This is a genomic window from Anaerophilus nitritigenes (assembly GCF_004138215.1).
GTDB classification, from domain to species: domain Bacteria; phylum Bacillota; class Clostridia; order Peptostreptococcales; family Thermotaleaceae; genus Anaerophilus; species Anaerophilus nitritogenes.
This window is the reverse complement of the sequence record NZ_RYYS01000028.1, coordinates 1-49,387: the sequence shown is the minus strand read 5'-3', so window position 1 is coordinate 49,387 and position 49,387 is coordinate 1. Positions and strand designations below refer to the sequence as shown.

Below are 49,387 nucleotides of genomic sequence, written 5' to 3'. Positions count from 1 at the left end.
AGTCGGTAGAGCAGGGGACTGAAAATCCCCGTGTCGGTGGTTCGATTCCGCCTCTGGGCACCATGAAAAAACAGTAAGCATATATGCTTACTGTTTTTTTTGTCTATTAATGTTATAATATGGTATGATCAATATGTAAATAGTACATAGCATATAGGAGGAAATTATGAATATTAAAAAGGTATATGTTTTATTAATTTTAGCAGTAATTTTTTGGGGAACTTCTTTTGCTACAGCAAAATTAGGAATGGGATCTTTATCACCTGCTCAATTTTTATTTTTAAGGACTTTTTTTTCAACAATTGTTTTTTTCTTTATATTAAAGAAAGTAGAACCAGAAAAGAGAAAAATACATAAGGAAGATCTTCCATATATATTTTATTTAGCATTTATGGGTTTTACAGGATATTTTATTGTACAATATAGTGCTTTGTATTTTACAAGTACAGTCAATGCTTCTTTAATTTTAGGAATGTCTCCTATTATGATTGCAGTTTATGCTAGAATTTTTCTCAAGGAAGAATTAAATGTCTATAGAATATTAGGAATGATGTTATGTTTTATAGGGATATTGGCAATCATTACAAAGGGTCACTTATTTGGAATTTTTAAAAGTAAAACTTTATTTGGAGATTTTTTAATAATCTTGGATGCAGGTATGTTGGCTGCATTTTCTATTGGATCAAAGAGAATACTACAAAAATATGATCCGTTTATTGCAATTGCTCATATTAATACTGCATCATGTATACTTTTAATACCTATTATATTGATTCCTAATTTTTTATCTCCTGTTTCGTTTGTTTATATGATTTCAAAATTGAGTATAAAAAATATATTAGCTGCTTTATATTTGGCTCTGACTTGTACAGTTGTGGGATATTATGGATGGTATACAGGAATCAAAGATATTGGAGCTTCTAGAACTGCTGTTTTTAATTATATCAATCCATTAGTGGCATCTATTGTTTCTATTGTTATGTTTCAAGAAGATATTAGTAGATATACTTTTTTAGGAGGACTAGGGATTATTGCAGGAGTATCATTGAATAATATGAAAATATCTGTGGGAAAGAGTACTAGAAGTGCATCATAAAATGGAATATAATAGAATAAGAATATATTAAGTAGGGGTGAACAGATGAAATCAGAAGCTTTTTTAAATTACTATATTTATAATGCAGAGGTATATGAAACAGAAGAAATCCATCCATTTGAGAACATTTCTTCATCTATGATTTATGAGGTTATTAGAATTATTGATGGAATTCCTCTTTTTTTAGAAGAACATTTAGAAAGATTAAGAAAATCAGCACAAATTTTAGGACAAAAGATACATAAATCTGATGAAGATATAGAAAAAGAAATTGTTAAATTGGTTTTAATGAATGATTGTAAAAATATAAATGTAAAGCTTCTTTGTACCAATTTAGAAAAAGAAAAACAAGATTTTTTTACTTATTTTATTAAAAGTTATTATCCAGAAAAAAAAGTGTATGAAAAAGGAATTCATACTATTTTGTATCGTTCTGAGAGAAAAAATCCAAATGCAAAGGTGCTTAATGCTTCATTTAAAGAAAGTGTAAAAGAACTTTTAGAAAAAGAAAATGCTTTTGAAGCTATTTTAGTGAATGAAGATGAATCCATTACAGAGGGAAGTCGTTCCAATATGTTTTTTGTAAAAAACAATAAGGTATATACGGCTTCAGGACAAAAAGTTTTATTAGGAGTTACTAGAAATAAGATTATGGAGGTTTGCAAAAGTTTAGGTATACAAGTCATAGAAAAGTCTATTTATGAAAGTGAAATCCCTACTTTACAAGGAGCTTTTATGTCGGGAACTTCTGTGAATGTGTTACCAATTGAAAGTATCGGAAAAGATCATATCCATTCTGTAGATAATCCTATTATTCAAAAAATAGGGAAAGGATATATAGAAGAAATGAAAAAATATCTTCAAAGTAAAAGTGCCAAATAAAATCTTGGCACTTTATCCATTTACAAAGATTTCAATGAGTGGTATGATGTGAAAAAAGATTTTGTGATATTCAAAAGTCTAAAGGAATAATATATTTATGTAAAAGAAAGTATTGAGGTGAAGAAAATATGATAAGTAAAAAACGAGCTATAACAGGAGCAATCATATTAGTATTAATAACAGGAATTTTTACTTTTACTGTGAGTAATATTGTAGGATTAACAGTAGGAGACAAGGTAGTTATCTCAAAAGGAGATTATAAATACTATAAAGACTTAAACAAAACTTATGGCAAAATGTTAGGGTTAAAAGAAATTGTTACACAAAATTATTATAAACCAGTTAATGAAGCAAACTTTGAGGATTGGCTCATAAGAGGCATGTTTGCAGCATTAGAAGATCCATATTCTCAATATATGGATAGAGCTGAGTTTAAAAGATTCATGGAGCATACGGAAGGGAATTATTATGGAGGAATTGGTGTCATTATGACACAAGGAGAGGATGGACTTATTACTGTAGTAGAACCTTTTCAAGGGTCTCCAGGGGACAGAGCAGGTCTAAAGCCAGGAGATAAGATTATAGGAGTAGATGGTGAAGAGTTTATTGCACAAAAATTAGAGCAAGCTGTTACTAAAATAAAGGGAAAAGAAGGTACACAAGTTACTTTGACAGTTCTTAAAAAAGGAAGTAAAGAAACTCAAGATGTTTTAATCACAAGAGAAAAAGTAAGATCTCAAACTGTATCTACAAAAATATTAAAAGATGATATGGGTTATATTCGTATTAGTATGTTTGATGAACATACTTCAGAAGATTTCTTAAAAAGATTAAAAGAATTAGAAAATAAAAATATAAAAGGATTGGTGATTGATTTAAGAAATAACCCAGGTGGATTATTAGAAGAATGTGTAAAAGTAGCAGATAGATTATTAGGAGAGCAGACTATTGTATATACAATGGATCGAGCTGGAAAGAAAGAATATAAAAAGTCTGATAAAGATCGTGTAAATTATCCTTTTGTATTGTTAGTAAATGGAGGAAGTGCTAGTGCTTCTGAAATTTTATCTGGTGCTGTACAGGATACAAAATCAGGACAATTAATAGGAACGACTACCTTTGGAAAAGGACTTGTACAACAAATTCGAGGATTAAAGGATGGTTCAGGTTTTAGACTTACTACAGCTCAATACTTTACACCAAATGGTACTTATATTCATGGAAAGGGAATTGCTCCAGATATTGAAGTAAAGCTTCCAAAAGAATTGGAAGAAAAATTGTATTTGATTACTTATGAGGAAGATATACAATTACAAAAGGCTGTAGAGGTTTTAGAAAATAAAATTAAAAGATAAGTTTAGAATATGAATAATATGGAAAAAATAAATAGTAAATTGAAAAAGCGTCCAAGAGTTTATGGACGCTTTTGTCATATAAGGAGGAGATGCTTTGAGTAATTTTTTACAACCTTCTTTTTTATTGATTTTTATTCTTTTGGGTATACAATATCAAAAAATTTATAAAAGAAGAAAAAAAATTATAGGTAAATCTCATTCAGTACAGTATATGTTCTTTTATGCAATAGGAGTAGGATTATTAGGAGGAATATTAGGAAGTATATTGATGATTCAATTCGGGACAGTTATCAACTTTATGGACTATATATATATTCTTCCTTTATCTATCATTCTTATGTTTATTCATCCTAGATATATATGTTTTTCTTATTCAGGTGGATTATTAGCTTTATCAAGTTTGATTTTAGGTTTTCCAAGTATGGATGTATCTAAAGTTTTAGAAATTATTGCAATTTTGCATTTGATTGAAAGTGTTTTAATTTACTTTGATGGAGACAAAGAAGCGATTCCTATTTTAATAGAACATGAAAAATATGGAATTATAGGTGGATATATGATGCAAAGGTTTTGGCCTATTCCAATGATGTTTTTTCCTATGTGTTGTGTAGCAGCTTTAGGATATGGAGATTTAGCTTTAGGTGATGTTCCAAAAAAAAAATGCAAAGAATCTGGAAAAAGATTGTTTGTGTATAGTGTAAGTTTACTCATTTTGGCTATTTTATCAATGAATTTTTATGATATAAAATTTATTGCTGCTTTATTTGCGCCTATAGGTCATGAAATTCTTATTGTATATGGGCAAAGAAAAGAGAAAAAAAAGACACCTATTTTTAGAAATCATAGTAGAGGAGTTAGTGTACTTGATTTATATAAAGGAGGAGTAGGAGAGAAAATAGGACTTCAAAGAGGAGATATTATTTTATCTATCAATGGAAGTGTAATAAATGACAAAAATCATATACAGGAAGTTTTAAAATATTCTTGTTGTGATTTATATATGAAAGTAATGAATCTAAATGGAAGAATTAGAAATTTAGAGTATAAACAAGAGAAAATAGAAATAAAAAATTTAGATATTTTAGTAATACCCAAAAATTCATCCTATGTATTTGATATAGATAAAGAAAAAGGAATTTTAAAAAGATTAATAGATCAGTACAAAACAACAAAAAACCCCGTATGTTCTTAAACTACATGCGAGTTTTTTTGTTGTTTTTATTTTTATACATACGCAGATCTGCAATTTTAAATAACTCTTTATGATCTGTAGAGTCTTTAGGAAATTCAGCTACTCCAAAGCTAAAATCTACATAAAATTCATTATGATCATAAGTGAGAGGGTGCTCACTTATTTTTTGAAAAATCAATTCTATTTTTTTCTGAGTTTGTTGTCGTGTAGAATTTAAAAATATGAGTACAAACTCATCTCCTCCAAATCTTCCTAATATATCAGAAGACCTGACATTATTTTTGAGAATATCTGCAAAATGTTGTATAGCTAAGTCTCCTGCTAAGTGGCCATATACATCATTAATTTTTTTTAGATTATTTAAATCGATCATACATAAACAAAATTGTTCGTTATATCGTAGTGCTTGTTGATAGATATTATTAAAAAGTTCGTCAAAATAATGCCTATGATAAAGCTGTGTAAGACCATCATACCTAGATAAAAATAAAGTTTTTTCAAAAAGAAGTACGTTTTTTATAGCCACAGCTAATTGACCTGTTAAATATTCTAATATGACCATATCTTCTTCAGTAAAAATTCCCTCATGAGAAATATTATCTATATTGACTATACCATATACTTGGTTATCAATAATAATAGGTGTACACATGGTAGATTTAATTTTGAATGCATCCGTATCTTTTAATAGCTTGTAATTTTTGGAGGACATATTTTGAAGATTAAAATGATCAGGATTTTTTATAATAATAGATTTTAAATTTTTATGATGTTCTAAAAAAAGTTCTTCAGAAGATAATTTGATTTGTGAAAGTTCTTCTAAATTAAATCCATGTACTGCTTTAAATTCAAATAGATCTTCTTCATTTTTTATTAAAATACTAGCCGTATCTGCTTGATCTATTACTTGTACCATGCTACTTACAAAGAGTCTTAATAATTCATCCATATTTTCAATAGAAACAATAGAATTACTAATTTGAAGCATAATATCTTTCATTTCATTGTATTTTTGCATTTCTTTATTGATTTGTAGATGTTTCTTTACTATTTTCTCATAAATAGTATAGTGATAAAAACAGATACAACCAATGATGATAGATAAGATTATTGGATATCCTAAAGGTAAACATTTACCTAAGAAGTAAAAAAAATAATGCAATAGAAAAGGAATACTCACAAGCAAAATAAAAAAAGAAAAACTTGTTTTTTTTGTTTTATTGATCACATCATTCACCTACAATTTTATTAATAATATATAGAAATTTTTAACTGAGTTGTAATTATTTCATATTTATGAAGGTATTATCATAATTAGAATAAAAAGGGTATTATATACTAGATCGTATTTTATCTTTTTATTATATACTATTCACTAATAATTGAAAATGTTTTATAAAAAGTATTTATATAAATTTTAAAAATGTCTATAGTAAAAAAATACTATTTTTTACAATATATACTTTGAAAATATAAAAAAAAGGAATAGATTGACGAAAATCATAGAGAAAGCTATAATAAAATTACGAACAAATGTTTGTAAAATGAAAAATGTTTATAAATAAAAAAACTAGGTATAGTATAAAGGAAAATGAGTATAGATAGAGAGGTTTTTAGGATGAATAAATTTAAAATTGCATCAGAATATAGACCAACAGGAGATCAACCAAAAGCTATAAAGTCTTTAAGCAATGGAATAAAAAAAGGACTGAAACATCAAACCCTTTTAGGGGTTACAGGATCTGGAAAAACTTTTACGATGGCTAATGTAATAGAGAAAGTACAAAAGCCTACTTTGATAATTGCTCATAATAAGACATTAGCGGCTCAACTTTGCAGTGAATTTAAAGAATTTTTTCCAGAAAATGCAGTAGAATATTTTGTGAGTTATTATGATTATTATCAACCAGAAGCTTATGTAGCTCATACGGATACTTATATAGAAAAAGATGCACAAATTAATGATGAGATAGATAAGCTTCGCCATTCCGCAACAGCAGCTTTATTTGAAAGAAAAGATGTAATTATTGTAGCGAGTGTATCTTGTATATATGGACTTGGAGACCCTATTGATTATGAAAATCAAGTATTATCTATAAGACCAGGAATCACAAAGAGTAGAGATGAAATTTTAAAAAAATTAGTTGAAATTCAATATGTAAGAAATGATGTGAATTTTATAAGAGGAACCTTTAGGGTAAGAGGAGATGTAGTAGAGATTTTTCCTGCTGGAGCTTCAGAAAATGCTATAAGAGTAGAATTATTTGGAGATGAAATAGATAGGATTACAGAAATAAATACTGTGACAGGAGAGATCATAGGACTTAGAAAACATATATCGATTTTTCCAGCTTCTCACTATGTAACTACAAAAGAAAAGCTTGAAAAAGCTATTGTAGATATAGAAGAAGAATTATATGATCGAGTAAAATATTTTAAAGAAAATGAAAAATTAATAGAAGCTCAAAGAATTCAGCAAAGAACTATGTATGATATAGAAATGCTAAGGGAAGTAGGATTTTGTCAGGGAATTGAAAATTATTCAAGACATATTTCTCAAAGACCACCAGGGAGTAAACCATTTACATTGATAGATTATTTTCCAGATGATTTTTTAATTCTTGTAGATGAATCTCATGTAACTATTCCACAGATTAGAGGTATGTATGCAGGAGATCAATCAAGAAAAGGAAATTTAGTGGAATATGGATTTCGGCTTCCTTCTGCTTATGACAATAGACCATTAAATTTTAATGAGTTTGAAGGATTAGTCAATCAAATTATCTATGTAAGTGCAACACCAGGTCCTTATGAAAAGGAGTATCAAGAAAATGTAGTAGAACAAATTATAAGACCTACAGGACTTATTGATCCTAAGATAGATGTAAGACCTATTCATGGACAAATTGATGATTTAATAGAAGAAATTCATCATGTAGTAGATAAAAAACAAAGGATACTCATTACTACCTTAACGAAAAAAATGGCAGAGGATTTGACTTCTTATTTTAAAGAAGTAGGGATTAAAGTAAGATATCTTCATTCAGATATAGATACTATAGAAAGAATGGAAATTATAAGAGATTTAAGATTAGGTGTATTTGATGTATTAGTTGGGATTAACCTTCTAAGAGAAGGACTTGATATTCCAGAGGTGTCTTTAGTTGCTATTTTAGATGCAGATAAACAAGGTTTCTTGCGTTCTGAAACATCTTTAATCCAAACCATAGGAAGAGCTGCTAGAAATATAGATGGAAAAGTTATTATGTATGCAGATAAAATAACAGATTCTATGAAAAAAGCTATAGATGAAACAAATAGAAGAAGAGAGCTTCAACAAAAATATAATGAAGATAATAACATTACACCAAAAGGTATTATAAAAAAAGTAAGAGATATTATTGAAGCTACAAAGGTAGCTGAGGAAGATGTTCAATATGGTGTAAAAAAAGATTTAAATGAAATGAATAAAGAAGAAATAAAAGACTTAATTAAAAAACTTGAATTAGAAATGAAGGAAGCTGCAGAAAATCTACAGTTTGAAAGAGCGGCTCAACTTAGAGACAAAATTATAAAGCTTCAGAAAGAGCTTTAATTGAGGTGATGAAATGGCACAAAATAGTATATTTATAAAAGGTGCGAGAGAACATAATTTAAAAAATATAGATATAGAAATTCCAAGAGATCAATTTGTAGTAATGACTGGCCTTAGTGGTTCTGGAAAATCTTCTTTAGCTTTTGATACGATTTATGCAGAAGGACAAAGAAGATATGTAGAGAGTTTATCAGCTTATGCAAGACAGTTTTTAGGACAAATGGAAAAGCCAGATGTAGATTCTATAGAAGGTTTATCTCCTGCTATTTCTATAGATCAAAAGACTACCAATAAAAATCCTAGATCTACTGTAGGAACTGTAACGGAAATTTATGATTATTTAAGACTTTTATTTTCACGGGTAGGAACTCCTCATTGTCCTATTTGTGGTATAGAGATAGCACAGCAAACGATAGATCAAATTGTAGATCAGATTATTGACTTACCAGAAAGAACAAAGCTTCAAATTTTAGCACCTATTATAAGAGGGAGAAAAGGAGAGCATACAAAGGTTTTAGAAAAAATTCAAAAAGAAGGATATGTTCGAGTACGTGTAGATGGTGAAATTAAAGAATTGCAAGAAGAGATCAAACTTGAAAAAAATAAAAAACATACTATTGAAGTCGTGATTGATCGAATTATTGTCAAAGATGGAATAGAAAATAGACTTGCAGATTCTATAGAAACTACCATTCAATTATCAGATGGTTTGGTAGTAGTCAATATCATAGATGGAGAAGATTTAACCTTTAGTACAAAATTTTCTTGTCCTAAACATGGAATAGGGATTGAAGAATTAGAGCCAAGAATGTTTTCTTTTAATAGCCCTTATGGAGCATGTCCTCATTGTAATGGAATTGGACATCTTCAAAAGATTGATAAAGATTTAGTCATTCCAAATCCTTCTTTGAGTATCAAGGAAGGTGGAATTGCACCTATGGCAAATGCTAGTGAAGGAACTTATTATTTTGAAATGATTGAATCATTGGCAAAAGAATATGGGCTAGATTTAGCGACTCCCATCAAAGATCTTCCTAAAAAATTTTTAGAGGAATTATTATATGGTACGCAAAAAATTCTTACATTTAATTATGAAAGTAAATTTGGGGGGCAAAAAACTTATAAAGCTCCTTTTGAAGGAGTCATCAATAACTTAACGAGAAGATATAAAGAGACAAACTCAGATTATATGAGAGAAAAATTAGAAGAATATATGAGTTTTATTCCTTGTGATGATTGTCATGGAGCAAGACTTAAGCCAGAAGTAGTATCTGTAAAAATAAATGAAAAAAATATTTCTCAAGTAACAGAGTTTTCAATTCGAGAGGCTTTAGAATTTTTTAATAATCTTCATTTTTCAGACAAGAAAAAAATGATTGCCAATCAGATCCTAAAAGAGATCAATGATCGCTTAGGATTTTTAGTAGATGTAGGATTAGATTATCTAACCTTATCAAGGGCCGCGTCTACTTTATCAGGAGGAGAGTCTCAAAGGATTCGTCTAGCCACTCAAATTGGTTCAAGATTAGTAGGGGTACTTTATATATTAGATGAACCAAGCATAGGACTTCATCAAAAGGATAATGATAAGCTTATTAAAACTTTAAGAAATTTATCAGATATAGGAAATACTCTAATAGTAGTAGAACATGACGAAGATACCATGTATGCAGCAGATCATATTATAGATATAGGACCAGGGGCAGGAGAACATGGAGGAAATATTATAGCAGCTGGTACGATAGAGGATATTAAAAAGTGTGATGCTTCTATTACAGGACAATATTTATCAGGAAAGAAGAAAATAGAGATTCCAAAAGAGAGAAGAAGTCCAAATGGAAATTGGATTAAAATTATTGGAGCACAAGAAAATAATTTAAAAAACGTAGATGTAGCTTTTCCATTAGGGGTATTTACTTGCGTAACTGGTGTATCAGGTTCAGGAAAAAGCACTTTAGTTAATGAGATTTTTTATAAAAAGCTTGCTATGGAGCTTCACAGAGCAAAGAGTAGACCAGGAAAACATAAAGAAATCAAAGGTATTGAAAATATAGATAAGGTTATAGACGTTGATCAATCTCCTATTGGAAGAACTCCAAGATCTAATCCAGCTACCTATACAGGGGTATTTGATTTGATTCGTGATTTATTTGCAAAGGTTCCAGAAGCTAAAATGAGAGGTTATCAAAAGGGAAGATTTAGCTTTAATGTAAAGGGTGGAAGATGTGAGGCATGTAAGGGAGATGGAATCATAAAAATTGAAATGCATTTTCTTCCTGATGTGTATGTGCCTTGTGATGTATGTAAAGGAAAAAGGTACAATAGAGAAACATTAGAGGTAAAATACAAAGGAAAAACTATATCAGATGTATTAGATATGACAGTAGAAGAAGCAGTAACCTTTTTTGAAAACGTACCAGGAATTAAAAGAAAATTAGTTACTTTATATGAAGTAGGTCTTGGATATATAAAACTTGGACAACCATCTACCCAACTATCAGGTGGAGAAGCACAAAGGGTAAAGCTTGCAACAGAGCTTAGCAAAAGAAGTACATCAAAAACATTATATATATTAGATGAACCTACTACAGGGCTACATGTATCAGATATTCACAAACTTATAGGTGTTTTAAATAAGTTAGTAGATACAGGAAACACTGTGTTGGTCATTGAACATAATTTAGATGTGATTAAAGCTTGTGACTATATGATTGATTTAGGACCAGATGGAGGAGATCGGGGAGGTCAAATCCTAGGTGTTGGAACACCAGAAGATATTGTAGAAGTTTCTAATTCGCATACAGGTATATATTTAAAGAAGATTTTTGAAAAGGAAAAGATTTGATATATAGATCTAAATTTTATGATTTGTAAAAATAAAGAGCAGAGTTATAGAGTAGGAACTCTTTAAACTTGCTCTTTTATAATACATAGTAAATTATATATTTGATAAAATTGTAGATAAATATATAATTTTTGCCTATAGTCCAAAACTTTTTTATAAATTGAAGTATTTAATCAGTAAGTATAATTCCCCGGGCAATATTTTGTTGATTTAACACGACTCCAACTTGATCTCCAATTTTTAAATCTTCAAAATCTAAATTTATTTTTTTGTCATTTCTTTGAAAGATAATAATTACATTTTCATAAACTTTAATACTAGGTTCTATAGAGATACTATTGTCATCAAAATGTTGTTCTATAGTGAGTATTTTATTTTCTTTATCTATGTTTAAAATTTCACCATATACAAAGCTTTCTCCTTTGTATGGATTGCACTGAGGAAAATCTTGAAATGTAAAATTGTTTTTTAAAGTCAATGTATTATGGTAACTAGTATTAGAGTTTAATTTTGGGGATAAAGGGGTAATAGGAATATAGAAAGTGTCTTTATAATAGATAGTTTGTAAGGAGTGATTTTCATGATTTACTATAATATTTGTGTGTGTTAAATAAGCTTTTATGACCTCACAGTTTTCTTTTGCTGAACTTGTAGAAGTTGTAAAAATAAATAAGATAAAGATGATCAAACTTTTTTTAAATAAAATTTTCATAAATAGACCTCCTTGACAAATGTGATATTGTAAGTGTAGACAATCAATTTGAAAAGTATACATATTTTATGATACATAGGAGAAAATATTTATTTATCCATATTTCACATTAATGTTAAATAAAGGTTATTCGTTTTGTTAGCTAGATGTCACTAAATATATTTTTAAAAAGAAATGAGAGGAAAAAATGTTTGACATAAAAGAACAATTAAAAAAGTTACCACAGAAGCCTGGAGTTTATTTGATGAAGGATGAGAAGGATGAAATTATTTATGTAGGAAAGGCAATTTCATTAAAAAATAGAGTCAGACAATATTTTCAGTCTTCTAAAAATCAGCCTCCTAAGGTTTTAGCTATGATTTCTAATATATGTGAGTTTGAATATATCATTACAGATTCCGAAGTAGAGGCATTGATTTTAGAGAGCAATTTGATAAAAAAACATAGACCTAAATATAATATATTACTTCGAGATGACAAGCAGTATCCTTATATAAAAGTGACGTTGGGAGAGAAGTACCCAAGAATTTTAAAAACAAGAAGAATTATAAAAGATGGAGCTAAGTATTTTGGACCATATATTCATGTAGGAGCTGTCAATCAAACGATTGAGATGCTAAAGAAGATCTATCCTATTAGAAGTTGTAATAAAAATATTGAAAAAAATAAAGATAGACCTTGTTTAAATTTTCATATTCATAAATGTATAGGTCCTTGTACGGGGAATGTAGATGATAAAATATATATGAAAATGATTGATGAAATTGTATTATTTTTAAGTGGAAAGTATGAAGCTTTAGCAAAGAAGATAGAAGAAAAAATGAAAGAAGAAGCTTTAAATATGAATTTTGAAAAAGCAGCAGAGTATAGAGATCAAATTAGTGCAATTCATAGTATTATGGAAAAACAAAAAATTGTTTTATCTTCAGAGGTAGATCAAGATTTGATTGCATTAGCAAAAGGAGTAGAAGATGTATGTGTGATGATTTTCTTTGTAAGAGGGGGAAAACTCATAGGAAGAGAACATTACATAATCGATGCAAAACAAGATAGTAGAGAAGAGATTATGAGTGCTTTTATAAAACAATTTTATGCAGAGGTGGCATTTGTGCCTAAAGAAATTTTAATAGATGAAAAAATAGAAGATGAAGAATTAATAAGTACATGGTTATCTACAAAAAAAGATGGAAAAGTGATCATAAAACATCCTCAAAAAGGAGAGAAAAAAGCTCTATTAGATTTAGTTTATAAAAATGCAGTAGAGGTTTTAGAACAATTTAGAGAAAAGTTAATAAGAGACAAGAAAAAAAGTGAAGGAGCTATGAATGAGCTAGGAGAATCTTTGAGGCTTAAAAACCCTCCTTATAGAATTGAATCTTTTGATATTTCTAATATCCAAGGAGTTCATTCTGTAGCTTCTATGGTAGTATTTGAAAATGGAAAACCTAAGTATAGTGATTATAGAAGATTTAAAATAAAAACTATAGAAGGTCCTAATGATTATGGAAGTATGCAGGAGGTTATTTATAGAAGGTTTAAAAGGGGCATAAAAGAAAAAGAAGAAATGAAAGAAAAAGGTATTATAGATGATTTGGGTAAGTTTTCTAAGTTTCCAGATTTATTATTAATAGATGGAGGGCAAGGTCATGTAAATGCAGTACTAGAAGTTTTATATGCATTAGGAATTTCTATTCCTACAGCAGGAATGGTGAAGGATGATCATCATAGGACAAAGGATCTATTTTATGAAAATAAGCTTTTATCTATCTATGAAAAAAAGGATGTATTTCAGTTCGTAGGAAAAATACAAGAAGAAACACATAGATTTGCTATTAATTATCATAAAAGCTTAAGAGGAAAAACTATGACTCAATCTATATTAGAAGAAATCCCTGGGATTGGGGAAAAAAGAAAAAAGGCGTTATTAAAGCACTTTGAATCTATAAAAAAAATAAAAGATGCTTCTATACAAGAATTATGTGAAGTAGAAGGAATGAATCAAAGGGCTGCAAAGGGAATTTATGAATATTTTAAAAAGTCAAAAAAGACCTAAGTTTCTAGGTCTTTTTTGTTTGTAAAGAGAATAATAGAATGATCACACAAACAAAGCTTTTGACATAAATTAAAGTGATGAGAAAAATAATTTGAAGGAAAGGTGGAGAATAGATGAGATTAAAAAATAAAGTAGTAGTTGTTACAGGTGGAGGAAGAGGGATCGGAGAAGCTATTTGTTTAAGATTTGTAGAAGAAGGAGCAAAAATAGTGGTAGTAGATAAAAATGGGATAGATGTAGATTATGTTGTGGAGAAAATTAAGGAATCTGGTAAAGAAGCTATAGGAAAAGAAGTAGATGTTACGAATAAAAATCAAGTAGATGAAATGATAGAAGATATCGTAAGTAAATATAAAAAAATAGATGTTTTTATCAATAATGCAGGGATTACCGCAGATGCTAAATTAGAAAAAATGACTGAAGAACAATGGAATCAAGTTATAGATGTGAATTTAAAAGGAGTATTTTATTGTGGACAAAGTGCTGCAAAGGTAATGAAAAAACAAGGGTATGGAGTGATATTAAATGCATCTTCTGTTGTAGGACTTTATGGAAACTTTGGCCAAACCAATTATGCTGCTTCAAAATGGGGTGTGATCGGTATGACAAAAACATGGGCTAAGGAGTTAGGGAAATATGAAATAAGAGTCAATGCGGTAGCTCCAGGATTTACATTGACGCCAATGGTAGAAAAAATGCCTCAAGATGTACTTACAATGATTCAAAATAAGTCTCCATTAAAAAAATTAGCACAACCTGTTGATATTGCTAATGCTTTTTTATTTCTTGCATCAGATGAAGCAAGATTTATTACTGGAACTGTATTGAGTGTGGATGGAGGAGTTGTACTGTAATTTAAACCTCTTAAAATATTTCAAGAGGTTTTTTAAATTTTCTGAAAAAAATTTTGGAATATAAAAGGTATTTTGATCATAAGATGGATTTGTAGGTTTTAGAGAATACAAAAATACATGAAGAGATTTTTTATAAGAACAACTTTTTTATAAGAGGGATAAATAAGAGAGGGGATATAGGATGACAGAGAAGTCTTATAAAGAAATAACTATAGGAGAGAGTGCAAGTTTTACTAAGGTCATAGAAGAAAGTGATATTAGTAGCTTTGCAAGTGTTACAGGAGATTTTAACCCAATACACTTAGATTCAAAATTTGCTGCTAAAACCATGTTTAAAAAAAGAATTGTACATGGAATGCTTACAAATTCATTAATTTCTGCTGTGTTAGGAACCAAGTTACCAGGGATTAATACTCTTTACTTATCACAAAACACAAAATTTATAGCACCTGCTTTTATAGGAGATGAATTAACAGCTACAGTAGAAGTAAAGGAAAAAAGAGATGAAAAAAATATCATTATTTTAGAAACAATTGTTACCAATCAATTTGGAAATAAAATCTCAGTTGGTGAAGCCACTGTAAAAAAGATGGATATATAAAATAAAGGGGGAGTTCATATGAATACACAGCAACAAAATAACAATTTTTTAGATCAGTATATTAAGTTACAAAAAGATATGTTTCAAGTTTGGAAAGAAAGTTTTTTTATAAATAATAAAGAAAAAGAGTGTCACCATCAAATAGATGAAAAAAGTCCTATAGGTCTTTGGAATGATTGGATGAATAAGAGTTATCAAGCATTTTTTAAAAATATAAACCCTATAAAAGAAAGTTCTACTCAATGGGGAATGCTCAATGCATCTGAGATATACCAAAGTTTATATGAATTTTGGAAGAATCTAAGTACAATGCATGATCAAGAACAAGGAGAGGATTTTTACACCAATTGGCAAAAAGAATATAGTAAAATTTTATCAAATCATTTTATGAATTATTTACCTGATTTTTCAAAAAAATTATTGAAAGAGTCTATGAACACTTATGAGATATATTTAAATACAAGTAAAAATTTCTATATACCATGGATCAATAACTTAAGTGAAGGTCAAGAGTTATTAGGAAAGAGCTTTATGGGAGATGCAGATGCTTTTTTAGAGTATGGAAAACTTTGGAGAGGAAATTATGAAAAGACATTTGGCAAAGTTTTTGACCTTCCTGGTATAGGCATCGGTAAAGAATATTTTGAAAATGAGATGAAGCGTGCAGATGCTTTTGTTAGCTATATGAATACGGTAAATGAATTTTTTATGAATCTATATAAAGTAGGATCAGAAACTATGGAAAGAATTATTAAAGAGCATGAAAAGATGTTAAAGAATGGATCACAGCCAAAAACTTTTAAAGAGTTTTATGAATATTGGTGGAGAGAAAATGAAAAAGCTTATATGAATCTCTTTAAAACAGATGATTTTTCTAAACTACTAGGTAAGGTTGTGGATGCGGGCTTGATTGTAAAACAAAACATGGATAAATTTTTTGAGGAGCAATTAGATTTTTTACCTTTTCCTAAGATGAGCCATATGAAGAGCCTTTATAAAACAGTATATGACTTGAAAAAAGAAGTGAAAAAATTAAATAAAGAAATAGACGATTTAATAAAAAATAAAGATAAAAATGAAATGAAGCTATAGGAGGGGACCATATATGTATTCATTTTGGGGAATAGATATGCAAAAATCAATGGAAGATTATTTAGATATTCAAAATAAATTTGCAAAGGGAATAAAAAATCTATTTAATATAGAAGATACAGCTTCAGACAAAACACCTAAAGAACTTATATACACTGAAGATAAAATGAAATTGTATCATTATAAACCATTAGTAAAAAATCCATGCAAAGTTCCAACGTTAATTGTTTATGCATTAGTAAATCGTCAATATATGATGGATATTCAACAAGATCGTAGTGTTATTAAGAGTTTCCTAAAACAAGGGTTAGATGTTTATATTATAGACTGGGGATATCCTACACAAGAAGATATGTATCTTACTATGGATGATTATATTAATGGATATATCAATAATGCAGTAGATTATATTCGAGAATCTACGAAAGTTGATCAATTAAATATTTTAGGAGTATGCCAAGGAGGTACCTTTTCTACGATTTATTCTGCTATTTATCCAGAAAAAATTAAAAATTTAGTTACAATGGTTACCCCTATTGACTTTGATGTAGAAGAGGGATTGTTATTTAAATGGGGGAAATATTTAAATATAGATAACATGGTAGATACATATGGAGTTTTACCTGGGGCGTTGATGAATTCAGGATATTTGATGTTAAAGCCTTTTCAGCTTATGTTAGATAAGTATGTAAATCTTTTTGAAAATATTGATCAACGTGAGCTAGTTGAAAATTTTATGAGAATGGAAAAATGGATATTTGATAGTCCTGGGCAGGCAGGAGAGACACTACGACAATTTGTAAAAGACTTATATCAAGAAAATAAGCTGGTGAAGGGTTCTTTAAAGGTGGGGGACAAAAAAGTTGATTTAAAAAATATTAATATGCCTGTACTCAATATATATGCAGAATATGATCACTTAGTAAGTCCTGATTCTAGTAAAGCTTTAAATGATTTAATATCTAGTAAAGACAAAGAACTTTGCTCTTTTCCTGTAGGGCATATAGGAATGTATGTAAGCTCTAAATCTCAAAAACAAATGAGTCCTAAAGTAGCTAAATGGTTAATAGATCGATCTGATGAAACAAATAAAAAATAACTAGTAAGTAAAAAAGATTTTGGTTTATAATATAATATATAAGATTAAATAAAAATTCAGATGGTTTAAAAACCATCTGAATTTTAGTTTAAGGAATCTATAAGTATAAAAAAAGAAGAGTAGGTGAATTTATGGAATATGTAACTATAGATGAAATTATTGAAGATTTGAATTTAGAAGTAATCTATGAGCCAGAGGAATCAGATGTCAAAATAGATGTTAGCGAAATTAATAGACCAGGTCTTCAATTAGCTGGATTTTATCAATATTTTGCTTACGAAAGAGTACAAGTTATAGGAATGGTAGAATGGGAATATTTTAATATATTGACTCATGATATAAGAACAAAAAGGGCAGAAAGATTATTTTCACATCCCATACCATGTATGATTATTGCAAGACATATGGAAGTTCATAAAGAATGTTTAGAAGCAGCTAAAAAATTTAAAAGACACCTTTTAAGAACAGAAGTAAGTACGACAAAGTTTATGAGCCAGCTGACGAATTATTTAGACGATAAATTAGCTCCTGTGATTACTAGACATGGAGTATTAGTAGATGTATATGGAATAGGAATTTTAATTATAGGAGAAAGTGGTATAGGTAAAAGTGAAACAGCACTAGAACTTATCAAAAGAGGACACAGATTGGTGGCAGATGATGCGGTAGAGATTAAACAAATAGACAATGACACACTACAAGGAAGTGCTCCAGAACTTACAAAACATTTTATGGAATTAAGAGGAATTGGCATATTAGATATTCAACATCTTTATGGAGTAGGGGCAGTGAGAGATAAAAAAACTATTGAACTTATTATAGAAATGGAGAACTGGCAACAAGGAAAGCAATATGACCGATTAGGTATTGATGAAGATTTTATGGGGATTTTGGGAGTAGATGTTTATAAAATAACAATTCCTATTAAGCCAGGAAGAAATTTAGCTATTATTATAGAGGCAGCAGCAAGAAATCACAGGCAAAAGAGAATGGGATATAATGCAGCGGAAATACTAAATGAAAGATTTGTAGAAGTTGCACAAAAAAGCAGGAGGTAACTCCTGCTTTTTTTAAAGTATTGACAAATGAATAGAAAAGGAATACTATATTAGTAAAATAAGTATATTACAATATTCTAATATACTAATGAATATAATTTAATATAAAAAGAGGTGAAATCAATGGATATGGATAATATGCAGGTAAAGATATTAAAAGCTTTAGCTCATCCAACTAGATTAAAAATAGTAAAGAAATTGCTAAAAGGAACTTTATGTGTTTGTGAACTTAATGAAGATATTGATTTTAGTCAATCAAACCTTTCGCAACATCTAAAGATCTTAAGAGAGGCAAATATATTGATTCAAGAAAAGGATGGATTAAGGGTTAATTATAGTATTAAAAGTGAAGAAGTTACTCAATTGATTTTTATTGTTGAAAAGATAGTTGAAAAAGAAATAAAAAATCTTACCAAACAAATGGGAGGGGAGTAAATTGTTACAATGGATTACTAAATTATTTAAATTTTTATGGCTAGATCATATGGTTGAAAAATTGGTGGAGAATGTATTAGGTATTTCTATGAATACCAATTTGGGTTTGAGTATACATTTTTTTATTTATGATAGCATTAAGATTATTATTTTACTTAGCATTATGATTTTTGTAATATCTTATATTAGAAGTTATTTTCCACCTGAAAAAACGAAGAAAATATTAAGTAGATTTAGTGGAATTACAGGAAATATTATGGCATCTATTTTAGGGATTGTAACTCCATTTTGTTCTTGTTCATCTGTGCCTATTTTTATAGGGTTTGTTGAAGCTGGAGTTCCATTAGGACTTACTTTTTCATTTTTAATTACATCACCTATTGTAAATGAGGCAGCTTTTGCAATACTTCTGGCTTCCTTTGGAGTAAAGATTGCCCTATTATATGTAGTAACAGGGGTAATAGTAGGTGTAGTAGGAGGGTTATTAATAGGAAAACTCAATATGGAAAAAGAAGTAGAAGAATATGTATATGAAATACAAATAGGCGAAGTAGCAATTGATGAATTAAATTCCAAGGAAAGAATTCAATTTGCAATAGATAATGTAGTAGACATTGTAAAAAGAATATGGATTTATTTGATTATAGGTATTGGAATAGGTGCTTTTATTCATGGTTGGGCTCCAGCCCCACTTCTTGCAAAATATGCAGGGCCTAATAATCCATTTGCAGTCATTGTAGGAGTAATTTTGGGAATACCTCTTTATTCTAATGCTTTAGGAACAATCCCTATTGCCAATGCATTAATTAACAAAGGGGTAGGAATTGGAACAGCATTATCTTTTATGATGGCAGTTACAGCTTTATCACTACCAGCAATTATTCTTTTAAGAAAAGTCATCAAACCAAAATTGATAAAAGCTTTTGTGATTATTACAGGAATAGGAATTATTTTTGTTGGATATTTATTTAATGCAGTAGCACATTTATTGGTATAAACCAATAGATCAAATAAATTTAAATAGGAGGTTTTATATGAATATTAAAATTTTAGGAACTGGTTGCATGAATTGCAAGAAATTGGAGGAAAATACAAGAGAAGCTGTAAAACAATTAGGGTTAGAAAATGTAACTATTGAAAAAGTAGAAGATATTCCAAGTATTATGAAATACGGAGTAATGAAAACACCTGCATTAGTAGTAGATGAACAAGTTAAGGTAATGGGAAAAGTAGCTAAAACAGATGAAATTAAAAAATTAATTCAAAAGTAATAAACTAAAAAACTCTAGTTCATAGAGGGGTTTTCATTAATTTTAAAAATAGTTAATCTAAAATCATATATCTAACTAATGGATTGTATTCATTAGAAGGATAATATAAAAAATCTAATTGCAAGGATGAATCTGAGCAAAAGGTAAGAGGGTGATCATATGAATTTTTTGTGATATCAAAAACTTTCCTTAGCTTGTAAGGAAAGTTTTTTGCATAGAAGGGAGTATAAAAGTGAACAAAAGAATAGGAGTAGTTGCAATTATTGTTGAAGATAAAGAAAGTGTAGAAATGGTAAACAAATTTTTAAGTGAGTTTTCTGAGATTATAGTAGGTAGAATGGGGGTACCTTATAAAGAAAAGCATGTAAGTGTCATATCTATTATTGTAGATGGCAATACAGATGAAATAGGAGCCCTTACAGGAAAATTAGGAAGATTAAAAGGAGTAAGTGTAAAAAGTGCACTGACTCAAAAATAGGAGGAATTCATATGAGCACTCATCATATTATTAACGAAGAAAAAATCAATAAATTATTAATAGAAGGAGAAAAAGCGACTAAAAATGAAATTTTAGATATTATAAAAAAAGCAAGAGATTGTTATGGTTTATCACTTGAAGAGGCAGCAGTGCTACTTCAAGTAGAAGATAAAGATTTATTAGATGAATTATTTCAAACAGCAAGATTTATAAAAGATACTATATATGGAAATCGAATTGTTTTGTTTGCACCTTTATATACAAGTAATGAATGTACAAATAATTGCCTTTATTGTGGATTTAGGATGGATAATAAATTTCTTCATAGAAGAACTTTATCATCTGAGGAAATTGTACATGAGGCAAAATCTATTGAAGCTCAAGGACATAAAAGAATTTTATTAGTCTGTGGAGAAGATGCTAAAAAGACTCATATTGATCATATTGTAGATGGAGTTACAGCTATTTATGAAAATGCAGATATTAGAAGAATCAATGTAAATGCAGCTCCTATGAAAGTAGAGGATTTCAAAAAATTAAAAAAATGTGGAATAGGAACTTTTCAAATTTTTCAAGAGACTTATCATAGAGAGACCTATAAAAAAATGCATCCAACAGGAGCTAAAAAAGATTATGATTATCGACTTACTGCTACGGAACGTGCTTTTGAAGCAGGAATTGATGACTTTGGAATAGGTCCTTTATTAGGCCTTTATGATTACAAATTTGATGTATTGGCTACATTAATGCATTCTCAATATATGGATGAAAAATATAGTGTAGGACCTCATACCATATCTGTCCCAAGACTGAGACCAGCTCTTGGTTCAAAGCTTAAAGAGGTACCTTTTCCTATTACAGATGAAGAGTTTAAAAAAATAATAGCAGTGCTGCGTCTTACAGTTCCTTATACAGGAATGATTCTTTCTACAAGAGAAGCACCACATCTTCGTGATGAACTTATAAGCTTAGGAATTTCTCAAATATCTGCAGGATCTAAAATAAATCCAGGAGGATATGAAGATGATGATCGAGAGGCTACTCAATTTGAAGTAAATGATGAAAGAAGTTTAGATGAAATGCTTCGTGTTATTGTAAATAAAGGACATCTTCCAAGTTTTTGTACAGCCTGTTATAGAAATAATAGAACGGGAGAAGCTTTTATGGAGCTTGCAAAGGATGCACATATTCATGAATTTTGTCATCCTAATGCTATTCTTACATTTAAAGAAAATTTAGTTTCTTATGCTTCACAACAAACGAAGGAAATAGGAGAAAAAATGATCAAAGAAGAATTATGTAAAATAGAAAATGGAAAAGTAAAAGAGGAAACTATAAAAAGATTAAAACAAATAGAAGAAGGGCAAAAGGACTTATACTTTTAGGAGGACTTATGATCAAAAATTATTTAATCATGGCAGCATCCACCAATTATATGTTAAGGGCAGATCAATGCTTAAAAGAAGCCGGAATCAAAACCTTATTGGTTCCTGCTCCTTCTGAGTATGGCTCAGTTTGTGCTACAGCTATAAAAATAGAAAAAGAATATCTAAAAAAATCAAAAGAAGTACTAGAACAAAAGAATATAAAATTAAATGGAATTTATGAAGACAAGCCTAAAAAACTTATAGGACTTGTAGAAAAGCTTTCTAAAGATATGATTTCTGATGAATTTTTAAACATATTAAAAAGAATAGAAAATGGGGAAGAATTAAGTTTTGAAGAGATTGTTATTTTATTAAAAGCAGAGAGAAAATCTGAGGTAGGTGCACTTTTTCATGCTGCAGATCAAATGAGAAAAGAGATTGTTGGAGATGTAGTAGATATAAGGGGAGCTATTGAGTTTTCTAATATTTGTAGAAGAAATTGTAAATATTGTGGGATTCGAAAAGATATAGATATCAATAGATATAGAATGACTGAGGATGAAATATTAGAGGTTGTTCATGAAATGAATCATATGGGGCTTCAAACAGTGATTTTACAATCAGGAGAAGACATATGGTGGAGCAGTGAAAAAATAATATCTCTTCTTCAAAGAATAAAAAAAGAAACCGGGATGAAGATCACTTTAAGTATTGGAGAAAGACCAAAAGAAGAATATGCTCTTTATAAAAAAATGGGAGCTAATAATTTTTTATTAAAGATTGAAACAACAAATGAAGAAATTTTTAAATTTATTCATCCAGATGATGATTTCAATGAAAGAGTACAGTGTTCTAAGTGGTTAAGGGAGCTTGGATATTTAAATGGATCTGGAAATATGATAGGACTTCCTGGACAGAGAGTAGAAGATATTGCAAGAGATATTTTATTCTTTAAAGAAATGGGAATCAATATGATAGGAATTGGTCCTTTTCTTCCAGTAGAAGGGACTCCTTTTGAAAAATATCCAACAGGTTCTGTTGAAATGACTCTAAAGGCAGTAGCAGTTACAAGAATTGTATGCAAAAGAGTATTTATACCAGCTACTACGGCTCTTGCTAGTATTGATACAGATGGCCAGACAAAAGCTCTAAAAGCAGGAGCGAATACGATTATGCTCATTAATACTCCACCTAAATATAGATACAATTATCAAATATATACAGATAAAAATATGGTAGATTTAGAGAGCGCTTATAAAGCGATCAAAGAATCAAATCGGATACTGCCACCTTATATTAAAAAGGAGGATGAAAATGCAGGAGACACCAAGAGGCAATAGGCTACATATTTCATTATTTGGAAAAAGAAATGTAGGAAAATCAAGTCTTATCAATAGTTTTACCAATCAAGATATAGCCCTTGTATCTAATGTGGCGGGAACTACTACAGACCCTGTTTATAAGTCTATGGAGATATTACCTATAGGACCTGTCGTATTAATAGATACAGCAGGAATAGATGATGCTGGAGCACTTGGAAGGCTTAGAATACAAAAAACTTATGAAGTACTTCGTAAAACAGAGGTTGCTCTACTAATTTTTACAAAAGAAATCACTTCCTTTGAAAAAGATATGATTCAAAGAATGAAAGAAAAAAACATTCCTTTAATAGGAGTCATCAATAAAATAGATGAAGAAGATATAGATAAAGATACTTTAGAGGAATGGGAGAAAAGATATGATATTCCATTTGTAAAGGTAAGTGCGAAAATAAAATATGGAATAGAAAACTTAAAAGAAGCTATTATAAAAGTTGCTCATCTTAACAAACATGAAAAAGTTATAGTAGGAGATTTAATAGATCCAGGAGATTTTGTAGTGTTGGTAACTCCTATAGACAAAGCTGCTCCAAAGGGGAGATTAATCCTTCCACAGCAGCAAACCATAAGAGATATTATAGATCATGGAGGAGTGGCTATTGTTACAAGAGATACTTATCTTACAAAGACATTAAAAGATATTGGGAAAAAAACTAAGATGGTTATTACTGATTCTCAAGCTTTTAAAAAAGTAGATGAATTGACTCCAATAGATATCCCTCTTACTTCATTTTCTATTTTATTTGCAAGATACAAAGGAGATTTAGAAACTTTGGTACTTGGAGCAAGTAAAATAAAAAATTTACAAAAGGGAAGCAAAGTATTGATTTGTGAAGGGTGTACTCATCATAGACAAAAGGGAGACATAGGAAAAGATAAAATTCCAAAATGGATAGAAAATATGGCAGGAGAGAATTTGAGCTTTGAGTGGATCAGTGGGATTTCTTATCCAGATGAAGAAGATATTAAAAAATATGATTTGATTGTTCATTGCGGTGGATGTATGTTAAATCCTAAGGAAATGGAATTTAGAATCCAAAAAGCGGATGAATATAATATTCCTATTGTCAATTATGGAGTATTAATAGGCCTTGCTACAGGAGTATTAAATCGTGCATTAGATATATTTCCAAATATAAAAGAAAAGCTAAAATAGGCTGCATATGCAGCCTATTTATTATAATTGCTCATCTCCTGGATTCCAATCAAGAGGGCAAAGTCCTCCAGATTGTAAACCTTGTAGAACTCTTAAGGTTTCATCTACACTTCTTCCTACATTTAAATCATGAATGACAGAATATTTTAAAATACCATTTGGATCAATAATAAATAATCCTCTTAAAGCAATACCGTCTTCTTCTATAAGTATACCATAATCTTTGGCTACTTGTTGTGTCCGATCAGAGGCTAATGGAAATTCAAGTTTTCCAAGTCCACCATTTTCTTGAGAAGTATGAATCCATGCTTTGTGAGAATGTTCACTATCTGTACTTACTCCTAAAATTTCAGCACCTAGTTTTTTAAAATCGTTTATTCTTCTGTTAAAGCCAGTAATTTCTGTTGGGCATACAAAAGTAAAGTCTAGTGGGTAAAAAAACATTACAAGCCATTTTCCTTTGTAATCATCTAATGAAACTTTTCCAAAATTTTCTCCTGCTCCATCTACTATGTTCATTTCAAAATGAGGAGCAGCTTTTCCAATCATTCTTTGTGGCATATGTAATCCTCCTTATTCATTATAAATATATTTGATTTTTGAATCACTGTGAACCTATTTTAGATATTCCCCAAAAAAAACTTTTTAAACATATTAATGATAATTATTATCGTTAATATGAATTGTTTCATAAAACTTCTATAGATGATTTATTCATATACTATAATCATTATTAATAAATATTTATAGGAGGTGTGAAAATGAAAAATAAAAAAAGTCAAGGAATGAGCTTTTTTTTGTGTTTTTTGATATGTGCTTTTTTAATTTTTAGTCCTTTTTATTTTCTACAGTACAAATTAAAAAGCAAATCTATTCAAAAGGAAGAAAATTTCAAAGGAGTCATTGAATTTTGGGATTATCCTCATTTAGATTGTGAAAGTGGAACAAAATTTGGGTGGATTTTAGAAAAAATAAGAGTTTTTGAAAAACAAAACCCAGGTGTTTATATTCATTTTAAACCCTTAGATCCAGAAAGTGGTCCGATTGAAATAGAAACGAGTATAAAAACAAATACCTCTCCAGACATTGCTCCTATTGGTGCAGATCAAAGTGTAATAAGAAAAAAAGTATTAGAGCCGTTAGATGGATATTTATCTCATGCACAGTGGAATGAGTATCAAGAAGAGGTATTAAATGCTGTGACAGATAAAGGGAAAAAATGGGGAATTCCTTGGATGATAGATATATATAAGATGTATATCAATGTAAATTTATTTCAGGAAAGAAATGTAGAAGTTCCTAAAAATGGAGAATGGACATACAAACAATTTGTAGATAGTTTGAAAAAGCTTACTTATGATCAAGATGGAGATGAAAAAATAGATACATATGGTTTTTATTCTTTTATAGGACAAAATCATCCTTTGTGGGGAATTTTATTAAGTGATGGTGCAAATATTTTTGAAAAAGAAAGTTATAGCTTTGACGATGAAAAAGCCATAAGTGGATTAAAAAAATTAGTAGATTTAAAATATATTTACAAAGTAACACCAGATGATTTTGGACAAAATTTAGAAAAAGCTTCATGGGAGCTATTTTATAAAGGAAATGTAGCTGTATATCCTGCACAAACCTCAAAGACTGCATATCTTAAAAAATTTAAAAATGAAGGGGGATTTGAATTTGAAATGATAAATTTTCCTATAGGAGAAGAGAAAGAGTCGTTGTCTATTTGTGCTTCTATAGATGCATATGGTATTTTTAAACAAGAGGATCGTAAAAAAATAGAAATGTGTGTAAAATTTTTAAAATTTATTACGAAGGATGAATATCAAAGACAATTGCATCGATTAGGAGTTTTTCCAGCAAAAAAATCTATTGGAGACATCTATAAAAAAGATCCTTATTTGTCAACAATAGAAAAAGAGCTAGAAAATATAAAAATCATACATACTCATCCAAGATGGAGAAGCATTGAAGAGATATTACAAAGTCAGATTCGACAAGCATTAATAGATAAAAAGTCTTGTGAAGAGGCTATAAAAGATTCAAAGGAAAAAATAAAGGATTATATGGAAAGTGTAAGAAAAATCAATGACTAATGCCTTGTATTTCAAATGAGGAATAGGTATACTGAAAAAGAATCTATGAAGGATACATAAAGGAGTGGAGAAGTTGAATAAAGAAAATATTTATCATACATTATTAGAAAAAATAAATTCCGAATATATTTTAAAAGATGAACCTATGAGTAGACATACTTCTTTTAAAATAGGAGGACCAGTAGATGTAATGGTATTACCTAAAACCATAGAAGATATAAAAGAAACTATTGAAATTTGTAAAAATAATAATATAGATTATTATATAGTAGGAAATGGGAGCAATCTTTTAGTTTTAGATAAAGGAATTAGAGGGGTTATAATTAAGATTGGAGATAACTTTAGTGGGGTAGATATAAAAGAGAATAAAATAAAAGCAAAAGCAGGAATACTTTTATCATCTTTAGCCAATATGGTCATAAAACGTGGTTTAGAGGGCTTTGAATTTGCAAGTGGAATTCCTGGAACTTTAGGTGGAGCGATTTCTATGAATGCAGGTGCCTATGGGGGAGAAATGAAGGATGTAGTAAAAGGTGCTTTTGTTATGGACGAAAAAGGAGATCTTATACATTTAAACAAAGAAGAATTAGAGCTAGACTATAGACAAAGCATTATTTCTAAGAAAAAATATATTGTATTAGAAGTAGAAATAGAGCTTAAAAATGGAGACAAAGAAGAAATTAAAGCAAAAGTTAAAGAATTTACTCAAAAAAGAGTGACAAAACAACCTGTACAATTTCCTAGTGCAGGAAGTACTTTTAAAAGACCTAAAGATCATTTTGCAGGTAAATTAATAGAAGATGCAGGACTAAAAGGAGTAAGAATAGGAGGAGCACAAATATCTCCTCTTCATGCAGGTTTTGTTGTAAATGTAGATCGTGCTTGTGCAGAAGATGTAATTAATATTATACGTCTTGTGAAAAAAACAGTATATGATAAATTCTCCATACTATTAGAACCAGAAATAAAAATAATAGGAGAAGAATAAAAGAAATGGAAGTGAAAACAAATGAAAATATTTGCAGATTATCATACTCATACTATTTATAGTCATGGAAAGGGAACCATTCAGGATAATGTGGATGCAGCCATTGAAAAAGGTTTAAAGGAAATTGGTATTTCAGATCATGGATTTAGACACCTTTTATATGGAGTCAAAAGAAAAAATCTTTCTAAAATGAGAGAAGAAATTGATGCCATTAATGCATCTACAGATAAAATAAAGGTAAAGCTTGGAATGGAACTTAATATTATGGGATTAGATGGAAGACTTGATATAGATGATGAAAACTTAAAAAAATTAGATATTGTTTTGGCAGGATATCATTTTGGAGCATTGCCTTATAAGGTTTCAGATTGTTTTAAAATTCATGGAAATAATTTTTTAGCAAGATATTTTCCAACTGTAGATAGAAAGGTGCGAGTAATTAATACAGATGCAGTAGTAGCTGCTATATATAATAATAATATTGATATTCTTACACATCCAGGAGCAAAAGCAAATATAGATACAAAAGAGGTAGCAAAAGCTGCAAAAGAAAGAGGAACAGCTCTTGAAATCAATAGTAGTCATGGCTATCTAACAGTAGAATATATAAAAGTTGCTATGAAAGAAGGCGTGAAATTTGTTATAAGTAGTGATGCCCATAGACCTGAGGATGTAGCAAATGTGCAAAAAGGAATCCAAAGAGCAATGAAAGCAGATTTAAGTGTAGAACAAATTATAAATGCTAAGTAGGAGGGGGAGTCGCTATGAAATTTGTAATCATTACAGGTTTATCCGGAGCAGGAAAAAGTCAAGCTATGAAAAGCATGGAGGATATGGGGTTTTATTGTGTAGACAATCTTCCCCCTGCTTTAATTCCTAAATTTACAGAGCTTTGTTTTCATGCTCAAGGAGAAATTGAAAAAATTGCATTAGTAATTGATATTAGAGGAGGAAAGTTTTTCAATGACCTCTTTGAAAGTTTAGATATTATTAAAAAACAAGGCTACAATTATGAAATATTGTTTTTAGAAGCATCAGATCAAGTAATTATCAAAAGATTTAAAGAGACAAAAAGGGTACATCCCCTAAGTCCACAAGGAAGAATTATAGATGGAATTAGTGCAGAAAGAGAGAGGCTTGCAAAGCTAAAGGAGAAGGCAAAATATATTGTAGATACATCTAATCTTACTTCTTATCAACTTAAATATGAAATCAAAAAAATGTATATGGAAGGGGTAAAGACGGACAACCTTACTATATTTATTCAGTCCTTTGGATTTAAAAAGGGAATTTTGATAGATGCAGATTTAGTGTTTGATGTAAGGTTTTTACCAAATCCTCATTATATAGAAAATTTAAGGGATTTTACAGGAAATGATCAGTCAGTAAGAGAGTATGTAATGAAATGGCCAGAAAGTATTGCTTTTGTAGAAAAATTAAATGATATGATAGACTTTTTAATACCTCTTTATATAAAAGAAGGAAAATCTCAATTGGTGATCGGGATTGGCTGCACAGGTGGAAAGCATAGATCTGTGACGATTGCAAATATATTATATGAAACTTTAAAGGAAAAAGGGCATAGAGTAATTATTAACCACAGAGATTCAATACATTGTTAAGGGAGTAGAGGGGGATGAATTTATTTGACTGGCTAAGACCAGGTCTTAAAATCAAAAGGTGGATTTTTATAGGGATTATAGGCATTATGTTTATGATGATTGGGACTTTTCCTCTTCTACACCTTTTTTTAATAGAGAGAGGAATACTAGATTATTTTTTCTTTTTTATTGTAGGTGGAGGCATTTTATTGATTCTTGCTGTAAAAAGAGGATTTTTATCTATATTAAAAATACTTGATTTTCCAAGTTTATCCAAACGACAAAAAATTGATCAAAAATTGTATGAAAAAAGAATTTTAAATAAAGGACCTAAAGTTGTAGTCATAGGTGGTGGAACAGGACTTTCAGTACTCTTAAGAGGGCTTAAAAAATATACTGCTAATATAACTGCAATTGTTACTGTAGCAGATGATGGAGGAGGATCAGGAGTTTTAAGAGAAGATCTGGGGATGCTTCCTCCAGGAGATATTAGAAACTGCATTTTAGCTTTGGCCAATACTGAGCCTATTATGGAAAAGCTTTTACAATATCGTTTTTTAGAAGGACAACTAAAGGGGCAAAGTTTTGGGAATCTTTTAATTGCAGCTATGAATGGTATATCAGACGGTTTTGAAGAAGCTATAAAAAAAATAAATGATGTATTGGCCGTTACAGGAAAGGTTTTGCCTGTTACTACGGAGAATATTACTTTATATGCAAAACTTAAAAATGGAAAAGTCATCAAGGGAGAATCCCAAATTCCATTAAAGGCCAAAGAATTTGAAAGCCCTATTGAGAAAGTTTTTATCAAACCTTCTAATGTAGCAGCGCTACAGGATGCAGTGGATGAAATTTTTTATGCAGATGTGATTATTTTAGGACCAGGAAGCTTATATACAAGTATTATTCCAAATTTATTAGTGGAAGATATTAAAAAAGCAATTAAGGAATCTTTAGCTACGAAAGTTTATATTAGTAATGTAATGACTCAACCAGGAGAGACAGATGGATACAGTGTAACAAAGCATATAGAGTCTATTTTGGATTATCTGAAATTAGATAAAATTGATTATATATTTGCTAATAACAAAGAAATACCTAAAGAGACTTTGGAAAAATATATTTTAGATGGAGCCATTCCTATTAAACCTTCTAAAGAAGATTATGAGTATCTTAAAAAAAATAATATACAAATGATAGAAGGATCTTTTGTAGATATTAAAAAAAACTATATTAGACATGATGCAGATAAAATTTCTAAAAAAATTATTGAGTTGGTTTTAAAAGAAAAATATACAATAGATAAAAAAAGAATCGTAGATTATTATTTATTAAAGGAAGACATAAAGAAAAAGTAAATGTTATAATAGTGCTTTTGTGGTATAATAATAAAAATACCAGCAATGACATCCTAAAAATATTTATTAAGAACAAAAACAAGAAGTTCTTTCATGTAGTTAGGGGTGGAAGTCATGAAGAGAGAGACGAGCTCTGGTGGTGTAGTTGTTTTTGGTAATGCTATTTTGCTGTTGCGTAAATATAATGGGGATTGGGTGCTTCCTAAAGGAAAAGTAAAAGAGGATGAAAACATTGATAGAGCAGCCATTCGAGAAGTGTATGAAGAGACTCATGTAAAAGCTGAAATAATACAATATATTGATAAAATAAATTATTCTTTTAAAAATGGTTGGAATACAAATGAGAAGGTTTATAAAACTGTTCATTGGTATTTGATGAAAACAAGAAGTATGGAGGCATCCCCTTTAAAAGAAGAGGGATTTATTGATGCTAGATTTGTTCATATGAATAGAGCCATAGAGATTGCAAAGTATGATGATGAAAGGCAGATCATTCAAAAGGCTATAAAAGAAATTCAAAAAGACCTTCAATCATAAAGAGGTCTTTTCTTTTTTGGAAATTTAATAAATTTTTCATAAATCTATGTTATAATATAGAAATATGGTATGATTTTAAAATGAGGTGAAATGTACCTAAATGCGTTTGTTCTTAGAGGTAGGTGATAAATATGTCATTTTCTATGCAAGCAAAAAATGAATTAGCAAGAGTTATTCCAGAGGATCGTTGTTGTCAAATTGCAGAACTTTCTGCTTTAATTCGCATGAGTGGAACGATTCAGCTTGTGGGATTTCAAAAGATGAATATCAAGATTGTTACTGAAAATGCGGCTGTTGCAAGAAAAATTTTTACTCTTTTAAAAAAATGTTTTGGTGTGCATACAGAATTAAGAGTAAGAAAAAATAAACTTTTAAAAAAGAATAATCATTATATGATGATGATCAGTAGTGATTTGGGGGCAAACGATATCCTTAAAGAAACAAAAATCCTAAAAACAAACAAAAACAAACTTTATATAGATTATAATGTACCACAGATGCTTATAAAAAGCAAATGTTGTAAAAGAGCTTATTTAAGAGGAGCTTTTTTAGGAGCAGGATCTGTAAGTGATCCAGAAAAAACCTATCATTTAGAATTTGTAACAAGTAGTCAGGAGCATAGTCAAGGATTAAAAGACCTTATTAATGACTTTGAGTTAGGAGCTAAAATTGTCCAGCGTAAAAATAGTTATGTGATTTATTTAAAAGAAGGAGATTGTATCGTAGATCTTTTAAATATTATGGGGGCTCATTCTGCTTTATTAAATTTAGAAAACATAAGAGTAGTCAAACAAGTTAGAAACAATGTAAATAGAATTGTAAATTGTGAAACAGCGAATTTGAGTAAAATTGTAAATGCGTCTGTTAGACAGATTGAAAATATAGAGTATATTCAAAAAAATGCAGGTTTTAAAATTCTTCCGGAAGGACTTCAGGATATTGCACAGTTAAGGCTTGAATATAAAGAAGCAAGCCTTAAAGAATTAGGAGAGATGCTAAACCCTCCAGTTGGGAAATCAGGTGTGAATCATAGATTGAGGAAAATTGAGACAATTGCAGAAAATTTAAAAGAAAGTAAGGGGGAGATAAGATGATTAAAAAAGAAATATCTATCATGCACGAACAAGGATTAAGAGCTAGACCAGCAGCTATGTTTGTGCAATTAACGAATAAATTTATGTCTGATATTTTTGTAGAACAACAATATAAAAAAGTAAATGCAAAAAGTATTATGTGTATCATGGCATTAGGCTTATTAAAAGGAGAAAGTGTTACAGTAAGTGTGGATGGGCCTGATGAAGAAGAGGCTATAAAATTTATTGAGGAATTTTTTGAAAAGGCAAAAGAGACTCTGTAAAAACTATTCCAATTAGGAATAGTTTTTTTGATGAATTCATAAAAACTTCTGATGGTTAAACGAAATGTAAAAAAATGTAAAAAAAAATGTAAAAACATGCAATATTTATATGATTATAGTAATGAATTAAAGGAGTTTGTATCATTTTGGCGAATAAAGTAATTAGTAGAATTTGATATATTTCACATTTGGAGGAATTTATGTTTAAAGTGAATATTGAATTTATAAAGCCAGGAATGATTTTAGCAAAAACTCTTCAAAATATAGATGGACAAATTTTATTAAGTGCAGGTGTAAAATTTAAAGACAATTATATACAAAAGCTGAAAGAATTAGGTATTACCCATGTATATATAGATACAAAAGAAACTTCTGATATTGTAATTGAAGATGTGATTTGTGATCAAAATAGATTTGAGGCAAAAAAAGCAATTAAAGATGTTATGGAAGATCTTTATATGGGAAGACGCATTCAGCTAGAACAAGTTTCATATACAATAAGTAATATATTAGATGATCTTTTAGGAAATAGAGATATTTTATTAAATCTTTCTGATATAAAAGCAGCAGATGAATATACTTTTGCTCATTCTGTAAATGTGTGTGTATTATCTTTGATTACAGGAATAGCTATGGGATATAACAGAGAGAGATTAGAAAAACTAGGAGTTGGAGCAATTTTACATGACATAGGAAAAATATGGATTCCAAAAGAAATACTCAATAAGCCAGGTAAATTGACAGATGATGAATATAAAAAGGTTAAAAGGCATCCTAAAGTAGGATATGATATGATCAAAAGGTATGATCATATTAGTAGTTTGAGTGCTGTAGTGGTTTTAACTCATCATGAAAGATATGATGGAAGGGGCTATCCTTTGGGAAAAAAAGGGGAAGAAATTCATGAGTTTGCTAGAATTGTAGCTATAGCAGATGTATATGATGCTCTTACTTCTGATAGAGTATATAAAAGTAAGATGTTTCCTCATGAAGCTGTAGAATATTTAATTTCTATGGGAGGACATCAATTTGATTATGAAATTGTAAAAAAATTTATTGTACATGTGGCAGCTTATCCGCTAGGTACTATGGTTGTTTTAAATACAGGAGAAAAAGGAGTAGTTGTAAAATTAGATCAAGCATATCCAAACCGTCCGACTATAAGATGTATGTATGGAGTAGATGGAGAAAGATATGATGGGTTTAAAGAGTTAAATTTAATAGATTATCCATCTATTACGATTATAGAGGTGTTAGAGAAATTAGAATAGTTTTGGTATAATAAAGTATGAATGATGAGTTCGTACTTTTTTTAATAAGTAGCGAGTTTCATAGAGGTAGGTGATGCATATGACGAAAAACGAACAGATTATTGATTATATAAAAAAACTTCCTATAGGAAGTAAAATTTCAGTAAGACAAATTGCACAAGATTTAGATGTAAGTGAAGGAACAGCATACAAAGCGATTAAAGATGCAGAAAGAGATGAATTAGTAAGTACCATTCCTAGAGTAGGAACTATAAGAGTAGAAAAAGTGGAAAAAAAGAGTATCGACAAGGTTACTTTTGCAGAAGTTTTGAATATCGTAGAAGGACAAGTACTAGGAGGATATGAAGGAATTTATAAAATTGTTAATAAATTTGTTATAGGGGCTATGGATGTAGGAGATATGGAAAAATATATTTCAAAGGGAGATCTTTTGATTGTAGGAAATAGAGAGGATGCCCATAAACTTGCACTAGATAAAGGCTGTGCTATTTTAATTACAGGAGGATTTTTTTGTAAAGAAGAAATAAAAAAAATAGCGAATGAAAAAAAACTTCCAGTTATTTTAACAAGTTATGATACTTTTACAATTACAACTATGATTGATCGAGCTTTACATGAGAGGCTTATAAAAAAAGAAATTCTTTTAACAGAAGATATTATGCCAAGCACTTTATATTATCTAGAAGAAGAATATACAATTTGTGATATGAAAAAGATGATGAAAAAAACTGGACATAGTAGGTTTCCAGTTGTAGATCAAAATTTATATGTTGTAGGGATGGTATCTCCAAGAGATATTGAGGGAGTAAATTTAGAAAAGTCTATCAGAGACGTTATGACACCAAATCCTATTGTAGTAGCACCTAATACTTCCGTAGCATATATTTCTCATATTATGATCTGGGAAGGACTTAAGCTTATTCCTGTAGTTAAAAATAAAAAGCTTGTAGGAGTCATCACTCGTCAAGATGTGATTAGAGGGCTTAAAAACATGAAAAATCAGCCTCATATGGCAGAACCCTTTGAAGATATGCTCATCAATCAATCAAAGATTGAGGAAACTCCTACTGGAATTTTATTAACAGGAGAAATTACTCCTATGATGCTTAATGAAAGAGGGATTGCTAGTGCAGGAGTTTTGGTCATGCTTATGTCTACAGCAGGTTCTATGGCTATAAGAAAGCAAAAAAGCTTAGATAGTATTATTGATAGTTTTATGATTTATTTCATTAAGCCATTGCAAATTGAAAGTAAAGTAGAAATTTATGCAGATATTATAAATATCAGTAGAAAGTTTTATAAAGTTGAGGTAACAGCTTATCATAATGAAGAAATTGTTTCAAAGGCTATGATGTCTGCAAAATTATTAAGAAGATAGAGAGGAGGAAATTATGAGGGATTTTGTTCATTTACATGTCCATACAGAATATAGCTTATTAGATGGTGCTACTCGTATCAAAGATATGATTAAAACGGTAAAAGAATTAGGCATGAGGTCTATTGCAATAACAGATCATGGATCTATGTTTGGAGTTATTGATTTTTATAAAGAGTGTAAAAAGCATGGAATAAAACCTATTATAGGATGTGAAGTATATACAGCTAGTAGAACCATGAAAGATAAAGATCCAATAAAGGACAAAAGAATGGGGCATTTGGTTTTACTTGCTAAAAATCAAGTAGGCTATCAAAATTTGATAAAAGTTGTATCATTAGGCTATGTAGAAGGGTTTTACTACAAACCTCGTATAGATCTATCTGTACTTCAAAAATATAGTGAAGGAGTCATTGCTCTTAGTGCTTGTCTTGCAGGAGAGGTGCAGCAATATCTTTTACAAAATAATTATGAAGAAGCAAAAAAACAAGCAAAAAGATTACAAGAGATATTTGGAGAAGATAATTTTTATTTAGAGCTTCAAGATCATGGTATAAAAGAACAAAAAATAGTTAATGAGCAGCTTATATTACTTAGCAATGAAACCAGTATTCCACTGGTTGCTACTAATGATGTTCATTATCTAAAAAAAGAAGATGCACCTATTCATGATGTTTTATTATGTATTCAAACAGCAAAGACTATAGATGATGAAGATCGAATGAAGTTTCCTACTCATGAATTTTATCTAAAGTCTCCACAGGAGATGGAGGAGTTGTTTCCTTATGCAAAAGAAGCCCTAGATCATACAGTCAAGATTGCAGATTTATGTAATGTAGAATTTGATTTTAATCAGATGCATCTTCCTAATTACGAAGTTCCTCAACAATATACGGCTAAGGAGTATTTGAGAAGGCTTTGTGAAGAAGGTTTAAAAAGAAGATATAAAGATATTACAAAGGATTTAGAAGAAAGATTAGAATATGAATTAAAAACTATAGAAACTATGGGATATGTGGAGTATTTTTTGATTGTATGGGATTTTATAAGGTATGCAAAAGAAAACAATATTATGGTAGGCCCAGGTAGAGGATCAGCAGCAGGCAGTATTGTATCTTATACTTTAGAGATTACAGATATAGATCCTATAAAATACAATCTAATCTTTGAAAGGTTTTTAAATCCTGAGCGTATCAGTATGCCAGATATTGATATTGACTTTTGCATTGAAAGAAGACAAGAGGTTATAGACTATGTAGTAAGAAAATATGGCAAAGAAAAGGTAGCTCAAATTATTACTTTTGGAACAATGGCAGCAAGAGCTGCAATAAGAGATGTGGGACGAGCTATGAATATTTCTTATGGGGAAGTAGATGCTATTGCAAAACAAATTCCTATGCAGCTTGGGATTACTATAGATAAAGCTCTTGAAATAAATCCATCCTTAAAAGATATTTATAGCAAAGATGAAAAAGCAAAACGATTGATAGATGTAGCAAGGGCAGTAGAGGGAATGCCAAGACATGCATCTACTCATGCAGCAGGAGTCGTAATATCTAAAAAAGCTATTGATGAGTATGTTCCTTTATATGTTCATAATGAAGGGGTTACTACTCAGTTTACAATGGGTACATTAGAAGAACTAGGATTACTAAAAATGGATTTTTTAGGTCTTAGAAATCTCACAGTCATTCGAGATGCATTAGAAAGCATAAAAAGGAATTATGGAGTAGAGATAGATTTTTCAACTATGCCTTATACTGATTCAAAGGTATATAACCTTATTACTAAAGGAGATACTTTAGGAGTATTTCAGCTTGAAAGTGCTGGTATGAGACAATTTATGAAGGAATTAAAGCCTGATTGCTTTGAGGATATTGTAGCGGGTATATCTCTTTATAGACCAGGACCTATGGATTCTATTCCTAAATATATAGAATACAAAAACAATCCTCAAAAAATACAGTATCTTCATCCGAAGCTTGAGCCTATTTTAAATGTAACCTATGGATGTTTGATTTATCAAGAACAGGTTATGCAAATCGTAAGAGAATTAGGTGGATACTCCTATGGACGAAGTGATTTGGTACGTCGTGCCATGGGTAAAAAGAAAATGGAAGTGATGGAAGAGGAAAGAAAGTATTTTATTTATGGAAAAGAAGATGAAAATGGAAATATAGAAATTGCAGGATGCATAAGAAACGGTGTAGATGAAAAAATAGCAAATCAAATTTATGATGATATGATTGACTTTGCTAAGTATGCGTTAATTTTTATTCATACCATTTATAAAACGATAGATATAAAAATAGCTTAGTATAATGTACTGTAGATGGAAAAACTAATCTATGAAGGAGTGCATTATATGAAGAATTATAATCAACTTACTGAGATAGATAAGCAAGAAATTATTAATTTGTTTTATGAGGGATTAGAATTTACATCTATTAAAGATAAATTAGAAATATCCAACTGGAAAGTCAACAACGTTAAAAGAAATGCCCTCTATACAAAAAAATCTTATAAGACATTTTATTAGAGGATATTTTGATGGAGATGGAACTATTGCATTAGGAGTTTCTACATCTTATTACAAAACAAAAGATGAAAGAATAAAAGTATATAAATATGCTTCACCTCATTTTTCTTTAATAGGTACAAAATCTTTTTTAAAACACATTGAAAATTATGTTCCAGGGAATTATTCATATAGGGATTCTAAATCAGAAGATATGAAATATATGGTGTGTAGTGCAAGAAAAGATATGTTTCATATATTTGAATATTTGTATGGTAATGCTACGATCTATCTGAAACGAAAGTTTTGTAAATGGAATGAAGTAATAAGCGCCATTAGTAAGTAATTGCTAATGAAAACTGGGTGAATTCAGAAGAAGCCTGAGATGGTAATCCTGAGCCAAGCCTACTGAAGGACATAAAAGTAAGTAGGAAGGTGCAACGACTAACGGTTGAGAAGTCCATTCAATAATACCGACACGAGCGCCCGGCACCCATGAAAATTGGGTGATGATATAGTCTGAACTATAAGAAAGAAAACTTATAGAAGATAAGATAAAAAGCTTATCGATAACAAATTGTTAACAAATCTCACGCCGCAGCTTATGCAGTATTAGGCTATGAAACAGCTTATTTAAAATATTATTATCCTGTAGAGTTTATGGCAGCTTTGCTTACTAGTGTTATGGGAGATAGTACTAAAATTGCACAATATATAGAGGATTGTAAAAAAAGAAATATAGAAATTCTACCACCTAGTGCAAATGATAGTAGGGAAAATTTCACAGTAGAAGATGGAAAAATTAGATTTGGTCTTTTAGCAGTAAAAAATGTAGGGTTAGGGGTGATAGATTCTATTGTAAAAGAAAGAGAAGAAAAAGGAAAGTATTTGAGTTTTACTGATTTTTGTGAAAAGATAGATATGAAAGAAATCAATAAAAGAGCAGTAGATAGTCTTATAAGAGCGGGAGCCTTTGATGGTATGGGAGCCAATAGAGCACAGCTTTTGGCAATTTATGAAAAGGTCATGGATGGAATTAGCCAAGATCGAAAAAGAAATATAGCAGGACAAGTATCTTTGTTTCAAGTTTTTGACACATCTATTACTCAAGGAGTAAAAAAAGATGAACTTCCAGATGTAGCTGAATTTCCACAAAAAAATCTTTTAATCATGGAAAAAGAAGTGTTAGGTCTTTATATTAGTGGACATCCTTTATCTGAATATGAAGAAGAAGTCAAAAAAATTTCAACACTGCATACAATAGATCTTTTAGAAATAGATGAAAACCAAAGTCAAAAAATAAAAGATGGAGGATTTATAAGAATTGCAGGACTCATTATTCATAGAAAAAATAAAATTACAAAGAATAATAATATGATGTCATTTATTACATTAGAAGATTTATTTGGATCTATAGAAATTCTTGTTTTCCCCAAAATATTTGATCAATATATGAATTTTTTACAAGAAGATCAAATGGTAATAATAGAGGGAAAAATTACTTTAAAGGAAGATGAAGAACCTAAAATTATTGCAAATAAAATTCTTCCTTTAACGAAGAATGCATATACAAATGATATGAAATTATATTTGAAAATTAGTAAAGAAAAAGATGAAAAAGAAGTTTTTCAAAAAATTAAAAAAATCCTTGGCAGATGGAGAGGTATGGTACCTGTTTACATTTATATAGAAAAAGAAAATAAAAAATTAAAAGCAGATACATCTTTGTGGATTCATATACAAGATGAGCTTATTGAAGAGTTAAAGAAAATTTTAGGAGAAGAATGTGTAAAAACAACATAATAAAAATTCTTGATTATACCATGCATATACGTATAAATAATATGAACTTTATTTAATTGATATTGTAAGCAGATGTAAAACGTAATTTCTATGTATTGAAATTTACTCGAAATTAGAATAAAATAGTAACAAAATCAATATACTCCAAAGGGAGGTCCAACAAATGTGGACAGTAGTATACATGGCACATAATAAAGAAGATGTACAAAAAATAAAAAAAATTTTGGATGCAGAAGGATTTTTAGTAAAAATTAAACAAATAGGAAAAGAGGATAAAGTATATGAAGTGCTTGTTCCTAGTGGAGAAGTGGAAGAAGCTCATGAAGTATTGATAAATATTTAAGGTTAAAATCATAAGGGAAAGTACCTAGTAGAGGAACTTTCCCTTCTCAAATAGATAAAAAATATTCGAAGAATAGAAAAAGAGGAGGGAAAAAATGAAAAAAATAGGAGTGCTTACAAGTGGAGGAGATTCACCAGGTATGAATGCTGCTATTCGAGCTGTAGTACGTTCTGGAATTTATCATGGATTAAAAGTAGTAGGAATTAAAAGAGGATATGAAGGATTAATTCATGGAGATATAGAAGATATGAAGATATCTTCAGTAGCAGATATTATTCATCGTGGGGGAACTATGCTTAGAACTGCAAGAAGTGAAGATTTTAAAACAGAGGAAGGTTTTAAAAAAGCAATCAATGTCATTAATGTTTTTGGAATAGATGGAATTATAGTGATTGGTGGAGATGGATCTTTTAGAGGAGCACAAAGTTTAAGCCAAGCTGGAATCCCTACTATTGGAATTCCAGGAACCATTGATAATGACTTGGCTTATACAGACTATACAATAGGATTTGATACAGCAATTAATACAGTACTGCATGCAATTAGCAATATAAGAGATACATCTACTTCTCATGAAAGAGCAAATATTATAGAAGTTATGGGAAGACATTGTGGAGATATTGCACTTTTTTCAGGATTAGCAGGAGGTGCAGAGAGTATTATGATTCCAGAGGATTTGGTTTCAGTTGATGAAGTATGTAAAAAACTAATCCAAGGAAAAAATAGAGGGAAATTACATAGTATCATTCTTCTGGCAGAGGGAGCAGCAGAGAATTCCTATGATATTAAAAAAGAGATTGAAGAAAAGGCAGGAATAGAAGTAAGGCTTACTATACTTGGACATATTCAAAGAGGTGGAAGTCCAACTGCTTTTGATAGAATTCTTGCAAGTAGAATGGGAGGATATGCAGTAGATATTTTATTACAAGGAAAAGGGAGTAGAGTAGTAGGAATGAAGGCCAATGAAATTTGTGATATGGATATATCAGAGGCTCTTTCCATGAAAAAAGAAATTCATAAAGGAATGTATGAGTTAGCTCAAATATTATCTAGATAATTGGAGGGGAATATGTATGAGAAAAACAAAGATTGTTTGTACCATAGGTCCTGCGAGTGAGAAAAAAGAAGTATTAAAACAAATTATAAAAAAGGGCATGAATGTAGCAAGACTTAATTTTTCGCATGGAACTCATGAAGAACATCAGGTAAGAATTGATACGATCAAAGAAGTTAGAGAAGAATTAGGATTACCTATCGCACTTTTACTAGATACAAAAGGCCCAGAAATCAGAACAGGAAACTTTAAAGATGGAGAAGTTTATTTAAGGGAAGAAAATTATTTTACATTAACAACAAGAGAGATCCTTGGAGATGAGACTATAGGAAGCATTACCTATCAAGGACTTCCACAAGATGTAAAAAAAGGAGATACTATTTTAATTGATGATGGATTGATAGGTCTTGAAGTAGTAGAAATCATAGATGAAACAGACATAAAATGTATGATTAAAAATTCAGGAACTGTTAAAAATCATAAAGGAATTAATGTTCCAGGAGTAAAAATTAAACTACCTGCTATTACACAAAAGGATATAGATGATATTTTATTTGGTATTAAAAATGGAATTGATATGATTGCCGCTTCCTTTGTAAGAAAGGCTCAAGATGTATTAGAAATTAGAAAAATATTAGAAGAAAATCAAGCAGATGATATTTTAATTATTTCTAAAATTGAAAATCAAGAAGGGGTAGAAAATATTCATCAAATCATAGAAGTTTCTGATGGAATTATGGTGGCAAGAGGAGATATGGGAGTTGAAATTCCTACAGAAAGAGTGCCAATTGTACAAAAGATGATCATTAAGGAATGTAATAGTGTGGGAAAACCAGTTATTACTGCTACTCAAATGCTTGATTCTATGATGAGAAATCCAAGGCCTACAAGAGCAGAAGTTACAGATGTTGCAAATGCTATTTTTGATGGAACAGATGCCATTATGTTATCAGGCGAGACTGCTGCTGGAAAATATCCAGTAGAAGCAGTAACAACTATGGCAAATATAGCAGAAACAGCAGAAGAATCTATTGATTATCATGCTATACTCAGAGAAAAATCAGTAGGAAAAGAAAGAAGTATTACAGATGCAATAAGTCATGCAACTTGTAGTAGTGCTTGGGATTTAGGGGCTACTGCTATTATTACAGCTACAGCTTCAGGATATACGGCAAGAATGGTATCTAAATTTAGACCAAAAGCACCTATTATTGTGGCTACAACGAATGAAAAAGTTATGAGAAAAATGGCTTTAACTTGGGGAACTTATCCTGTAAAAACGCAAGATGGACATTCAACAGATGAGGTGTTTGACATTTCTATTGAAAAAACATTAGAAGCAGGATACATAAAGCCTGGAGATCTAGTTGTGATTACAGCAGGAGTACCAGTAGGTGTAGCAGGAACTACCAATACTATAAAGGTACATATTGCAGGAGAAATTCTTGCACAAGGTATGGGAATAGGAAATCAATCAGCAATAGGAAATATTTGTATAGCTTGTAATGCAAAAGAAGCACAAAAGAAATTTAAAGAAGGAGATGTTTTAGTAACTATTTCTACAGATAAGGATATGATTCCATATATGGAAAAATGCTGTGCAGTCATTACAGAAGAAGGAGGACTTACTTCTCATGCTGCTATTGTAGGACTTCATTTACATAAACCGGTTATTGTAGGGGTAGAAAATGCTACAACAGTATTAAAAGACAGTATGCTCGTAACAGTAGATACAATTAGAGGACTTGTATATAGTGGAAGAGCTAATGTATTATAAAAAACAAAGATTAGCCAAGCTTAGCTTGGATGCTTTTATGAAAGGATGATTCTGTGTATATCAATGATGCATTTGTTCAAGTAAGATATCAAGAAACCGATCAAATGGGTGTTGCCTATCATGGAAATTATTATACTTGGTTTGAAGTAGGAAGATCTTCTTTTTTTCGTTCTTTAGGGTATACTTATGCAAAGCTTGAACAAGAAGGGGTTATCCTACCTGTTATAGAAAGTCGATGCATTTACAAATCATCTGCTAAGTATGATGATGAACTTTATATAAGAACTCATATAGAAAAACTAAAAGGTGTAAGAATTGAATTTAATTATGAAGTGATTCGAAAAACAGACAATGAAGTATTAGCACAAGGAACAACTATTCATGCATTTGTAGATAAAAATTTAAAACCTATGAATTTTAAAAAAGTCCATCCAGAAGTTTGGGAGATGCTTTGTGCTTGTTTAGAATAGGAATTTTTAAGATATATTAAATATTTTATCCAATATAGTAAAATTTATAGTATAATATTTTAAAATATGTATTATAATCTATAATGAGACTTTAGTATTATAGGCTAACTGATTCTATTATTATCTTGAAGGCACCAAATTGGTGTCTATTTTTTTTGAAAAGAGAGAAGATCTATATTTTCACAAATTCTCAATAATTGTTCCTAATTTTTATGACTTTTCTAAAATATACTTTGATTTTAAGAAAATAGGATTTACTCTATGGCTTGAAAAAACATAAAGATACTTTATAATATTTGATAAAGAAGAATATAAGGAGTTTTGAATATGGAAAATACAGTGAAAAAAGGTCAGGTTTATGATGTATTGATACATGATATAGGAGAAAATGGAGAAGGAATAGGAAGAGTAGATGGATTTACTGTTTTTGTAGATGGAGCAGTTGTAGAGGATGAAGTAAAGGTTAAAATTGAAGTAGTCAAAAAAAATTATGCTATAGGGAAAATTATAAAATTAGTAAAGCCATCCCCTTATCGAATCGATACTATTTGTGAATTTACTAGAAAATGTGGAGGATGTCAAATTCAAAATATTGATTATTCTATGCAGCTACAATTAAAAACAAATAAAGTAAAAGCAAATATTGAAAGGATAGGGAAAATTAAAGATGCAATCATTCATGATACCATTGGAATGAATCATCCTTATGCTTATCGAAACAAAGCACAATTTCCAGTGGGTATGAAAGATGGACAAGTCCAAATAGGATTTTATCAAAAGAAGAGTCATAATATTATAGATATACATAATTGCTGTATACAAGATGAGATCAATGAAAAAATTATAAAAGTCATAAGAGACTATATTGATAATTATAAAGTAGCTACCTATGATGAAAAAAGTGGAAAAGGAATTATAAGACATATTGTAACGAAGGTTGCTTTTTCTACAAAAGATATAATGGTAGTCATTGTGACTAATGGTAGAGAGCTTCCTAAGAAAGATATATTGATTGAAACTCTTTTAAAAGAAGTTCCTAATATTAAAAGTATTGTACAAAATATTAATCAGAAAAAGGGAAATGTAGTATTAGGAAGAGAATATATCACATTATATGGAGAAGATAAAATCATAGATACAATCGGAACATTAAAATTTAATATATCACCTCTGTCATTCTTTCAAGTAAATCCTATTCAAACAAAGGTATTGTATGAAAAGGCATTAGAGTATGCATCTCTATCGGGAGAAGAGGTAGTTTATGATATTTATTGTGGAATTGGAACGATTTCATTATTTTTAGCACAAAGGGCAAAAAAGGTATATGGAATAGAAATTGTACCAGAGGCTATCGAGGATGCAAAGGAGAATGCAAGTTTAAATGGTATAGAGAATGTAGAGTTCTTTGCAGGAGCAGCAGAAGAGGTAGTTCCTAAGCTTTATAAAGAAGGCTTTTTAGCTGATGTGGTAGTAGTAGATCCACCAAGAAAGGGCTGCGATGAAAAGGTATTAGATACTATTGTAAAGATGAATCCACAAAAGATAGTGTATGTATCTTGTAATCCTTCAACTCTAGCAAGAGATTTAAAATATTTAGATGAGAATGGATATAAGACTATAGAGGTACAACCAGTAGACATGTTCCCTCATACGGGGCATGTTGAGTGTGTTGTTAGATTATCGTTGAAATAACTTAATTTTGAACGTCTTATTAATGTGAAATCTTATGTTTTCCACCGTAGTTCCACCTAAAAATTTACTCGGTGGAAAGAATACTTTCGAATATATTGACACTATCCTTTTTCATTTTGCTAGTTACGTGTGAATATGTGTCCATGGTTGTTGATAATTGAGAGTGTCCAAGTCGCTCTTGAATATCTTTTATATTTGCTCCTGCTTCCAAAAGCATAGTAGCATGAGTATGCCTAAGGGAATGGAAATTAAATCTTATGCCTAGTTCATAATTGACTATGCGACTTAAATATTTTAAACTATCGGTAGTAACTAGATTACCATTTTCTTTAGTACATACAAAATTATTATTAGTATAGTGTTTACCATATTTTAATTTATTTTCTATTTGTAACTTTCTATGTTTTTTTAGTATATTGATTAATGTATTACCAATCATTATTTTTCTATTTGAGGATGAGGTTTTTGGAGTACCAAAGACCCATTCTCTTTCTTTTTTTATTATAATTTTTTCTACAGTAATAATATTATTTTCTAAGTCTACACAATCCCAAGTTAAACCGCACACCTCGGCAGCTCTCATGCCAGTGTTAAAAGCGATTTGTAAGGGTACATAAAACGTACTTCCAAAATTAAACCTATCCGTAATTCTTTTAAATTCTTCTATGGTTATTATTTTAAGATCGTCTTTATCTTTTTTATTCTCTTGTAACTTAGGCATTTTTACATATTGCATAGGATTTTCTTTTATTAGCTGATAAGGATAAACAGCCATCTTTAAAGAACCAGATAACACTCCAAAGAATCCAGAGATAGTATTCTTTGTAAATCCATTTCTATACTTTTTATTAATAAATTCTTGTAATATTGCAGGAGATAATGATTTAAGTTTGTATACTCCTAAAGATGGTTTTATATGATTTTCTATTATTGTTTTGTATCCCTGCTGAGTATTGTATTTACAATTAATCATTACATATTCTTTATGCCAATAATCCATATAATCAGCTACAGATGTATTACTTTCATCTATAACAGAACCACAATTCTCAAATTCATTCAAAGCCTTTCTAAGTGATTCCAAGGCTTCTTTTTTTGTATCGCCACCTACACGTTCTATTTTCTTTCTTTTTCCATCTACAACTCCGATATCAAAGTAATAATACCACCGTTTACCTTTCTTTCTTACTCCACCTTTCATAAAATCACCCCCAAGTTTTCAATAAATAAACATATTTTACAGTCAGATCTATGGGATATGTTTTTTTTCTTGGAACTTTTCAAAAACTCCAAACGGTTCAAAGTAAATAGTATAATTGTAAATTCGATAGAACAATCCATATTTTTCCTTGAAATATTCAATAGCTTCATCGAGAAATTCTTCAGTTATTGTTAAGTATTCAGCAAGTTCAAACTTATTAGAACAGCCATACTTATATGCACTAATGAAATCTTTCATTTGTATAAGGCGTTCGTATGCCCAATTTCTTGCACGTTTTTCTTGTTTAATATTTGAAACTTTAGTTTGATCAAGTATATTCCCAAAACTTGTATGGTGATGACCTAATTCTTCAGCCAATATACAAGTTCTTTCAACTGTTGTTTGTAGCTTATTGCTAATTGCAATTATCCCATCTGAATATAAACCATGATTTATTAAATCCATCTCATATACATCAACATTACATTTATAACATTCATCTAATAGCTGATTGTACACCATATAATCCCCCTCTTTTTACTTTTGTTTACGTTTCATTCTTACAAATTCTTTAAATTTTTCAATCTCTTCAAGTTCTTCATTGCTCCAATCTTCGCCTTTATGATGTGCAGCGATTGTATAAATATTATCATTTGAGAAAGTTTTTGGATTTTCATTTTTTGAATTACTCAAAAAGGACAGGTATTTAATAAAATTTGTATCATGTGATTTTTTATAGTTGGTTAAAAAACTGTTACTTAAATTTAGGGTTATCTTATTTATACCTTCAAAATCAATTGTTATTGAGAAAGTATCATTGCAGAAATCTACAAAGTATATTCTTCCATCTAAATCAGGAGACCACTTTATTTCGGCGAATAGAATATTAGCGAGTTCAAATAACTCTAAATCAGTTAAATATAAATTCTTGTTAAATTTCAAAATAAGATTTTCGCAGTAAGCAATTAATTCTTGATCAGTATTATCTAAATACATGCGTTCTAAACTAGCCTCTGCCTCATAAAAGTCAGGGATTTCATTAGGGTGTATTTGTAAATATCTAATAGAAGCAACACTGATAGAATGGTAAGCCTCTGTTTCATTTTTGAAAGGAGTCTGATTTAATAACCAGTCTGTAGATACATTAAAATAATCTGCAACTATTTTAATTTTATCAATTGATGGTGAACTATTATTCCATTTAAAAATACTTCCTCTACTAAAACCCAATTCACGTTCTAAACCTACTAATGAAATTTCTTTTTCTTCACACAAAGATTTGATTTTTTCTACTAAATTCATAATTAATCATTCCTTTATTATTATATTTAGATATAGTATTAACAAGCGAGTTGAAAAAAATACGAAAAACATTATTGACAAGTTGAAAAAAATACGTTAATATTAAATCAAGAAGTTGAAAATAATACGTTGATATAGTTTGATAGTTGAAGGATACAAAAGTTATAAATCACTCATTGAGAGAGTTAATTTTAATTACTTTGAGATACTCAACTTACAACTTAGAAAAGACGAAAAATAGTATTTTAAATATGTCAGAGATTTAATTAACACAATAGATTGAGTGATAAAGATAATTTTATTAAACATCGTTCCCCAACGCATGTCTATTTGTTGTGTTCTTCTGTATATATAGTAGAATATTTTCAACTATTTGTCAAGCTATTTATTGAATTTTTTCATGAAAGGAGATGAGAATTTGATAGTAGAGAGCATAAAAAAACTATGTAATAGACAAGGTATAACTTTAACTCATTTAGAAAAAAAACTTGGTTTTGGTAGAGGATCAATAAGCAAATGGGATAAAAATACTCCATCTATTAACAGAGTTAAAAAGGTAGCAGAGTATTTCAATGTTAGTTTAGATTATTTGCTAAGCATGGAAGATTATTCACAATTTGAAAAAGCACTAGATAAGATTCAAGAATTACAATCTAAGATAGAATACCTTAAAAAAATTATATAAAAACCAAAGGAGGACAAAAGATGAATAATTTACAAATTGTAGACCAAAGAAATTTATTAGGAAAAGATTTCAAAATGTATGGTGATTTTCAAAATCCATTATTTTTAGGTTTAGATGTAGCTGCATGGATTGAGTATGCAAAAACAGGTAAGGGTTCTTATGATGTTTCCAAAATGTTAAATACAGTAGATGAAGATGAAAAAGTACTACGAAGAATTTTCGTATCAGGTCAAATGAGAGAAATGTGGTTTCTAACAGAAGATGGACTTTACGAGGTATTAATGCAAAGTAGAAAACCTATAGCAAAGAAATTTAAGAAAGAAGTCAAAAAGATACTTAAAAGCATTAGAACAAATGGAATGTATATAGCACAAACAAAGATACAAGAGAAAATGTTCAACACTATGAAAGTAGAAATGACAGGCTTAGTAGATGAAATAGTATCAAATAAAATCAATCAGATAGAAGAAAAATGTTCTCAGTATTTTAGACCAGTAAGTAAAGAAAAATACAATATATCACAGTATATCAAGAAAAGACTTGGAATAGAGAAAGCAGATGAAGAATACGAACTAGTAAAACAAAGAGTGTTGATTAAACTTGGTGGTGAGAAGTGGGAGGATATACCAGTAGAAACATTAGTAAATTCTTTAAATGTGATTGATGAATCTATCAAAATTATAAAAGCTGATAGAAAAGTAAATCAGTTATCAATATTTGAGAAAGAGGTGATTTAATGCAAGATTATCTCTATACAGTAGAAGAAGTAGCAACGATTCTAAAGGTGGGTAAGAATACAGTTTATGATTTGATTAGAAAAAAGATTTTGACGGGATTAAAACTAGGAAGAATCAAAGTTACGAGAGCAGAAGTTTTAAGATTCTTAAAAGAGAATAATGGTAAAGATTTATCAGATTTAGAAAATATTAAACTATTAGAATTTTAAAGGAGGACAAAAGATGAATAATTTAATTGCAAAAGAGAAAATAGTTACTTTGGATAGTAGAGAGGTAGCTGAAATGGTAGGAAAGCAACACAAGGAGTTACTTAGGGATATTAGAAATTATATTTCATATCTTGACGAGAGCAAAATTGCGCTGGTTGATTTCTTTGTAGAAAGTACATATCAAGATGCAAAAGGGGAAATAAGACCTTGTTATGATATCACTAAAAAAGGTTGTGAATTTATAGCACACAAACTTACAGGGCAAAAAGGAGCAATATTTACAGCGAGATACATAAATAAATTTCATGAAATGGAACAAAGGTTATCAACACCTTTTCCACAGTTTAGTAAAGAATTACAGGCTATATTTGTAATAGATCAACGTACTACTGAAATTGACAATAGAATTACAGATTTAGAAAATAATATGCCACTTTTCAATATTGAATGTAAAGAGTTACAAGCAATAGTAAGAAAAAAAGGTGTA

The 49,387-nt window shown here is 29.7% G+C and carries 48 protein-coding genes; 42 read left to right on the top strand and 6 right to left on the bottom strand.

Features of this window, described 5'->3' with window-relative positions; genetic code table 11:
• Positions 1-166 precede the first annotated feature (166 nt).
• The 4 genes from EK368_RS03965 to EK368_RS03950 all read left to right on the top strand — a co-directional run bounded on the left by EK368_RS03965 (position 167) and on the right by EK368_RS03950 (position 4,525).
• Complete coding sequence (locus EK368_RS03965; RefSeq protein ID WP_129596642.1) at positions 167-1,096, top strand: DMT family transporter; 930 nt, start codon at positions 167-169, stop codon at positions 1,094-1,096.
• A 45-nt stretch (positions 1,097-1,141) separates the two neighbouring features.
• A complete protein-coding gene (locus EK368_RS03960; RefSeq protein WP_129596640.1) occupies positions 1,142-1,978 on the top strand; it encodes an aminotransferase class IV in 837 nt (278 codons plus the stop codon).
• 128 nt (positions 1,979-2,106) lie between these two features.
• Positions 2,107-3,333 carry a S41 family peptidase gene (locus tag EK368_RS03955; protein WP_129596638.1) on the top strand — a complete coding sequence of 409 codons (1,227 nt, stop codon included), beginning with the start codon at positions 2,107-2,109 and terminating at the stop codon, positions 3,331-3,333.
• 94 nt (positions 3,334-3,427) lie between these two features.
• Positions 3,428-4,525: a PDZ domain-containing protein gene (locus EK368_RS03950; protein ID WP_129596636.1), complete on the top strand. Its 1,098-nt coding sequence runs from the start codon at positions 3,428-3,430 to the stop codon at positions 4,523-4,525.
• Between the two features lies 1 nt (position 4,526).
• Here the strand turns inward: EK368_RS03950 and EK368_RS03945 are convergent, their stop codons facing one another.
• Entirely contained in the window at positions 4,527-5,753 is a 1,227-nt protein-coding gene (locus EK368_RS03945) for a sensor domain-containing diguanylate cyclase (protein WP_129596634.1), read from the bottom strand.
• A gap of 390 nt (positions 5,754-6,143) precedes the next feature.
• Between EK368_RS03945 and uvrB the strand changes: the two genes are divergently transcribed.
• Positions 6,144-8,120 (top strand): excinuclease ABC subunit UvrB, encoded by a 1,977-nt coding sequence (gene uvrB / locus EK368_RS03940; protein WP_129596632.1) that lies wholly within the window; start codon positions 6,144-6,146, stop codon positions 8,118-8,120.
• Between the two features lie 13 nt (positions 8,121-8,133).
• Positions 8,134-10,965, top strand: a complete 2,832-nt coding sequence (gene uvrA / locus EK368_RS03935) for an excinuclease ABC subunit UvrA (protein WP_129596630.1) — start codon at positions 8,134-8,136, stop codon at positions 10,963-10,965.
• Between the two features lie 169 nt (positions 10,966-11,134).
• Here the strand turns inward: uvrA and EK368_RS03930 are convergent, their stop codons facing one another.
• Positions 11,135-11,677, bottom strand: a complete 543-nt coding sequence (locus EK368_RS03930; RefSeq protein WP_129596628.1) for a hypothetical protein — start codon at positions 11,675-11,677, stop codon at positions 11,135-11,137.
• A gap of 187 nt (positions 11,678-11,864) precedes the next feature.
• Here EK368_RS03930 and uvrC point away from each other — a divergent pair, with 187 nt between their 5' ends.
• The 13 genes from uvrC to hydF all read left to right on the top strand — a co-directional run bounded on the left by uvrC (position 11,865) and on the right by hydF (position 24,520).
• Positions 11,865-13,730 carry an excinuclease ABC subunit UvrC gene (gene uvrC, locus EK368_RS03925; protein ID WP_129596626.1) on the top strand — a complete coding sequence of 622 codons (1,866 nt, stop codon included), beginning with the start codon at positions 11,865-11,867 and terminating at the stop codon, positions 13,728-13,730.
• 113 nt (positions 13,731-13,843) lie between these two features.
• The gene (fabG, locus tag EK368_RS03920; RefSeq protein ID WP_129596624.1) at positions 13,844-14,584 is read left to right on the top strand and encodes a 3-oxoacyl-ACP reductase FabG; all 741 of its coding nucleotides are present in this window, start codon (positions 13,844-13,846) and stop codon (positions 14,582-14,584) included.
• Positions 14,585-14,765: 181 nt separating this feature from the next.
• Positions 14,766-15,185: a MaoC family dehydratase gene (locus EK368_RS03915; protein ID WP_129596622.1), complete on the top strand. Its 420-nt coding sequence runs from the start codon at positions 14,766-14,768 to the stop codon at positions 15,183-15,185.
• Between the two features lie 18 nt (positions 15,186-15,203).
• A complete protein-coding gene (locus EK368_RS03910; protein ID WP_129596620.1) occupies positions 15,204-16,277 on the top strand; it encodes a poly(R)-hydroxyalkanoic acid synthase subunit PhaE in 1,074 nt (357 codons plus the stop codon).
• 13 nt (positions 16,278-16,290) lie between these two features.
• Positions 16,291-17,376 carry a class III poly(R)-hydroxyalkanoic acid synthase subunit PhaC gene (gene phaC, locus EK368_RS03905; protein WP_129596618.1) on the top strand — a complete coding sequence of 362 codons (1,086 nt, stop codon included), beginning with the start codon at positions 16,291-16,293 and terminating at the stop codon, positions 17,374-17,376.
• A gap of 131 nt (positions 17,377-17,507) precedes the next feature.
• Entirely contained in the window at positions 17,508-18,434 is a 927-nt protein-coding gene (hprK, locus tag EK368_RS03900; protein ID WP_129596616.1) for an HPr(Ser) kinase/phosphatase, read from the top strand.
• 123 nt (positions 18,435-18,557) lie between these two features.
• Entirely contained in the window at positions 18,558-18,869 is a 312-nt protein-coding gene (locus tag EK368_RS03895; RefSeq protein WP_129596614.1) for an ArsR/SmtB family transcription factor, read from the top strand.
• 49 nt (positions 18,870-18,918) lie between these two features.
• Positions 18,919-19,866 carry a permease gene (locus tag EK368_RS03890; RefSeq protein ID WP_129596646.1) on the top strand — a complete coding sequence of 316 codons (948 nt, stop codon included), beginning with the start codon at positions 18,919-18,921 and terminating at the stop codon, positions 19,864-19,866.
• A 37-nt stretch (positions 19,867-19,903) separates the two neighbouring features.
• Positions 19,904-20,140 (top strand): thioredoxin family protein, encoded by a 237-nt coding sequence (locus EK368_RS03885; protein WP_129596613.1) that lies wholly within the window; start codon positions 19,904-19,906, stop codon positions 20,138-20,140.
• A 232-nt stretch (positions 20,141-20,372) separates the two neighbouring features.
• A complete protein-coding gene (locus tag EK368_RS03880) occupies positions 20,373-20,618 on the top strand; it encodes a TM1266 family iron-only hydrogenase system putative regulator (RefSeq protein ID WP_129596611.1) in 246 nt (81 codons plus the stop codon).
• A gap of 11 nt (positions 20,619-20,629) precedes the next feature.
• Entirely contained in the window at positions 20,630-22,003 is a 1,374-nt protein-coding gene (hydG, locus tag EK368_RS03875) for a [FeFe] hydrogenase H-cluster radical SAM maturase HydG (RefSeq protein ID WP_129596609.1), read from the top strand.
• A gap of 8 nt (positions 22,004-22,011) precedes the next feature.
• Positions 22,012-23,325 carry a [FeFe] hydrogenase H-cluster radical SAM maturase HydE gene (hydE, locus tag EK368_RS03870; RefSeq protein WP_202976421.1) on the top strand — a complete coding sequence of 438 codons (1,314 nt, stop codon included), beginning with the start codon at positions 22,012-22,014 and terminating at the stop codon, positions 23,323-23,325.
• Complete coding sequence (gene hydF, locus EK368_RS03865) at positions 23,300-24,520, top strand: [FeFe] hydrogenase H-cluster maturation GTPase HydF (RefSeq protein ID WP_129596607.1); 1,221 nt, start codon at positions 23,300-23,302, stop codon at positions 24,518-24,520. The genes hydE and hydF overlap by 26 nt, the downstream gene beginning before the upstream one ends.
• Before the next feature lie 21 nt (positions 24,521-24,541).
• Here the strand turns inward: hydF and EK368_RS03860 are convergent, their stop codons facing one another.
• A complete protein-coding gene (locus EK368_RS03860; protein ID WP_129596605.1) occupies positions 24,542-25,081 on the bottom strand; it encodes a peroxiredoxin in 540 nt (179 codons plus the stop codon).
• Between the two features lie 200 nt (positions 25,082-25,281).
• Between EK368_RS03860 and EK368_RS03855 the strand changes: the two genes are divergently transcribed.
• The 19 genes from EK368_RS03855 (at position 25,282) to rlmD (ending at position 44,766) form a co-directional block, all read left to right on the top strand.
• Positions 25,282-26,622 carry an ABC transporter substrate-binding protein gene (locus EK368_RS03855; protein ID WP_129596603.1) on the top strand — a complete coding sequence of 447 codons (1,341 nt, stop codon included), beginning with the start codon at positions 25,282-25,284 and terminating at the stop codon, positions 26,620-26,622.
• 73 nt (positions 26,623-26,695) lie between these two features.
• Positions 26,696-27,610, top strand: a complete 915-nt coding sequence (murB, locus tag EK368_RS03850) for a UDP-N-acetylmuramate dehydrogenase (protein ID WP_129596601.1) — start codon at positions 26,696-26,698, stop codon at positions 27,608-27,610.
• Between the two features lie 21 nt (positions 27,611-27,631).
• On the top strand, positions 27,632-28,360 hold the full coding sequence (locus tag EK368_RS03845) for a PHP domain-containing protein (RefSeq protein WP_129596599.1): 729 nt from the start codon (positions 27,632-27,634) through the stop codon (positions 28,358-28,360).
• Positions 28,361-28,374: 14 nt separating this feature from the next.
• Positions 28,375-29,232, top strand: coding sequence for an RNase adapter RapZ (gene rapZ / locus EK368_RS03840; protein WP_129596597.1), 858 nt, complete (start codon positions 28,375-28,377; stop codon positions 29,230-29,232).
• A gap of 14 nt (positions 29,233-29,246) precedes the next feature.
• A complete protein-coding gene (locus tag EK368_RS03835; RefSeq protein ID WP_129596595.1) occupies positions 29,247-30,569 on the top strand; it encodes a gluconeogenesis factor YvcK family protein in 1,323 nt (440 codons plus the stop codon).
• Positions 30,570-30,683: 114 nt separating this feature from the next.
• Positions 30,684-31,106, top strand: coding sequence for an NUDIX hydrolase (locus tag EK368_RS03830; RefSeq protein WP_129596593.1), 423 nt, complete (start codon positions 30,684-30,686; stop codon positions 31,104-31,106).
• Between the two features lie 131 nt (positions 31,107-31,237).
• Entirely contained in the window at positions 31,238-32,200 is a 963-nt protein-coding gene (gene whiA, locus EK368_RS03825) for a DNA-binding protein WhiA (RefSeq protein ID WP_129596591.1), read from the top strand.
• Positions 32,197-32,463 (top strand): HPr family phosphocarrier protein, encoded by a 267-nt coding sequence (locus tag EK368_RS03820; RefSeq protein WP_129596589.1) that lies wholly within the window; start codon positions 32,197-32,199, stop codon positions 32,461-32,463. Before whiA ends, EK368_RS03820 begins: the two co-directional genes overlap by 4 nt.
• Before the next feature lie 200 nt (positions 32,464-32,663).
• Entirely contained in the window at positions 32,664-33,734 is a 1,071-nt protein-coding gene (locus tag EK368_RS03815) for an HD-GYP domain-containing protein (protein ID WP_129596587.1), read from the top strand.
• A gap of 79 nt (positions 33,735-33,813) precedes the next feature.
• On the top strand, positions 33,814-35,112 hold the full coding sequence (locus EK368_RS03810) for a DRTGG domain-containing protein (protein ID WP_129596585.1): 1,299 nt from the start codon (positions 33,814-33,816) through the stop codon (positions 35,110-35,112).
• A 13-nt stretch (positions 35,113-35,125) separates the two neighbouring features.
• Positions 35,126-37,426: a DNA polymerase III subunit alpha gene (locus EK368_RS03805; protein ID WP_129596583.1), complete on the top strand. Its 2,301-nt coding sequence runs from the start codon at positions 35,126-35,128 to the stop codon at positions 37,424-37,426.
• Positions 37,427-37,474: 48 nt separating this feature from the next.
• Positions 37,475-37,648, top strand: a complete 174-nt coding sequence (locus EK368_RS14790; RefSeq protein ID WP_165000314.1) for a hypothetical protein — start codon at positions 37,475-37,477, stop codon at positions 37,646-37,648.
• Entirely contained in the window at positions 37,608-37,973 is a 366-nt protein-coding gene (locus EK368_RS03800) for an LAGLIDADG family homing endonuclease (protein WP_129596581.1), read from the top strand. The genes EK368_RS14790 and EK368_RS03800 overlap by 41 nt, the downstream gene beginning before the upstream one ends.
• A gap of 314 nt (positions 37,974-38,287) precedes the next feature.
• A complete protein-coding gene (locus tag EK368_RS03795) occupies positions 38,288-39,430 on the top strand; it encodes a helix-hairpin-helix domain-containing protein (protein ID WP_129596579.1) in 1,143 nt (380 codons plus the stop codon).
• A 163-nt stretch (positions 39,431-39,593) separates the two neighbouring features.
• Positions 39,594-39,773, top strand: a complete 180-nt coding sequence (locus EK368_RS03790) for a hypothetical protein (protein WP_129596578.1) — start codon at positions 39,594-39,596, stop codon at positions 39,771-39,773.
• A gap of 94 nt (positions 39,774-39,867) precedes the next feature.
• On the top strand, positions 39,868-40,830 hold the full coding sequence (pfkA, locus tag EK368_RS03785) for a 6-phosphofructokinase (protein WP_129596576.1): 963 nt from the start codon (positions 39,868-39,870) through the stop codon (positions 40,828-40,830).
• A 16-nt stretch (positions 40,831-40,846) separates the two neighbouring features.
• The gene (gene pyk / locus EK368_RS03780) at positions 40,847-42,604 is read left to right on the top strand and encodes a pyruvate kinase (RefSeq protein ID WP_129596574.1); all 1,758 of its coding nucleotides are present in this window, start codon (positions 40,847-40,849) and stop codon (positions 42,602-42,604) included.
• Between the two features lie 53 nt (positions 42,605-42,657).
• Complete coding sequence (locus EK368_RS03775; RefSeq protein ID WP_129596570.1) at positions 42,658-43,074, top strand: acyl-CoA thioesterase; 417 nt, start codon at positions 42,658-42,660, stop codon at positions 43,072-43,074.
• A gap of 327 nt (positions 43,075-43,401) precedes the next feature.
• Positions 43,402-44,766: a 23S rRNA (uracil(1939)-C(5))-methyltransferase RlmD gene (rlmD, locus tag EK368_RS03770; RefSeq protein ID WP_129596568.1), complete on the top strand. Its 1,365-nt coding sequence runs from the start codon at positions 43,402-43,404 to the stop codon at positions 44,764-44,766.
• A 64-nt stretch (positions 44,767-44,830) separates the two neighbouring features.
• Here rlmD and EK368_RS03765 read toward each other — a convergent pair whose 3' ends face one another.
• The 3 genes from EK368_RS03765 to EK368_RS15045 are packed head-to-tail and all read right to left on the bottom strand — an operon-like array spanning position 44,831 to position 47,269.
• A complete protein-coding gene (locus EK368_RS03765; protein WP_129596566.1) occupies positions 44,831-45,967 on the bottom strand; it encodes a tyrosine-type recombinase/integrase in 1,137 nt (378 codons plus the stop codon).
• Positions 45,968-46,015: 48 nt separating this feature from the next.
• Positions 46,016-46,489 carry an ImmA/IrrE family metallo-endopeptidase gene (locus EK368_RS03760; RefSeq protein ID WP_129596564.1) on the bottom strand — a complete coding sequence of 158 codons (474 nt, stop codon included), beginning with the start codon at positions 46,487-46,489 and terminating at the stop codon, positions 46,016-46,018.
• 15 nt (positions 46,490-46,504) lie between these two features.
• Positions 46,505-47,269 (bottom strand): helix-turn-helix domain-containing protein, encoded by a 765-nt coding sequence (locus EK368_RS15045; RefSeq protein WP_202976419.1) that lies wholly within the window; start codon positions 47,267-47,269, stop codon positions 46,505-46,507.
• A 418-nt stretch (positions 47,270-47,687) separates the two neighbouring features.
• On the opposite strand from EK368_RS15045, the gene EK368_RS03750 reads away from it, so the two are divergent.
• The 4 genes from EK368_RS03750 to EK368_RS03735 form a co-directional block, all read left to right on the top strand.
• Positions 47,688-47,954 carry a helix-turn-helix domain-containing protein gene (locus EK368_RS03750; protein WP_165000313.1) on the top strand — a complete coding sequence of 89 codons (267 nt, stop codon included), beginning with the start codon at positions 47,688-47,690 and terminating at the stop codon, positions 47,952-47,954.
• 20 nt (positions 47,955-47,974) lie between these two features.
• Positions 47,975-48,691, top strand: coding sequence for a BRO-N domain-containing protein (locus EK368_RS15155; protein WP_243109354.1), 717 nt, complete (start codon positions 47,975-47,977; stop codon positions 48,689-48,691).
• A complete protein-coding gene (locus EK368_RS03740) occupies positions 48,691-48,900 on the top strand; it encodes a helix-turn-helix domain-containing protein (protein ID WP_129596560.1) in 210 nt (69 codons plus the stop codon). The genes EK368_RS15155 and EK368_RS03740 overlap by 1 nt, the downstream gene beginning before the upstream one ends.
• Positions 48,901-48,913: 13 nt before the next feature.
• On the top strand, positions 48,914-49,387 hold a 474-nt coding region (locus tag EK368_RS03735), incomplete at its 3' end, for a Rha family transcriptional regulator (protein ID WP_129596559.1).

Coding starts and splice junctions, on each gene's coding strand:
- EK368_RS03965 (WP_129596642.1), top strand. CDS start 167: ATGAATATTAAAAAGGTATATGTTTTATTAATTTTAGCAGTAATTTTT.
- EK368_RS03960 (WP_129596640.1), top strand. CDS start 1,142: ATGAAATCAGAAGCTTTTTTAAATTACTATATTTATAATGCAGAGGTA.
- EK368_RS03955 (WP_129596638.1), top strand. CDS start 2,107: ATGATAAGTAAAAAACGAGCTATAACAGGAGCAATCATATTAGTATTA.
- uvrB (WP_129596632.1), top strand. CDS start 6,144: ATGAATAAATTTAAAATTGCATCAGAATATAGACCAACAGGAGATCAA.
- uvrA (WP_129596630.1), top strand. CDS start 8,134: ATGGCACAAAATAGTATATTTATAAAAGGTGCGAGAGAACATAATTTA.
- EK368_RS03930 (WP_129596628.1), bottom strand. CDS start 11,677: ATGAAAATTTTATTTAAAAAAAGTTTGATCATCTTTATCTTATTTATT.
- uvrC (WP_129596626.1), top strand. CDS start 11,865: ATGTTTGACATAAAAGAACAATTAAAAAAGTTACCACAGAAGCCTGGA.
- fabG (WP_129596624.1), top strand. CDS start 13,844: ATGAGATTAAAAAATAAAGTAGTAGTTGTTACAGGTGGAGGAAGAGGG.
- EK368_RS03915 (WP_129596622.1), top strand. CDS start 14,766: ATGACAGAGAAGTCTTATAAAGAAATAACTATAGGAGAGAGTGCAAGT.
- EK368_RS03910 (WP_129596620.1), top strand. CDS start 15,204: ATGAATACACAGCAACAAAATAACAATTTTTTAGATCAGTATATTAAG.
- phaC (WP_129596618.1), top strand. CDS start 16,291: ATGTATTCATTTTGGGGAATAGATATGCAAAAATCAATGGAAGATTAT.
- hprK (WP_129596616.1), top strand. CDS start 17,508: ATGGAATATGTAACTATAGATGAAATTATTGAAGATTTGAATTTAGAA.
- EK368_RS03895 (WP_129596614.1), top strand. CDS start 18,558: ATGGATATGGATAATATGCAGGTAAAGATATTAAAAGCTTTAGCTCAT.
- EK368_RS03890 (WP_129596646.1), top strand. CDS start 18,919: ATGGTTGAAAAATTGGTGGAGAATGTATTAGGTATTTCTATGAATACC.
- EK368_RS03885 (WP_129596613.1), top strand. CDS start 19,904: ATGAATATTAAAATTTTAGGAACTGGTTGCATGAATTGCAAGAAATTG.
- hydG (WP_129596609.1), top strand. CDS start 20,630: ATGAGCACTCATCATATTATTAACGAAGAAAAAATCAATAAATTATTA.
- hydE (WP_202976421.1), top strand. CDS start 22,012: ATGATCAAAAATTATTTAATCATGGCAGCATCCACCAATTATATGTTA.
- hydF (WP_129596607.1), top strand. CDS start 23,300: ATGCAGGAGACACCAAGAGGCAATAGGCTACATATTTCATTATTTGGA.
- EK368_RS03860 (WP_129596605.1), bottom strand. CDS start 25,081: ATGCCACAAAGAATGATTGGAAAAGCTGCTCCTCATTTTGAAATGAAC.
- EK368_RS03855 (WP_129596603.1), top strand. CDS start 25,282: ATGAAAAATAAAAAAAGTCAAGGAATGAGCTTTTTTTTGTGTTTTTTG.
- EK368_RS03845 (WP_129596599.1), top strand. CDS start 27,632: ATGAAAATATTTGCAGATTATCATACTCATACTATTTATAGTCATGGA.
- rapZ (WP_129596597.1), top strand. CDS start 28,375: ATGAAATTTGTAATCATTACAGGTTTATCCGGAGCAGGAAAAAGTCAA.
- EK368_RS03835 (WP_129596595.1), top strand. CDS start 29,247: ATGAATTTATTTGACTGGCTAAGACCAGGTCTTAAAATCAAAAGGTGG.
- EK368_RS03830 (WP_129596593.1), top strand. CDS start 30,684: ATGAAGAGAGAGACGAGCTCTGGTGGTGTAGTTGTTTTTGGTAATGCT.
- whiA (WP_129596591.1), top strand. CDS start 31,238: ATGTCATTTTCTATGCAAGCAAAAAATGAATTAGCAAGAGTTATTCCA.
- EK368_RS03820 (WP_129596589.1), top strand. CDS start 32,197: ATGATTAAAAAAGAAATATCTATCATGCACGAACAAGGATTAAGAGCT.
- EK368_RS03815 (WP_129596587.1), top strand. CDS start 32,664: ATGTTTAAAGTGAATATTGAATTTATAAAGCCAGGAATGATTTTAGCA.
- EK368_RS03810 (WP_129596585.1), top strand. CDS start 33,814: ATGACGAAAAACGAACAGATTATTGATTATATAAAAAAACTTCCTATA.
- EK368_RS03805 (WP_129596583.1), top strand. CDS start 35,126: ATGAGGGATTTTGTTCATTTACATGTCCATACAGAATATAGCTTATTA.
- EK368_RS14790 (WP_165000314.1), top strand. CDS start 37,475: ATGAAGAATTATAATCAACTTACTGAGATAGATAAGCAAGAAATTATT.
- EK368_RS03800 (WP_129596581.1), top strand. CDS start 37,608: ATGCCCTCTATACAAAAAAATCTTATAAGACATTTTATTAGAGGATAT.
- EK368_RS03795 (WP_129596579.1), top strand. CDS start 38,288: ATGGCAGCTTTGCTTACTAGTGTTATGGGAGATAGTACTAAAATTGCA.
- EK368_RS03790 (WP_129596578.1), top strand. CDS start 39,594: ATGTGGACAGTAGTATACATGGCACATAATAAAGAAGATGTACAAAAA.
- pfkA (WP_129596576.1), top strand. CDS start 39,868: ATGAAAAAAATAGGAGTGCTTACAAGTGGAGGAGATTCACCAGGTATG.
- pyk (WP_129596574.1), top strand. CDS start 40,847: ATGAGAAAAACAAAGATTGTTTGTACCATAGGTCCTGCGAGTGAGAAA.
- rlmD (WP_129596568.1), top strand. CDS start 43,402: ATGGAAAATACAGTGAAAAAAGGTCAGGTTTATGATGTATTGATACAT.
- EK368_RS03765 (WP_129596566.1), bottom strand. CDS start 45,967: ATGAAAGGTGGAGTAAGAAAGAAAGGTAAACGGTGGTATTATTACTTT.
- EK368_RS03760 (WP_129596564.1), bottom strand. CDS start 46,489: ATGGTGTACAATCAGCTATTAGATGAATGTTATAAATGTAATGTTGAT.
- EK368_RS15045 (WP_202976419.1), bottom strand. CDS start 47,269: ATGAATTTAGTAGAAAAAATCAAATCTTTGTGTGAAGAAAAAGAAATT.
- EK368_RS15155 (WP_243109354.1), top strand. CDS start 47,975: ATGAATAATTTACAAATTGTAGACCAAAGAAATTTATTAGGAAAAGAT.
- EK368_RS03740 (WP_129596560.1), top strand. CDS start 48,691: ATGCAAGATTATCTCTATACAGTAGAAGAAGTAGCAACGATTCTAAAG.